General features: G+C 42.3%; 46 protein-coding genes and 1 pseudogene (1 of these 47 running past the window's edge). 11 read left to right on the forward strand and 36 right to left on the reverse strand.

All coding sequences use genetic code 11. The features are described 5' to 3' along the window. Positions 1–258 precede the first annotated feature (258 nt). The 3 genes and pseudogenes from A3I5_RS12390 to A3I5_RS0108670 all read right to left on the reverse strand — a co-directional run. Positions 259–483, reverse strand: a pseudogene (locus tag A3I5_RS12390) (ATP-dependent zinc metalloprotease FtsH); the annotation flags it as partial. 26 nt (positions 484–509) lie between these two features. Next, positions 510–2,924 (reverse strand): flavocytochrome c, encoded by a 2,415-nt coding sequence (locus A3I5_RS0108665; RefSeq protein ID WP_018374205.1) that lies wholly within the window; start codon positions 2,922–2,924, stop codon positions 510–512. A gap of 424 nt (positions 2,925–3,348) precedes the next feature. Beyond that, a complete protein-coding gene (locus tag A3I5_RS0108670; RefSeq protein WP_018374206.1) occupies positions 3,349–3,960 on the reverse strand; it encodes an NADPH-dependent FMN reductase in 612 nt (203 codons plus the stop codon). 271 nt (positions 3,961–4,231) lie between these two features. Here A3I5_RS0108670 and A3I5_RS0108675 point away from each other — a divergent pair, with 271 nt between their 5' ends. Then, positions 4,232–5,455 (forward strand): L-lactate MFS transporter, encoded by a 1,224-nt coding sequence (locus A3I5_RS0108675; RefSeq protein WP_026217006.1) that lies wholly within the window; start codon positions 4,232–4,234, stop codon positions 5,453–5,455. A gap of 116 nt (positions 5,456–5,571) precedes the next feature. On the opposite strand, the gene A3I5_RS0108680 is transcribed toward A3I5_RS0108675, so the two are convergent. The 3 genes from A3I5_RS0108680 to A3I5_RS0108690 are packed head-to-tail and all read right to left on the reverse strand — an operon-like array spanning position 5,572 to position 7,967. Further along, positions 5,572–6,309 (reverse strand): ABC transporter permease, encoded by a 738-nt coding sequence (locus A3I5_RS0108680; RefSeq protein ID WP_026217007.1) that lies wholly within the window; start codon positions 6,307–6,309, stop codon positions 5,572–5,574. A gap of 1 nt (position 6,310) precedes the next feature. Then, positions 6,311–7,063, reverse strand: a complete 753-nt coding sequence (locus A3I5_RS0108685; RefSeq protein ID WP_018374209.1) for an ABC transporter permease — start codon at positions 7,061–7,063, stop codon at positions 6,311–6,313. A gap of 10 nt (positions 7,064–7,073) precedes the next feature. After that, a complete protein-coding gene (locus tag A3I5_RS0108690) occupies positions 7,074–7,967 on the reverse strand; it encodes an ABC transporter ATP-binding protein (RefSeq protein WP_018374210.1) in 894 nt (297 codons plus the stop codon). 143 nt (positions 7,968–8,110) lie between these two features. Here A3I5_RS0108690 and A3I5_RS0108695 point away from each other — a divergent pair, with 143 nt between their 5' ends. After that, positions 8,111–8,800, forward strand: coding sequence for a response regulator transcription factor (locus tag A3I5_RS0108695; protein ID WP_018374211.1), 690 nt, complete (start codon positions 8,111–8,113; stop codon positions 8,798–8,800). Continuing rightward, the gene (locus A3I5_RS0108700; protein ID WP_018374212.1) at positions 8,801–10,114 is read left to right on the forward strand and encodes a sensor histidine kinase; all 1,314 of its coding nucleotides are present in this window, start codon (positions 8,801–8,803) and stop codon (positions 10,112–10,114) included. 152 nt (positions 10,115–10,266) lie between these two features. Here the strand turns inward: A3I5_RS0108700 and A3I5_RS12400 are convergent, their stop codons facing one another. The 4 genes from A3I5_RS12400 to A3I5_RS0108720 all read right to left on the reverse strand — a co-directional run bounded on the left by A3I5_RS12400 (position 10,267) and on the right by A3I5_RS0108720 (position 16,249). Next, the gene (locus A3I5_RS12400; protein ID WP_018374213.1) at positions 10,267–10,416 is read right to left on the reverse strand and encodes a FeoB-associated Cys-rich membrane protein; all 150 of its coding nucleotides are present in this window, start codon (positions 10,414–10,416) and stop codon (positions 10,267–10,269) included. 9 nt (positions 10,417–10,425) lie between these two features. Continuing rightward, on the reverse strand, positions 10,426–12,564 hold the full coding sequence (gene feoB / locus A3I5_RS0108710) for a ferrous iron transport protein B (RefSeq protein ID WP_018374214.1): 2,139 nt from the start codon (positions 12,562–12,564) through the stop codon (positions 10,426–10,428). 85 nt (positions 12,565–12,649) lie between these two features. Then, positions 12,650–13,126 carry a ferrous iron transport protein A gene (locus tag A3I5_RS0108715; RefSeq protein ID WP_018374215.1) on the reverse strand — a complete coding sequence of 159 codons (477 nt, stop codon included), beginning with the start codon at positions 13,124–13,126 and terminating at the stop codon, positions 12,650–12,652. A gap of 837 nt (positions 13,127–13,963) precedes the next feature. Next, positions 13,964–16,249 (reverse strand): family 78 glycoside hydrolase catalytic domain, encoded by a 2,286-nt coding sequence (locus A3I5_RS0108720; protein ID WP_018374216.1) that lies wholly within the window; start codon positions 16,247–16,249, stop codon positions 13,964–13,966. A 122-nt stretch (positions 16,250–16,371) separates the two neighbouring features. Between A3I5_RS0108720 and A3I5_RS0108725 the strand changes: the two genes are divergently transcribed. After that, positions 16,372–17,328 carry a helix-turn-helix transcriptional regulator gene (locus tag A3I5_RS0108725; protein ID WP_018374217.1) on the forward strand — a complete coding sequence of 319 codons (957 nt, stop codon included), beginning with the start codon at positions 16,372–16,374 and terminating at the stop codon, positions 17,326–17,328. 211 nt (positions 17,329–17,539) lie between these two features. On the opposite strand, the gene mnmM is transcribed toward A3I5_RS0108725, so the two are convergent. The 6 genes from mnmM to lplA form a co-directional block, all read right to left on the reverse strand. Further along, a complete protein-coding gene (gene mnmM / locus A3I5_RS0108730) occupies positions 17,540–18,088 on the reverse strand; it encodes a tRNA 5-(aminomethyl)-2-thiouridylate-methyltransferase MnmM (RefSeq protein ID WP_018374218.1) in 549 nt (182 codons plus the stop codon). Position 18,089: 1 nt separating this feature from the next. Continuing rightward, positions 18,090–18,539 (reverse strand): deoxycytidylate deaminase, encoded by a 450-nt coding sequence (locus A3I5_RS0108735; protein WP_018374219.1) that lies wholly within the window; start codon positions 18,537–18,539, stop codon positions 18,090–18,092. 134 nt (positions 18,540–18,673) lie between these two features. Continuing rightward, positions 18,674–19,108, reverse strand: a complete 435-nt coding sequence (locus tag A3I5_RS0108740) for a GNAT family N-acetyltransferase (RefSeq protein ID WP_018374220.1) — start codon at positions 19,106–19,108, stop codon at positions 18,674–18,676. Positions 19,109–19,118: 10 nt separating this feature from the next. Further along, entirely contained in the window at positions 19,119–19,778 is a 660-nt protein-coding gene (locus A3I5_RS0108745; protein ID WP_018374221.1) for a phosphatase PAP2 family protein, read from the reverse strand. After that, positions 19,768–20,331: an ECF transporter S component gene (locus A3I5_RS0108750; protein ID WP_018374222.1), complete on the reverse strand. Its 564-nt coding sequence runs from the start codon at positions 20,329–20,331 to the stop codon at positions 19,768–19,770. Before A3I5_RS0108750 ends, A3I5_RS0108745 begins: the two co-directional genes overlap by 11 nt. A 512-nt stretch (positions 20,332–20,843) precedes the next feature. Next, positions 20,844–21,833, reverse strand: coding sequence for a lipoate--protein ligase (gene lplA, locus A3I5_RS0108755; RefSeq protein WP_018374223.1), 990 nt, complete (start codon positions 21,831–21,833; stop codon positions 20,844–20,846). A 230-nt stretch (positions 21,834–22,063) separates the two neighbouring features. Between lplA and A3I5_RS11885 the strand changes: the two genes are divergently transcribed. After that, positions 22,064–24,730, forward strand: a complete 2,667-nt coding sequence (locus tag A3I5_RS11885) for a polysaccharide lyase 8 family protein (RefSeq protein WP_018374224.1) — start codon at positions 22,064–22,066, stop codon at positions 24,728–24,730. Between the two features lie 55 nt (positions 24,731–24,785). Here A3I5_RS11885 and lpdA read toward each other — a convergent pair whose 3' ends face one another. The 4 genes from lpdA to A3I5_RS0108780 form a co-directional block, all read right to left on the reverse strand. Continuing rightward, entirely contained in the window at positions 24,786–26,570 is a 1,785-nt protein-coding gene (gene lpdA / locus A3I5_RS0108765) for a dihydrolipoyl dehydrogenase (protein WP_018374225.1), read from the reverse strand. Between the two features lie 128 nt (positions 26,571–26,698). Next, positions 26,699–28,099: a dihydrolipoamide acetyltransferase gene (locus tag A3I5_RS0108770; protein ID WP_018374226.1), complete on the reverse strand. Its 1,401-nt coding sequence runs from the start codon at positions 28,097–28,099 to the stop codon at positions 26,699–26,701. A 580-nt stretch (positions 28,100–28,679) separates the two neighbouring features. Further along, positions 28,680–29,675 carry an alpha-ketoacid dehydrogenase subunit beta gene (locus tag A3I5_RS0108775; protein WP_018374227.1) on the reverse strand — a complete coding sequence of 332 codons (996 nt, stop codon included), beginning with the start codon at positions 29,673–29,675 and terminating at the stop codon, positions 28,680–28,682. Positions 29,676–30,075: 400 nt separating this feature from the next. Beyond that, complete coding sequence (locus tag A3I5_RS0108780; protein ID WP_018374228.1) at positions 30,076–31,044, reverse strand: thiamine pyrophosphate-dependent dehydrogenase E1 component subunit alpha; 969 nt, start codon at positions 31,042–31,044, stop codon at positions 30,076–30,078. A gap of 391 nt (positions 31,045–31,435) precedes the next feature. On the opposite strand from A3I5_RS0108780, the gene A3I5_RS0108785 reads away from it, so the two are divergent. Continuing rightward, positions 31,436–32,092, forward strand: a complete 657-nt coding sequence (locus A3I5_RS0108785) for a trimeric intracellular cation channel family protein (RefSeq protein WP_018374229.1) — start codon at positions 31,436–31,438, stop codon at positions 32,090–32,092. A gap of 187 nt (positions 32,093–32,279) precedes the next feature. Here the strand turns inward: A3I5_RS0108785 and A3I5_RS0108790 are convergent, their stop codons facing one another. The 4 genes from A3I5_RS0108790 to A3I5_RS0108805 form a co-directional block, all read right to left on the reverse strand. Then, on the reverse strand, positions 32,280–32,972 hold the full coding sequence (locus A3I5_RS0108790) for a methionine ABC transporter permease (RefSeq protein WP_018374230.1): 693 nt from the start codon (positions 32,970–32,972) through the stop codon (positions 32,280–32,282). Beyond that, positions 32,969–34,036, reverse strand: coding sequence for a methionine ABC transporter ATP-binding protein (locus A3I5_RS0108795; RefSeq protein ID WP_018374231.1), 1,068 nt, complete (start codon positions 34,034–34,036; stop codon positions 32,969–32,971). Before A3I5_RS0108795 ends, A3I5_RS0108790 begins: the two co-directional genes overlap by 4 nt. Continuing rightward, positions 34,029–35,399, reverse strand: coding sequence for a M20/M25/M40 family metallo-hydrolase (locus A3I5_RS0108800; RefSeq protein WP_018374232.1), 1,371 nt, complete (start codon positions 35,397–35,399; stop codon positions 34,029–34,031). The genes A3I5_RS0108795 and A3I5_RS0108800 overlap by 8 nt, the downstream gene beginning before the upstream one ends. Positions 35,400–35,513: 114 nt before the next feature. Beyond that, positions 35,514–36,395: a MetQ/NlpA family ABC transporter substrate-binding protein gene (locus A3I5_RS0108805; protein ID WP_018374233.1), complete on the reverse strand. Its 882-nt coding sequence runs from the start codon at positions 36,393–36,395 to the stop codon at positions 35,514–35,516. 308 nt (positions 36,396–36,703) lie between these two features. Here A3I5_RS0108805 and A3I5_RS0108810 point away from each other — a divergent pair, with 308 nt between their 5' ends. Continuing rightward, positions 36,704–36,931, forward strand: a complete 228-nt coding sequence (locus A3I5_RS0108810; protein ID WP_018374234.1) for a hypothetical protein — start codon at positions 36,704–36,706, stop codon at positions 36,929–36,931. Positions 36,932–37,018: 87 nt separating this feature from the next. Here the strand turns inward: A3I5_RS0108810 and A3I5_RS0108815 are convergent, their stop codons facing one another. From A3I5_RS0108815 to A3I5_RS0108825, 3 genes are all read right to left on the reverse strand, one after another. Continuing rightward, positions 37,019–37,867: an amino acid ABC transporter substrate-binding protein gene (locus A3I5_RS0108815; RefSeq protein ID WP_018374235.1), complete on the reverse strand. Its 849-nt coding sequence runs from the start codon at positions 37,865–37,867 to the stop codon at positions 37,019–37,021. 396 nt (positions 37,868–38,263) lie between these two features. Next, positions 38,264–39,778 carry a 4-alpha-glucanotransferase gene (gene malQ, locus A3I5_RS0108820; RefSeq protein ID WP_026217009.1) on the reverse strand — a complete coding sequence of 505 codons (1,515 nt, stop codon included), beginning with the start codon at positions 39,776–39,778 and terminating at the stop codon, positions 38,264–38,266. 423 nt (positions 39,779–40,201) lie between these two features. Further along, positions 40,202–41,215 carry a LacI family DNA-binding transcriptional regulator gene (locus A3I5_RS0108825; RefSeq protein WP_018374237.1) on the reverse strand — a complete coding sequence of 338 codons (1,014 nt, stop codon included), beginning with the start codon at positions 41,213–41,215 and terminating at the stop codon, positions 40,202–40,204. 439 nt (positions 41,216–41,654) lie between these two features. Here A3I5_RS0108825 and A3I5_RS0108830 point away from each other — a divergent pair, with 439 nt between their 5' ends. The 3 genes from A3I5_RS0108830 to A3I5_RS0108845 all read left to right on the forward strand — a co-directional run bounded on the left by A3I5_RS0108830 (position 41,655) and on the right by A3I5_RS0108845 (position 45,490). Beyond that, complete coding sequence (locus A3I5_RS0108830; RefSeq protein WP_018374238.1) at positions 41,655–42,908, forward strand: extracellular solute-binding protein; 1,254 nt, start codon at positions 41,655–41,657, stop codon at positions 42,906–42,908. 381 nt (positions 42,909–43,289) lie between these two features. Then, positions 43,290–44,654 (forward strand): carbohydrate ABC transporter permease, encoded by a 1,365-nt coding sequence (locus A3I5_RS0108840; RefSeq protein ID WP_018374240.1) that lies wholly within the window; start codon positions 43,290–43,292, stop codon positions 44,652–44,654. Then, complete coding sequence (locus tag A3I5_RS0108845; protein WP_018374241.1) at positions 44,654–45,490, forward strand: sugar ABC transporter permease; 837 nt, start codon at positions 44,654–44,656, stop codon at positions 45,488–45,490. The genes A3I5_RS0108840 and A3I5_RS0108845 overlap by 1 nt, the downstream gene beginning before the upstream one ends. 462 nt (positions 45,491–45,952) lie before the next feature. Here the strand turns inward: A3I5_RS0108845 and A3I5_RS0108850 are convergent, their stop codons facing one another. From A3I5_RS0108850 to A3I5_RS0108885, 8 genes are all read right to left on the reverse strand, one after another. After that, complete coding sequence (locus tag A3I5_RS0108850) at positions 45,953–46,669, reverse strand: YebC/PmpR family DNA-binding transcriptional regulator (protein WP_018374242.1); 717 nt, start codon at positions 46,667–46,669, stop codon at positions 45,953–45,955. Positions 46,670–46,953: 284 nt separating this feature from the next. Continuing rightward, positions 46,954–47,496 (reverse strand): hypothetical protein, encoded by a 543-nt coding sequence (locus A3I5_RS0108855; protein ID WP_018374243.1) that lies wholly within the window; start codon positions 47,494–47,496, stop codon positions 46,954–46,956. A gap of 256 nt (positions 47,497–47,752) precedes the next feature. Next, positions 47,753–49,858, reverse strand: a complete 2,106-nt coding sequence (locus tag A3I5_RS0108860; protein ID WP_018374244.1) for an ATP-dependent Clp protease ATP-binding subunit — start codon at positions 49,856–49,858, stop codon at positions 47,753–47,755. A gap of 689 nt (positions 49,859–50,547) precedes the next feature. Continuing rightward, positions 50,548–51,264, reverse strand: a complete 717-nt coding sequence (locus A3I5_RS0108865) for a MerR family transcriptional regulator (protein ID WP_018374245.1) — start codon at positions 51,262–51,264, stop codon at positions 50,548–50,550. 176 nt (positions 51,265–51,440) lie between these two features. Continuing rightward, positions 51,441–52,541, reverse strand: a complete 1,101-nt coding sequence (locus A3I5_RS0108870) for a nucleotidyltransferase (RefSeq protein WP_018374246.1) — start codon at positions 52,539–52,541, stop codon at positions 51,441–51,443. After that, entirely contained in the window at positions 52,538–53,509 is a 972-nt protein-coding gene (locus A3I5_RS0108875; RefSeq protein WP_018374247.1) for a Fic family protein, read from the reverse strand. Before A3I5_RS0108875 ends, A3I5_RS0108870 begins: the two co-directional genes overlap by 4 nt. A gap of 17 nt (positions 53,510–53,526) precedes the next feature. Beyond that, positions 53,527–55,830 (reverse strand): DEAD/DEAH box helicase, encoded by a 2,304-nt coding sequence (locus A3I5_RS0108880; RefSeq protein ID WP_018374248.1) that lies wholly within the window; start codon positions 55,828–55,830, stop codon positions 53,527–53,529. A 21-nt stretch (positions 55,831–55,851) separates the two neighbouring features. Then, complete coding sequence (locus tag A3I5_RS0108885; RefSeq protein ID WP_018374249.1) at positions 55,852–56,595, reverse strand: hypothetical protein; 744 nt, start codon at positions 56,593–56,595, stop codon at positions 55,852–55,854. A 239-nt stretch (positions 56,596–56,834) separates the two neighbouring features. On the opposite strand from A3I5_RS0108885, the gene A3I5_RS12405 reads away from it, so the two are divergent. Beyond that, positions 56,835–56,993: a putative holin-like toxin gene (locus tag A3I5_RS12405; RefSeq protein ID WP_083903325.1), complete on the forward strand. Its 159-nt coding sequence runs from the start codon at positions 56,835–56,837 to the stop codon at positions 56,991–56,993. 135 nt (positions 56,994–57,128) lie between these two features. Here the strand turns inward: A3I5_RS12405 and A3I5_RS0108895 are convergent, their stop codons facing one another. Beyond that, on the reverse strand, positions 57,129–57,671 hold the 3' portion of the coding sequence (locus A3I5_RS0108895) for a class I SAM-dependent DNA methyltransferase (protein ID WP_018374251.1). The gene runs 192 nt beyond the window's last position; 543 of the gene's 735 nt are visible here — the last part of the coding sequence; its start codon lies beyond the right edge, outside the window; the stop codon is at positions 57,129–57,131.

The raw sequence follows: 57,671 nt of genomic DNA on the forward strand, positions 1-57,671 counted from the left end.
GTTTGGTTCGTCTTATTTAGTTCTCAATGGTCTTATGCGTCCCGCTCTCGAGACAACTATCTTAGTATATCACCTACTTTTTTTCTTGTCAACACTTTTTGCTTATCTTTTTTTATTTTTTTTTACTTTGTTACTTCTCCTGTTTTCTTCCGCCTTACTTAGACCTGTTTCATGCCCTATTATCCCCTCCTCTTTCTTGGTCGTTCTTTGAGCTTGTTAAAGGACAGACCGCTTTCCGTTCTGTCCTTATTACTATCTCTATTGGGATGGGGGTTCTTTTTCCAATTTATGCTTTACTTCTTCATAAGAAAGGGCTTTGACTTCTTCCTCATCAATCTGTTCAGGCATTTTCCCAGTTTCATAAATGGATTTGATTTGATTACTATCAAGTGTCTCATATTTTAAGAGCGCTTCTGCTATCAATTTATGAGTGGCGCGGTGACCCTGAATTATTTCTGCCGCTTTATTACGGGCTTCATTTACACGACCAAAGGGGCAGAAGTTATTTTCTAGTCCATGTAGGTTGCAATCGCGGTATCTGCTGCGATACGACCAAAGGTGAAGATATCTGTCAGTGAATTGCCACCCAGACGGTTCCCTGCATGAAGACCGCCAGCAACCTCACCAGCCGCAAAGAGACCTGAAATGACTTGACCGTCTTCATTGAGAACCTGTGCTTTGCTATCAATTTTCAAGCCACCCATGGTGTGATGAACTGCAGGTTTACGAGGAGTTGCGTAAAACGGCGCCACTTCAACCTTGAGGTCAAAAGCTCCCTTGTGGAATTCAGGATCATAGCCTTCGTCCACATAGCGGTTGTAGTTAGCGATGGTTTCAACCAAAACAGCTGGTTCAATGCCAATTTGTGTCGCTAAATCTTCCAAGCTATCTGCTCTAAAAAGCGTTCCTGCTGCTACTTGAGCGTCAATTTTTTCTTGACTGGTGTTGTAAGCTGTTTCCTTAATCTTATCATCGGCAATCAAGTAGAAGAGACCACCATTATCAATCGCTGCCTGAGCTAATTTGTCACGACTTCCATACTCATCAACAAAACGTTTCCCCTCTGTATTGACCATGATGAAGTTAGCAGGAGGGACTTGTAAGCCAGAGAAGAGCGCTCCTGTATTTGGATCAGACACGGGCATCATTTGGGAGAATCCCATACCGACCAGCTCCGCGCCAACAGACTGACCAAGAAGAATCCCATCCCCTGTTAAGGCTGGAGAGTTTGAGGTCTTAATATCATCATCAATCTTGCTCCAGTAGGTGTTGTACTGCTGAAGCATTTTGGTATTTGCCCCAAAACCTCCTGAAGCCAGCACAACCGCTGCTGCTTCTACACGAATGGTTTGTCCATTGCGGCCTGTACCAACCACGCCACGAACGCGACCATTTTCAACAATCAACTCTTTGACTGGAGTGTCCGTCAAGATGATGCCACCATTTTTGCGGACAAAGTCTTCTAAGACTGAGATAAAGGCGTAGCCCATCGGCACAACAGGCTTGTGCCCACGACGCCAGAGAGCACCGACTGGCATCGTTACCTCATCACGGACAAATTCTACACCAAGGTCTTCCAACCAGCGAACAGATTCAAGAGAGCGCTCCGTCAATTCTTTCACCAAGGCATAGTCCCCGTGAATTTCCTGACCGTTTTGGTCGTAACGTTTACCACCCAAGTAGGTTTGAATGCGGTAAAGCAGAGTCGAGTCAAAAAGGTAGGACGGATCTTGCAAGTAGTTGTCTAATTGTTTCTTAAGGCTACGGAAATCTTCTAAATACTCTGGATCAATTATGGATTCGTCTGTATCGCGCAGTTCTTGCAAGTTTTGAGCCTCACCACCATTCGCTGCAAAGGTATTTTGCCAAGCTGGGTCTGGCGCATTCATAGGGCCGCCTGCACGCACGGTATTGCCACCAAGAGCTGGGAATTTTTCCACCAAGACCACACGTTTGCCTTCTTGAAGAGCACGGACTGCTGCTGCAAGTCCTGCACCGCCTCCACCGACTACAACGAGGTCTGTTTCATAGGTTTTATCTTCGCCATCAAGAGCGCTTGGCGCTTTTGGACGTTTACGAAGGACATCTGGATTACCGCCTGCTTGTTTGATCGCACGCGCTACCCCGTCAAGGACGCCATTAGAAGTCACCGATGCCCCTGAAATGGCATCCACATTAAGCGTTTGTCCCTCGATAATCTCAGCTGGTACTCGGGTAAAGACAATATCTGCAATCCCAGAAGACTCACCCTCGGTATCAATATCAATTTTTTCGATGCGATCTTGCGACAGAGTGACTGACATCGGTAACTTGCCATTGTGACCAACTGCTGAGACTTCATAAGTTCCAGGTTCAAGAACCAACTCTTCAGGTTCATTAAGTTGATTGGCGATCTTGGTAAATCGGACAAAGCGGTAAAAGCAAGAATCCAAGAAATCAACCGTGCTCTCACTGATTAGATTACCATTTTCATCAAAAGCTTGATGGGCCTTGCCAAGCAAGAACTCGCTACCTGGCATGACAATCGCATTAACACCTGGGGCATCTAAAATTTGACGTAGGTGAAGCTGCGCTCGTGAAGATCCTTGCACATCATAGGAAGCTCCCACAATCATGACAGGTTTGCCATCAAGAGGATGGATATTAAAGGATAACCATTCAATCAAGCTGTTTAAAGCAGATGGAACGGAATGATTGTGTTCAGGTGTCGCAATAATAACTCCATCAGCTGCTGAAATCTTTTCATTAAAGATTTGGATAGCAGGTGTATGGGTTTGGTCATTTGTCTCATTAAACATCGGAACATTGTCAATTTCAAGAACCTCAATTTCTGCCTTATTGGCAAAATGTCCAGCCATGAATTGCAAAAGAAGACGGTTATACGACTTTTTAGCATTTGTTCCAACAATTCCAATAAAGTTCATGTAAATTTCTCCTCGTAAATAAGATACAAAGCCCGTTAAGAAAAGCGTTGAAAAATGGCGGTAAGTCAGTCATCTTCGATGATGTTGACGCACCCCGACCAAGACGACTAGGGTTTTCACAGATGAAATCGAAGAAAACCCAGACGGCTACGGTCTTAGTCATACCAAAATCAATCTAGCTTTTAGGCCGAATTCAGTTGTAAGATACAAAGGGCGTTCAAAAATGCGTTGGAAAATAAGGGAGTGATCGATGAGTCCGAAGACTCAAGGGAACTCACGAATTTTACCGAGCATTTTAGCCCGTGTTCAATTCGTTAAGATATGAAGCCGTGTAAAAATCCATTGAAAAATGAGAAAACAAACGACAAGTCACAAGACTTGAGGAAGTTTTCGAATTTTATCGAGGATTTTAGCCCGAATTCAGTTACTCAGCAGCTGTTTCCCAGCTAAATTGACGTTTTTGTTCTGTGTTTAGCTGATGCTCAGCGACCAATTGATTGGTCATTTTGACAAAGGTCAAAAATTCTGTAAAGTCTTCGTCTAATTCTGCAACCTTATCCTCATAGACGAGCTGTCCTGATGCATCAAAGGCTTGCTCAGAGTGACCTAGCAAAAATTCATTCCCCGGCATGACGCGTGCTTTTAACTCTGGCGCGTCTAATATCTGGCGCAGATGAGCTTGCGCGCGAGATGAGCCAAGTGTTCCCAGAGAGGCTCCCACTACCATCGTTGGCTTATTGATTAGGGCACGGCTTGTATAAGAAATCCACTCCAGAATACTTTTAAGCGGTGCTGGAATCGAGTGATTATACTCAGGGGTAGCAATGATAACACCATCTGCCGCTACAAGTTTCTCTGAAAATGTCACCATTTCAGCAGGGGCTTTCCTATCCTCGGGCTCATTAAAAGCTGGAATATCTTTAATTTCAAGCACTTCGATATCTGCCTGATCTTTAAAATGTTTGGCCATAAACTGCAAGAGTTTACGGTTGGTAGAGCGGTCTGAATTAGTACCGACGATTGCCACTAACTTCATAAGGATCTCCTTTTTGTTTGTTAATCTTTACACAAAATATATAAGTTTTAACATTAAAAGTCAAGTAAAAAATAGAAAAAGTTCCGTTTTCACAATAAAGCTCCTTGAATAAAAGCTTTAATCAATGCATTATATCCCTAAAATTTTTTATTCACAATATAAACAAACCTACTATTCTAAATTTATTTTTGTCATTATTGACAAATTGTTCCGGAAATGGTATCTTTTTCTTGTGATTTATTTTACAAATAAACATAGAAAGGTTTTTCTTATGCAAACTTCTCTCAATCGCTGGCGTGTTCTCGCTGCGTCTACTGCTATATTGCTCTGTACCGGTGCTGTTTATGCCTTCAGTGTCTTTGCAGGGCCGCTTTCAGCTCAAACTGGTTGGAGTATGGGTGAAATCATGACAGCCTTTGCCATCAACTCTGCTATCGGGCCTATTCCTATGATCTTTGGTGGCTACCTTGTTGACAAAGGCTACGTCAAATGGACAATCGCACTTGGCGCTATTCTCTTTGCCATCGGTTTTTACTTGACAGGCTATGTGACTTCTCCAGGGATGCTCTATGTGACTTACGGTCTCATGGCTGGGCTTGGTCAGGGTTTCGCCTACTCTGGCGCACTGTCAAATACCATCCGACTTTTTCCTGATAAACGGGGGTTAGCATCCGGCATTTTGACTGGTGGTATGGGCTTTGCCGCGGTGATTGCCTCTCCAATTGCTAGCAACTTAATTCAATCTAATGCCGGCGATGCCAAATTGGCTTTTCGTACGCTTGGTCTTGCCTATATCATCATCGTGCTCATTGCTAGTCTGTTTATCCAACCTGCTCCAGCTGGTTATCAACCAACTGGTTGGACTCCCCCGAAAGATGGCCGAGGTAATCTTGTTAGCAAAACTTGGAAGGATATGCTCAAAACACCTCTCTTCTACATTATTATTTCGATGTTCTTTGTAGGTGCTTTCTCAGGTCTCATGATTGCTTCTCAGGCTTCCCCTATCGGCACCACCATGTTTGGTCTCTCTGCTTCAACAGCTGCGCTTTATGTCAGCCTGTACTCCATCGCCAACTCCAGCGGTCGCCTGATCTGGGGATCTGTTTCCGATAAAATTGGTCGCAGCAACACCTTGACCATCATTTATGGTGTTGTAGCAGCTTCACTTCTAGCTCTGACCATCATTCCTGGTCAACTCGGATTTACCATTGGCATCATCGGTCTCGGTATTTGCTTCGGTGGGGTTATGGGTGTCTTTCCCTCTATTGTTATGGAAAATTATGGCCCTGCTAACCAAGGAGTCAACTACGGCATTGTCTTTACTGGCTATTCGCTGGCTGCCTTTTTCGCACCGCGTGTCGCTGTTCAAATGGCCACTGCCAACAACGGCGACTATTCCAATGCCTTTTACGTAGCTATTGTGCTTGCCCTGCTAGGCCTAATCCTAAACTTTGTTTATCAAGCCTTTCGTAAGAAAGCAAAGCAAACAGACTGAATTCAAGAGTGTTGGACAAACCACCATGATGGCTCCACCCTCACTCCCAAAGCGTGTAACTGTTGAAGATTACGTATAAGAAATCCCCTGATTATCAAAAGTCAGGGGATGCTTTTTTACTTCAACAAATTCCGCAAATGTTTCTTTTGTAAATAACTAAAGAGAACAACTAAAAGGGCTGAATATCCAATGAGGCGGAGCCAGATAGCAAGAGGAATGTCCAAATGGACAGACGTTGCTTGGTTGATATAACTTGCTAATTTTGAACTAGCAACCAGATAATTCAACTCTGGAATCACATTTTGAACACTGAGCAGGAAGGTAACCACTCCGAAGAACATGGACAATGCCACTGGTGGTGCAAACGTTCGAATTCTCAAAGAGAAGTAAGTTTGAATCAACACAAGAGGCAAGGCAAACAGACTAGTGACAAAGGCCCAAACGAGTAATTCAACTGGAAAGGCCATCTGAAAGTGAAAAAACAGACCGCTCGCACCATACAAACCTAAAAAGTAAACTTGCGAAAGAATGATTAATCCAAAGGTTACAATAACCTTGGCCCAAATGATTTGCCGAAATGAGTAAGCAGATGTCAGTAGCAAACGTAGACTATTGTGCTTATGCTCCCCATGCCAAATATAGGCGCAAACGACTCCAATTAAACTTGGGAAGAAAAAGAGACCATAAAATAGGTAGACTTGTGTCCAAAGACTCAACCACTCCCTTTGCAAAACAGACTGATTGCCAGCATAGTTCACACTGCCGTAAATAACAGAAATCAAAGGTAAAACCAAGAGGGGAATCCATAGTCTAGAGCCTTTTAGTTTCATCAGTTCAATTTTTATCAATGTCATCTTAATCACCAACTTTCATCCGTTTTCCAATTTGATAGAGGAGAATACCTAAAATAAAAGAAGCAACGAGAGGATAGGGATCGAATGCGCGTAATTGTTTGGTAAACTCTTCCCCAACCTTCACATATTCCACCCTCATTAAGAAAGCATACCAGCTATAAGGAAGAACTTTCATCACGATTTGTGAAATTAAAACAATAATAATCCCCATCAAAGAGCCGAGCATGGCCACCGATAAACTGACCAATTGATTGCTCCATCTGAGAGATAGGAGATAATGCCCCAGTAGAATAAAGCCTGAAATCAGCAAGGTCGTTACTCCGTATAAAAGAAGCTCATGTAATGGAACAAAACCTGTAAAGCCACGTTGCCTGAGAACGAGTACAAGCACCGCCCATTCTACCAATTGTGCCAAGACATAGCACATATAAATATAGAGCAATTTCACACGATAAATGCTTGCATAGCTCACACCACTACTTTTTAAGACATTCCACATCTTATGGCGATTTTCTAGTTGCACAGCCATACTGGCCAAACTAGCTAAAACAACAGGCAATATAATCACCTTCATAAAGGCCATACTACCCATGATAGAATGAATGGTGATGGGATCTGCCAACTCCTCTGGACTTTTAATTTTAAAAACCGTCACCATCGTTACCAAAATCGTTGCAAGGATGCCACCACTCAACAAACGAAAAACAGGCAACCCACGGTATTTTTTGGCTTCAATTCGTAATGTTTTCCACATATTCCACCTCCTACAACTGGTCGCTCGCTGTAAACTCAATAAAGAGTTCTTCCAAGGACTTCGTCACTTCATAAATCCGGTAAATTCCAATCCCTGCTGCCACGAGACCTTCCACCATTCGTCCTAGTTGTTCATCTGAAACCATCGGTAGCAACAAGGTATCTTCTACCAATTCTATTTTCAAGAGAGAAGCTGCTAAGGCATCGTCTGACGTCCGCAGACACAAGTTGCCACTGTGCTGACTCTTGAAATGCTCAATGGTCCCCTGATACAAGAGCTTTCCACTACCGATAATCCCAATTTGAGTCACCATTTTCTCAATCTCATCCAGTGCATGAGACGAAATCATCACTGTTGTCTGGAATTTCTCTGGCAAACTACGAATCAGACGACGGATTTCCTCACGCGCTTGTGGATCCAAACCATTAGTCGGCTCATCTAAAACAATCAATTTTGGTCGTCCCATAATCGCCATCGCAATCCCAAGCCGCTGCTTCATTCCTAGCGAATAATGCTTCACGCGCTTATTCTTATGGTCTGTCAAACGGACAATTGCCAAAGCCTCTGTCACATCTTCTTCTGTCAGCTGCTTCAACTCTTTTAAAATTTGCAGATTTTCATAACCTGTCAGATTATCGTAATAAGACGGCTCTTCAATCAAGGAACCAATTTGTCTGAGAATCCCGATGCGGTTGCTCTCTTTCATTTCCACACCAGCTACCGAAACATGACCCGCATTTGCCTCCAAGAGACCACAAATCATTTTCATAATCGTAGACTTCCCAGCGCCATTTGGCCCAATCAAGCCATAAATCTCTCCCTGCTCAATCGTTAGCTGGTCAATCGCCACAGCTGTTTGCTTTCCAAAGACCTTTTTTACACCTTTTAATTCAATCATGTTCATTCTTCTGTCCTCCTTTTTCTGACACTCTTAGTGTACACCTCCCACCTTACCTCTCCTTAGCGCCTTCCTTAATTCTTCCTTAATTTTTGGAAAATGGCAGAGCTGAATCCGCAGAGTGTGCTATACTATTTTAGAGGTATATTATGAAACTGACAGATCGAAAACTACTTATTTTAGATGACAACCCTGATATTTTACAATTGGTCAAAGAGAGTTTAACCATCGCCGGCTTTACCCATTTGACAACTGCACATACTAAAAAAGAGGCTCTTGACCTCCTCCGTACAGACCAGTTCGACTTGGCTATCTTGGACATTATGCTGCCAGACGGTTCTGGCTTTGAAGTTCTGCGCCACATTCGGCAACACTCGATGATGCCTGCCCTCTTTTTATCAGCTGTTTCTGACATTGAAAAACAGTACCAAGGGTTTGAGTTGGGAGCCGATGATTATATTGTCAAGCCTTTTCGCCCCAAGGAATTAGAACTGCGCATCTTGTCCATTCTCAAGCGCAGCTATCCCCCGCAAGAGGAACTAGTGCAACTAGAAGGCTGTCAAATCGACTTTGAACGCGCAGTTGTTTTAAAAGAGGAAGAAGAAATCTCTCTCACCGCTAAAGAATTTAGTCTCCTGCGCGTACTCTATAACCACAAGAATAAGATTGTCACCTTTGATACCTTGCTAACAAAGGTCTGGGGCGAGCAGTACGAAGGATATGAAAATACCCTGATGGCACATATTCGCAAAATACGTCAAAAGATCGAGATCAATCCCTCAAAACCAACGCATCTTCTCACCGTCAAGGGATTGGGCTATCAGTTACGGGTGGACTAGATGAACACACTGAAGTATTTTTCCAAAACCCTACTGGCTTATTTTACAACGGTTCTTCTCTTGGGGCTCACTGGAATTGTCATTTTCCTAATCGGTACCTATCAAATTCTAACCAAGGAAGTTCGAAACCAGCAAGACCCGACCTCTCTAGTGCAGCAACTCATCAAGGATGATCAGCTGAATCTCTCTTCCCAAAATAAACACTTATTAGAAGAGCGAAATATCTGGCTGATGGTCCTATCTGAAAAGGGTGAAATTGAAGAATCCTTTCAACTTCCTAAACAGTTGGATCATCCTTATAAGCTGACAGACATCGTTCGCTTCAACCGTTGGTATCTGGAAGACTATCCCGTATTCACCTTTGTCATGGGAGAAAATATCCTCGTCCTAGGCTATCCAAAAGGGACCTATGATAAATTCCCTGCCAATTACTACAATGTCAACTTATTCATCGGTACCTTCAAATGGATCTTAGCCGTTTTTGTAGGGCTTATCATTGCCTTTTTCTTCGTCTACTTCTGGACACAAATGAAATTGCGCAAAGAATTCAACCCTATCACACAGGCCTTAGTGGACTTATCTGAAAACAAGCCAATCTTACTAGATGAAAAAGGAAATCTAACAGAGATAACCTCTGACCTCAACCAAACTTCCCAGCTCCTTCTTAAAACCAAGGAAATGCGGAACCATTGGATTCGCGGTATCAGTCATGATCTCCGCAATCCATTGACCCTGATTTTAGGGAATACCACCCAACTTGAAGCCCTTTACGGTTCTTCAAAACAAATCCAGCAAATTCAGACCAACGTTCATCAGATGGAACATATTATTTCCAATCTCAATATGAGCTACCTACTAGACAACCCAGCCCTCCTGCAAGAAATGGACCGTCTGGACCTCAACAAACTCCTCCGTCAAATCATTACGGATTTTTATAACAATTACGAAGAGCTCCACTTAGACTTTCAGCTACCAGAGCAACCTAGCTTCATTTTAGGAAATAGTAGTTTGCTGACACGCGCGATTACCAACCTCCTCCTCAACAGTCTAACCCACAATGAAAAGCCTCATCAGCAACTCATGCTCGTGAAAGAGGGAGACAACGTTTTACTCACTATCTCAGATAATGGAAGCATTCGCCCTGAAAAAGTCCTTGAATTGAATCAAAAAACACGGCATTACGATACCCACGGAATGGGAACCATCATCACCAAGCAGATTATCGCCTTACATCAAGGAACTATTCAATTCACACATCTCAATCCCGGACTTCAGGTAACAATTGCCTTACCTGTTTCTTCTGACAACGTTTAAAGTAGATTCGTGCAAGGTAATATACTATTTTAGCTCAATTGACGCGTACCCGCATAGCGGGTGGTTTATTGGTCTCGCACCTTACGGAGTGAGACATTAAAACGAGAGTGGGACAGACCACCGTGATGGCTGTCTGTCCCACTCTCATTTTTCTATTTTACTTTACTAGCCTTGCGCATTTCTTCTTTGATCGGGCAGGTACAGTCACAGTCCCCGCAACTCCCTTTTCCTTTGACAAAGCTACGCAAGCCCAGTACAACAACAATCGCAATCAGTATTCCTAATACAATGGTGGTGAACATCTTTTCCTCCTACTGACTGACCCTTGCTAAGTGATGCAAATGGATAATGTCGTCCTGAAGCTGACGTGGTTTTCTAACGATCAGATAGACCATTATCAAAAGCAAGCCAAGTGCAACGCCTGCCCATATGGTCACAGCTTTTCCCTCCAGAAGGACCAAACCCAGCTGATACAGCACTAGACTAACGACATAGGCCAAGCCTGTCTGAAAACCAATCGCCGCAATTGTCCACTTGGCTTCGCCCATTTCTCGCTTAATCGCTCCCATGGCTGCAAAGCATGGCGCACACAGCAAGTTAAAGGTCAAGAAAGAATAGGCTGCCAAAGCCGAATAATCTGCCTGCAGGCTTTCTGTTAGTCCTACTTCTCCAGTACTCTGATAGAGAATCCCAAAGGTTGCCACAACCGTTTCCTTGGCCGCTAAGCCCGTCATCGCAGCCACTGTCGCCCGCCAATTTCCAAAACCAAGCGGCTCAAACACCCAGGCAAAGAGACGCCCAAAACTCGCTAACATGCTCTGCTCAGTCTCCACAGCCTGCAAGGCAAAATTATATGATGACAAAACCCAAATCAAGACTGTGAGACTAAAAATAATCGTCCCCGCACGTTTGACAAAACTCATGGCCTTGCCAAAAGCGTACCGCAATACAGACACGGCTTTGGGCAAATGATAGGCAGGCAGTTCCATGATAAAGGGACTAGTGTAGCCTCCCAGAAAGACTGTCTTTTTCAAGGCAATACCTGAAAGAACAATGGTTGCAATTCCTACAAAATAGGTGGACGGTGCCATGAAAGGATTATCTGGGAAAAAGGCTCCTGCAATCAAGGCAATAATTTCCAACTTAGCCGAACAAGGCATAAAGGTCGCTGTCATAATCGTAATTTTTCGATCACGCTCATTTTCAATCGTTCGACTCGCCATAATTGCTGGTACCCCACACCCAGTCGCAATCAACATCGGAATAAAGGATTTCCCCGACAGACCAAATCGTCTAAAAATCCGATCCATGACAAAGGCAATCCGACTCATGTAACCAATATCTTCTAATATTCCCAGACAGACAAAAAGAACAAAAATCTGAGGAAGAAATCCAAGAACTGTCCCTACACCTGCTACAATCCCATCCAGAATCAAAGACTGCATCCAATCTGCCACCTGCAGATAATCCAAGCCACGCTGTACCCAATTCGGCACGATTTCTCCAAAAAGAACATCGTTGACCCAACCTGTCCACATAGACCCAACAGTCTGAATGGACAAATAATAGACCAAGAACATCACCAAGGCAAAAATAGGCAAGGCCAGTATCCGATTGGTCACCACTTTGTCAATCTTATCGGATAAATTCAGCTTAAAATCACTCTCTTGACTCTGGGCCATCTTAGCAACTCGCTCAATAAAAGCATAGCGCTGGTTGATGACAATGGTCTCCGAGTCTTCTGTAAAAACCTCCTCAGTAATCTGGATAATTTCTGCAATATCTGCCTTTTGAAAAGAGGAGAGATTTAGCTCAGATTCTACCAGATTATCTCGCTCAAATAACTTAATGGCGTAAAATCGAGCCGCAGACTTGGGTACGGTTGCTCCTAGTACTTCGATAATCTGGGCAATGGCCGCTTCAAATCGATTATCGTACATCGGAAATTGGATACCATCCACTACTTCTCTGGTTGTCTGAGCCGCTTTCTGAATCACCTGAGCGATTCCCAGATTCTTTACCGCACTTGTCGCCACTACAGGGATGCCCAATTGATACGATAATTTATCGACATTGATAACTTTTCCCTGCGCCCGTAAAACATCGCTCATATTTAAAGCCATGGTCACAGGAATCCCTGTCTCAATCAGCTGAGTCGTTAGGTAAAGATTACGCTCTAAGTTTGTGGCATCCACGACATTTAAGATACTATCTGCCTCATAGCTCAACAAGTAATCACGCGCTATTTTTTCCTCTGGACTATAGGGAGACATGGAGTAAATTCCTGGTAGATCTTGCACTTCTATTTCCGGCTGTTTTTTGACAGAGCCACTCTTTCGCTCCACTGTCACTCCCGGCCAATTTCCCACATGCTGATTGGTACCCGTTGCAGCATTAAACAGACTAGTCTTTCCACTATTCGGATTTCCAATTAAGGCAATTGTTGTCATATTCTCAAAACCTCACACGTTCCATCATACTTTCTCTCACACAAAAAAGCATTCCTGCTTCTCTCTTATCTGCTGAAAATAATAGCTATCTTTGTTCTTTATCTCTTGCCCGTATAACACTAATCATCTGCGCTTCTGATTTCCGCAAGGTCAATTCATAGCCGCGCAAGCTAATCTCAATCGGATCTCCCAATGGTGCGACCTTTCGGAGATAAATCTTGGTGTGACGTGTCAATCCCATATCCATCAACCGCCGCTTGCTTTCGTTCACTGCAAAAATACCGTCTACGTACGCAAATTCACCCACCTTTAATTCCGACAGCGGAAGCTTTTCGACAGACTCTTCACATTTGGCCACGTCGATATGCCGCAAAATGGATTGATCAAAAGCTAAACGACTGGATGACAGCATCACAATCCCACTCGTAGCCGTCTTTGAAATCAATTGAACAGTTGTGCCAACCTTCAACCCAAAATTAGCTAAATGCTGCTGACTCTCCTCAGGCAAATCAATACTTCTAATGTGATAGGCCACATTGACCTCACCGTCTAGTAAAATCAAATTTCTTGACCCTCCAAACTTTTTGATGTAAAATAAAATTTTTTGACAATTTTAGTATATCATAAAAATATTGACTGAAAAGAAAAAATTAAAATATTCTCACATTTCTTGGAAGTGTAAAAGAACACGATCAATCAAAAAGAGCGGCTTTTCCCACCACCGTACAACTACGCTGGCAACACTGGTTCAAGCCAAAAAGAATTTCCGTCTTACCTTTCTAACATTTAAAATCTAATCGTAGTAGCTGATCGGCTTCTCATTCACCTCCTTCGTAGGTTTTGACAAGTCTAATCAGCCTTTCAGGGATAAGACTAAGTTGGCGGGTCAACAGGTCTTGCTCCCAACCACTGCGCTGTGATGTTGACGCAAACTATGAGAGGTGAGGTTGGACTTTTTATACGTAATCTTCAAAGATTACACGCTTTGAGGGTGAGGGCAAAGCCATCATGGTGGTCTTGCCAACCTCATACCTTGCTTTTAAACAAGAAAACTGCATGAAAGCTTCGTGAACCTTGCTTTCATGCAGTTTTGCTGTTTTTAGAGCTTTTGTGTCGTTCCGATTTTTACTGCGAATCGTTTTCTTGAGTATTTCAATCTTTTAGAGCCTATGTTGATGTGCAGTTCGTCTGGATTAGGTGACTATGCTTGACCAAATCAAGAGGAAAGCACCTTCGTTTCAAGTTTCAAAAAGGCATGCTAAACACTCTTTTGTTCTATTAGAAAGCGTCCTAATCTGTAGTTCATTCTAGTATAATACTACGGCTTTGCTGCGCATGCGAGATTTTACACAGTATCCTACGATAGGGAGCTATCGTGACTACTGCTCTGCTTTTTTCCTTATGCTAATCGCCCTGAAACAGCCGTTAAATCAATGGTAACAGGAATATTTTTTGGAGTATCAATCAGCCAGATCCGTCCATCTTTCTTAATAGTAATCATCCCAACTGGAGAGTGATACGTCATGTCAAAGCGATCAACGATCTCTAGACTTGGAGCAATAGCAATAGCCTGATAACCTGGCGCAGCTGCCTTCAATCCAACTGTCTCGCGAATGATCCAGTCCAAGACACAACCGAAAGCATAATGGTTAAACGAGAACGTCCCAACATTGCCATCTGGTTGAATTCCCGCCCATGATTCCCAAATCGTCGTCGCCCCACGATTGATCTCATAGAACCACGATGGACAAGCGTCTTGAAAAAAGACCGTCCTAGCCAAGTCTACATGCCCATTCTCGCAGAGTACGTCAAGCAAATAAGGCACCGAGAGAAAGCCTGTATCCAGGCGATTTCCATTCTCATGAATCATGCTGACTAAACGGTCAACCAGGCCTTGACGGTGATCATCAGAAACCATGTCAAAAGCTAAAGCCAGAACATAACACCCTTGAAAATCACTGGTCAAATGCCCTGCTTCCGTTAGGAAATATTTGGAAAAGGCAACGCGTACCTTTCGGGCATAATCTGCAAAAGCAGAACCATCTTTACCCAAAATTTCTGAGATGTGAGCCAATAAATCCGCCGAATGAGCTAAGAAAGCTGTCGCTACGAGATCTTTGGTCACCGCTGAAGTTTTCATAGGATTTGGCTCTGACATCATAAAACTAGGAAACATCCAGTCCCCATAATGAAACTTAGTATCCCAGATATAGCGGTCCTCCCCAGACTTGTCTCCTGCTGCGCTGTCTTTTGAAAAAGCAAACCAATTTAGCATGGCCTGGTAATTTTCCTCTAGCACTTCTCTATCACCGTAACGTTGATAAAGTGTCCACGGCACCATGATGATGGCATCTCCCCAACCAGCTGATGAGTAAGAACCCGTAAAAGCCACGCTACTAGCTGCATCTTTTGGAGCAGGAGAATAATCTACAATCTCTCCATTCTCTTTTTGGTTGATACGCACACTTTTTAGCCAGCGTTTGATAAAGGCTTTTGTCTCTAAAAAGAAGGTTGATGACGGTGCGAATACCTGCATATCACCAGTCCAGCCAACACGCTCACGCTGCGGACAGTCAGTCGGAATAGATAGCATATTTCCCTTTTGACTCCAGAGAATATTTGACAACAGTTGGTTAACCTTGAAATCACTTGTAACCAATGTCCCCGTCTGCGCCATTTCAGAATAAATAGCGATGGCTTCAATTTGCCTCTCATCTAAGGACTCAAGCCCCACGATTTTAACATAGCGAAAACCATGGAAGGTAAAATCTGGTTCCAAAATTTCCTTTTGTCCTCTACCAATGAAAACATCTCTAGCATCCTTATTTCTTCCTACGATATTCCTGAAGAAATGGCCATTTTCATCCAAGGTTTCTGCATGGTCAACCACAATTTCCTGACCATCTGCTAGACCAGCCTTGAGACGAATACGTCCTGCAATAACCTGTCCAAAATCAACAATCAAGCCATCCTTTTCTGACCAAATTTTCTGAGCAGGCAAGATTTCTTGACGATAGACCATCGGCCCCTCCTGAGGTGCCAATCGTTCATAATCTGCGTCAATTTCAAAGGTTAGCTCAGGCAGAGGTAAAAATGAGGTCTTCCAATCACTATCCAATCGTAAATCCTGTTTTTCTCCAATTTGAATATCAGCATAGCGATGCTTACCAGAACCAGCCGTAAAGGAAGTATCTGTTCCAACTATTTCTGTACAACCATCAGAATAAGTGATTTCTAAATCCACCAAAAGTGCCAATTGGTCACCAAACTGGGCACTACCCCCTTGAACACTGATACGACCAGCATACCAACCATCTGCCACCTCAACTGCCAAAACATTTTTACCAATAGCTAAAAACTTCGTGACCTCATAGGTCTGATACATCAGAAAGTCATTGTAATCCGTATAATCAGGTGTGAAAATCGCTCCGGTCACTCGCTGGCCATTGATATAAGCCTGATAAATCCCCTGACTGGTGATGGTCAATTCAGCCTTAGTGACTTCTTTAGATAAAGTCAACTCCTTTTTAAAATAAACACCTGGATGAAGACGCTCTTCCACAGGAGCTTGCGGACGGCTTTTGCCAGAAAACATTTCCTCTAAAGTAAATTCAGGTTCCTCTGAAACCGTCGCATGAGCAGCTGAAATCCAACGTCCCGTCCAAGATAATTTTGTATTTTTCACAGCAAACTCCTTTATGAACCAATGATAATGTGATTATAGCTTATTTCAAGAGATTTTCAATGCTTGCTTATGACCCAAAACTGTGATAATATGACTTTAAATTCTAAAAAAGGAGCCTTTAAATGCCAGAACTTCACTGGAAATTGCCTCAGTTTGATGTCAATATACAAGAATTAGTAGTAGAGAACTTCATATCTCTCGAGGAACATTTTTCACCTTTTGAAGTCCCTTATAAAGAAGCCAAGCATTATGAGTTTAAGGAAATTATAAAGGCACTTAACCTCTCACCTGATACCGAATTCGCTCTCACCTCTCATCGTCTAGATTACCCCTCACAGTTGCACGACCATGATTATTTTGAGGTCGTTTATCTAACAAAAGGCCGCATGCTTCATATTGCAAACCGTACCACACATGTCATGCCTGAAGGCACTTTAGCGCTCATTCCACCTCATATCTCTCATCTCATAGCTCCCATTGATAGCTGTGACCCTACTGTTATCAATATTCTTATCTCACCTTGCCTTATGAAAAAAATAGCAGAGCTTCTCAACAAACCAACTGTAGATTGGGACAAAAGCCCTATAATCATGGAAAAACACTGGGATTCTTCTAATCTAAAATTGACGGTTATTAAACTGCTGGAAAGCTATTTTAAGGCTCAGTATCAGGTCAATTTGACTTCTTTGGGCTATCTTTTAGCCCTGCTGGATAACTTTTCTGAAAACACTTCTCTCATTCATCAAACCGATAAGCTAACCCAAGATTGTCTACAGATCATTCAAAAGTCTTGTACCACCATCACCCAAGCCCAACTGGCCAAGCAACTCAACTACAGTCCTGGCTATCTTTCTCGGCACATCAAAACCCAAACAGGTCAGACTATTTCGCAGCACATTGCCCAAGCAAAGCTAGGGCTAGCTCAGCAGTTACTATTAGAAACAGACCTATCCATCAGGGACATTGCTGAAAAAGCTGGCTATCAGAGTGAAAGTCACTTTCATCGTGTTTTTAAAGAAAAAACTGCCATCACACCACGGCAGTTTAGATTATTGACGAAGTCTAAAAAACGAGAGTGAGGCAAAAATCGGTAAGTCATCGTGAAAAGTTGACTTCTTTTGTTGTCCCACCCTCCGCACGTTTACGATGGCAACACTGGTTCAAGCCAAAAAGAATCTCCGTCTTGCCTTTCTAACATTTAAAATCTAATCGCAGTAGCCGCGTCTTATCTTAGCGGTAAATCTAAAAATACAGGAGGTTGGATTACTTTTGTTCCAATCTCCTGTATTTTTAAGTCTCTCTTAATTTCTCCACCATGATTAAAAACGGTGGATTGTTCATCTGGTTGATAGTTTGGTAGATGGCTACGGTAAATTTTGTCTGAGGTAGGGTTTTGACAAAATCAAGCACAGCATCTCGCTCGACATCACCACCTGCGTGTCCATAGTAAACCATGATAGCCAGACGGCCACCAACTTCAAGGAGCTGACAGATTTGCTCAATAGCTGATAAGGTTGTCTCTGGCTGGGTAATGACAGACTTGTCAGCTGAGGGCAGATAGCCCAGATTAAAGATAGCAACCTTGGCTGAACTGACATGCTGGCTAACTGTCTCATGACCTGCCAAAATCAATTCTACATTCTCAAAACCTGCCTCAAGCAAACGTCTCTGGGTGGTATCAAGCGCCGCCTGCTGAATATCAAAAGCTAACACTCTGCCTGCCCGTTGGGCTAAAAAGAGGGTATCATGACCATTTCCCATCGTGGCGTCAATAGCCACAGCATCGGGCATCAGAATTTCCTCCAAAAAAGCGTGAGCCATGTGTAGGGGGCGCAACATTCTAATCATCTCCTAACTGAATTTTTGGCACATCGTGTTGAACCAGCTCCACACCCTTAGCTGCGATGAGCTCTAAAGCGAAGGGATGTTTTCGATAGGCTTCCTTATAGGTAATTTTAGTAATCCCAGCTTGAAGAAGGGCTTTTGTACAATTGATACAGGGAAAGTGCGTAACATAAATCTCAGTGCCATTAGTTGAAATCCCTTCCTTAGCACACTGAATAAGGGCATTCATCTCTGCATGGACGGTGCGAATACAATGACCATCCTCCATCTGATGACCAGTCTCATGACAGTTATCCGTCTGAGAGACCCCACCATTATAGCCTGTCGCGATAATCCTCTTATCTTTGACCAAGACCGCCCCCACAAAGGCGCGATCGCAGGTTGACCGTTTGGAAATCAGGTCAGCATTTGCCATAAAATAATCCTGCCAAGTGAGTCTATCCATCCTCATCTCCTTCAGCTGTTTTTTCTTTTTATGATACCACAAAACCCTGCTAAATTCTAGCAGGGTCAAGCTTTTCACCTGAAACATAAAAAGGAGAATGAGAAAGAACTCCCATAAATTTGTCATGAAACGTCTTATGAAGGAGCAATGAGCATATCCAGATGAGGAATACCGTCTTCTAGGTAAACCTCAGAAACTGGCTGAAACCCAAAGCTAGCATAGAAATTTTCGAGATAGGCTTGGGCTTGCGCATGAATAACCATTTCAGGAAAACGTTCTCTAGCTACTTGCAAGGCATAACTGACCAGCTCTCGTCCAAGGCCTGTTCGTCTAAAGTTAGGTGCGACAATGACCCGTCCCAAATGAACACCGTCCTCGGCCTCAATCAGGCGAAAATAGCCCACAAGAGCACTCCTCTCCCATTTCATACCGTGCAGACAGGTAAGGTCAGCATCGTCAACTTCAGGGTAGGCACAGGATTGTTCTACCACAAAAACACCCACGCGCAGCTTGTAGATGACATGCAATTCACGAGTTGTCAGATCATCAAAGGTCTTTATGATCCACATATCTATCTCCTCACTTTTGCTTGCTCTGGAAGCGCCATTCAAAACGCTTCTGGTCATAAAATGGATAAACGATAGAAACAATCGCCACCGCTAATAGCCAACCTGCGATGACATCCGACGGGTAATGAACACCAAGGTAAAGACGAGAGATACCGACAACCGCAGCCAAAACAATCAGAAGCAATTGCATGAGCCGTTTAACAAACTGATTCGAGCGAATCCGTTGTTCAACCACCACACAAAGGCTCAACGCAACAACCATAGTCGAAGCCGCATGCCAGCTCGGAAAGGAAGCACCAATCGGATCCGCAATCAGATACTCCAAGCTCGGCCTTTCACGGTTATAGACCAGCTTCAAAAGCGTTGAGGCAACGCCCATAACGAGGAGATTCCCCAAAAGCATAATCCCTTCAGCCCGCCACTTACGAATGTAGTAAAAAGTCGCCGCAATCAAAGCTGTGTAGGACATGATTATCGGTGTATTGCCAAGTACAGTCACGGTTCGATAAAAATCATTGAGCCTATCGGGCAAGTCCCCGCGCAACCAAGCCTGAAAATCCACATCAAGCTGCGACAGGTCATTAGGATAAAACTTGATCACATAACCAAGTATGACAAAGAATAAAAGGGCAAAAGAGCCCTGTGTCAAATATTTTTGTTTATTTTTCATAGGTTTTCAAAATTGGTCTCATCACAGTGTAAAGCCCGTAAAAGGCTAGCGACAAACTCACGCCTTGCAAGAAATTGAAAGGCAAGACCATGGCAAATAAGTAATTTCCCAAGCCTAAAATGGCCTTAATATCAAAGTTAGCATAGGCAGCATAAAGCGGAACCGCATAAAGATAGTTAGCAACCAGCATACCGAAAGACGACATGAGCGTCGCCACGCCAGCTGCTAGCGCGAACTGTTTTGGTGTTTTTCTTTTTTTCCAAATCATAGCAAAGCTAAGAATGAAAATCCCCATCGCCAAGATGTTCATCGGCAGACCAATATAGGTCGCAACACCGTTACTGTTCAGCAAAAGCTTTAGCAAAGAGCGAAGCAGCAGGATAGTCAAGCTCGATTTAGCATCCAGAATAGCCAGTCCAATCAAGACAGGCAAAATGGAAAAATCCATCTGCAGAAAGTCCGCACCTGGTATGAGGGGCAGTTGAAAAAGCATGAGCAAAAAAGAAACTGCCGAGAGAATGGCTATCAAAGCCATTTTACGTGTGTTTGTCATTCAAGTTTCCTCCAATTTCTAACAAATCGAAAGAAGCCTCGAAAACAGGACAACCTTATCTTATCAAAATTTCCCTAAAGAGATTAACTCTTTGTAAAGCAGTTAAGATCTCACCAAAGGGATTCGTTAAAAGGCAACCTGCCTCCGTCTTCTCCCATCCAGACTATACTGTCGGTTGTGGAATCACACCACATCAGCTTACGCTCGCGGACTTCTCTTAGCTGAGGTATTTTCGCTTAATCAAATCACCAAAATCATAGCTTACACTCACAGTACAGCAAAACTAAGCAACAAGAAAAAGGAAAATAACTCACGATTCCTCAAAGAAAATCAGAAATAAACGAGAAAACGAAGTCGCTGATAGAACTGACGTTCATCAAGACAAAGTATCTTTTTGATTTTCAAAGAGTAAAAGAGTCACCGCCGGTCGGGAATCACACCCTGCCCTGAAGACCTTTTCATCATACCAAAAAAAGCCCCGACTTGCAAGGAATCAGTCGGGGCGGCATAAGCTAAGCTACAATAGCCCTAGCCACATCCTCCGTTGTCATGCGAGAGAAATAATGGGTCGTGTCAATCGTTTGAAGTTTTGCAAGAACATCTTTGTATTCGTAACGTGTTCCAACTAAAAGCTGCTCAATGTCTGCAACATCTCCGATCCCAAAGAAGTCTCCGTAGATCTTGATAGACTCAATAACAGATTTTTCGACCTTGGCAAAGGTTGTAATTTTACCAGCATCGTAGCGCACATTGCGCTCAATCGTATATTCAGGTGTTTCACCAAAGTTCCATTCCCAAGTCCCAAATTGGGTATCACGAATTTCTTGGATACGCTTGAATTCTTCGTCTGAAAGAACATATTCGGTCATATCAGGGTATTCTTTTTTCATTTGGGCTAAAATAGCGTCACTAAACTCTTGAACGGTGATTTTTTCAGGCAATTCATTGTTAATGTTGGTGACACGAGCACGAACAGACTTAACCCCTTTAGACTCGATTTTATCTTTGGAAACCTTGAGAGCATCTCCAAGGACAGTCATATCTACATCAAAGAGCAGACAACCGTGATGCATCATGCGTCCCTTGTAGTAGGCTTGAGCATTACCACAGATCTTCTTACCATCAATTTCCAAATCATTTCGCCCTGTAAAATTAGCCTCGACACCAAGCCCAGCCAAGGTGTCAATCACCGGCTTGGAGAATGTTTTAAAATCAAAAGCTCCCTCATCAGCCTTATTGGAAATAATGGTGTAGTTAAGATTGTTAAGGTCATGGTAAACCGCACCACCACCAGACAAACGACGGATCACATGGATATCGTGAGCATCTGTGTACTCTTTATTGATTTCTGCCAGAGCATTCTGGTGCTTGCCTATGATAATAGCAGGCTCATTAATCCAGAGGATAAAAATCTCATCTTCACCTGTCAATTCACGGAAAGCGTAAGATTCAAGAGCAATGTTGTATGCCGGGTCATTCGAGTTGTTAACAATGTATTTCATGAAAAGCTCCTTGTAAGATAACTATAGTTTGATTATATCAAATTCATGATATTGTCGCGAAAAATTGAACTGATTTATAGTAAAGTCTTTACTGAAAATATTACAATTTCGTAACAAAGCATTTATTTATGATGTAAGGGTTTACAAACACCTTATCTGGTGGTATAGTGTTTTTTGTAAATCGGTTTACCAATTTCTGGCTTTATTTTAATTTACTAAGGAGGTTTTTTGTGAAAAAGAACACTACATTTCTTTCCAAGAGAACTTTTCTCTTCTCATCTCTCATTCTTGGTCTGGCAATTTTATCATCCAGCCATCCCACTTTTGCAGCAGAAACAACGACCATTGACCCTACAACCACTATCAGTTCTCAATCAACACTTGCTCCAACGACAACAGAAAACCCTACAACCACAAGCCATACGACGGAAGTTCCGAAATCAATCCAACCTGAAGAACCTGTATCCATCACCAAAGATAACTATACCGCTATGTTGGACACATGGAATGATATCAACGCGGGAAATCGTTTCTATGATCCAAATAATCCAGCAATGGTGGAATTTAATAAAAAATTGGAAGCTGCAGTGGACGCAGACATTGCAATCTATAATAGTAATCCCGACCGTACTTTCCTTTGGGAGGATAAGGGTGACTACAGCAAATCTGCTAATATCACAGCAACTTACCGCAAACTCGAAGCCATTGCTAAGCAAATTACAAATCCGGCTTCTAAGCACTATCAAAGTGAAAAGGCAATTGCCTTGGTTAAGGATGGTATGGCTTTTCTCTACGAAAAAGTCTATAACGAAAATACAGAATATCGCCAGATAAAAGGTGATCGTAGTATCAACTGGTGGGATTACGAAATCGGTACTCCTCGTGCCATCAACAACACGCTTTCCCTCCTGTACGAATATTTTACCCAAGAAGATATTCTCAAATACACCCAACCAATTGAAAAATTTGTGCCCGTTCCAACTCATTTCCGCTATACTAGCACCAATCCAGATTTCCCTAAATTCGAGGCTGCCAGCGGAAATATGACCGACATGGGGCGGGTAAAAATCATTGCTGGTATTTTGCGCAAAGATAGAGAAGAAATTGCAGCAACTATCAGAGCTATCGAAAAAGTCTTTGTATTTGTTGAAGATGGCAATGGTTTCTATGAAGATGGTAGCCACCTCGACCATGCCAATAATATTAGAAAGGGAACTGCCTATAATGGAGCTTATGGAAATGTCCTTATTGATGGGCTCTCACAGCTGATTCCTGTTATTCAAAAGACAGAAACTCCACTCTCCCCTGAAAAGATGGACATCATTTATCATTGGATTGACAACGCATTCCTCCCACTCATGTTACATGGTGAAATGGCAGATATGGTACGTGGTCGCGCTATCAGCCGCCCTAATGCAGAAGCTCATGTGGCAGCCGTTGAAACCTTACGCGGGATTCTTCGTATCGCAAACAGTTCAGACGACGCCCGTAGTTTGGCAGTCAAGGCGCGAATCAAAAACATTGTCCTTGAAGGAAATCCCTTCTATAGTGTTTATGGAAACTTGACGACGTATAAAGACATCAAAAACATGCAGGATTTATTAAATGATCCTACTATCCCAGCCAACAAGCCAGATAGCTATATCAAAACCTACAACAATATGGATAAACTGGTTGTCTATAATGCCAAACGTGACTTTGGTTTTGCTCTTTCCATGTTCTCCGAACGTACTCTCAATTTTGAAGCTATGAACGATGAAAATCTTCGCGGTTGGTATACAGGTGACGGTATGTTCTACCTTTACAACAATGACCTCGGTCATTATAGTGGCAACTATTGGCCAACGGTTGATGCTTACAAGATGCCGGGAACAACTGAGACAGATGCCAAACGCATTGACGGTACTGCCAAGAACATTAGCGAGCAAGCTGACCAAGTTGGCATGTATTCTCTACCTGCAGGCTCTTTCGTTCAAAGTAAAAAGCTAGATGATGCGCATGCGATGGCTGCTATGACCTTTACCAACTGGAACAAGACCTTGACTCTCAATAAAGGCTGGTTTGTCCTGGACGATAAAATTGTCTTTGTTGGAAGCAATATCCAAAACACATCTAATGACAAGGTAAGCACAACTATTGACCAACGTAAAGTTGACCCTGCTCACTCCTATAAGGTGTATGTAAATGGTACAGAGAAACCTGCCCAAGAAAACTTCCAATCCGGAGGTGATAAAACCTTCGCTGAAACGAAATCTATCTTTCTTGAAAGCGATGAAAACGGTAGAAATATCGGCTATATTTTCTTCAAACCAAGCGATATAACAATCAGCCAACAAATACAGACTGGTCACTGGAACAAGATAAAAGGCTATGGTAAGCCAGATTCACGGGCTGATGCTGAACATAGCAATGAGTATATTACTATCTCCCAAGCCCACACAGGCAAAGGAGATAGCTATGGTTATATCCTCTTGCCAAATGTTAGTCGCCAAGAATTTGAAGCAGTGGTAAACAATCTCAACCTTGAATTACTCGAAAACAATGATAAAATGACTGTAGTCAACGACCTTACTAACAAACGTCGTTTGGTCATTAAGTACAACAACCAAGAAAGCAAAGTGGATGACCAAGTGCTCAATCAAGCTGGATTTTATGAATTTGCAAATCCAGAAGATAAGCCTGCTCCACAGACAACAACAGCTGCTACCACCACTACCAATATGACTACCATCCTACGTGAAACAGCTACAACCTCTGCTCACACAACAAAAAAAAAGACTAAAAATGCTTTACCACAAACTGGTACTCGAACAAATCTGTACGGCTTAGTCGGACTAGGACTGCTAACTATCGCGGGAATGATGCACCAATTTCTAAGAAAGAAGGCAGATCAATAAAAAATGAAGAACCTGAGACATAATTCCGCCTCAGGCTCTTTTACTTTTTTGATTGTTATTTACGTTTTGGTGGGTTGTGGATAGCTACACCGAGCACATCAAGGAAGGCTTCGTACAACACTTCTGAGAAGGTTGGGTGTCCATGGATGGATGCTGCCACATCATCAACAGTCAATTCAGCTTCCATGATTGTCGCAGCTTCATTGATCATTTCAGCGGCAACAGGACCGATGATGTGAACACCAAGGATTTCATGGTATTTCGCGTCAGCGATAACTTTAACAAACCCGTGAGCTTCGTTAGAAGCAATAGCACGGCCGTTACCAGTAAAGCTGTTGCGACCAATAAGAATGCCATCTTTACCGTATTTTTCGATAGCTTGCTCTTCTGTCAAGCCAACCATAGCGATTTCAGGGTGTGTGTAAACAGCAGCTGGTGTATTGTCAAGCTTAGCCTTATGGTGGTTACCATTCATCGCATTTTCTGCTGCGACTTCACCCATACGATAGGCAGCGTGTGCCAGCATCTTCGTGCCATTCACATCACCTGGGGCATAAATACCTGGGATAGATGTTTCTTGGTAGGCATTGACTTTAATACGTCCACGATCCATTTCAAGGTTCAGATTTTCAAGACCGTTCAATTGTGGAACACGACCGATTGAAAGAAGGGCCTTTTCAGAAACAACTTCAGAACCATCGTTCAATTTGATCGTTAATTGGTTGTTGGCTTCGATAATTTCAGACACACCGACAGAGGTCAAGAACTTCATACCTTTCTTCGAAAGCACTTTTTGAAGCTCGATAGAAACTTCGCGATCCATACCTGGAATGATGCGGTCTGCCATCTCAACAACAGTCACTTCTGTACCGTACGAAGCATAAACAAGCCCTAGTTCCACACCGACAACACCACCACCCATAACAGTGAGGGATTTCGGAATTTCACGAAGATCAAGGATATCATCTGACGTCAAGACCAACTTAGAGTCGATACCTGGAATATTGATGCGTGAAACTTTTGAACCTGTCGCAAGGATAATGCTACGTCCTTTAATGGTTTCAGAGCCAATCGTAACCGTTTTATCAGGGTTTACTTGACCGAGACCGTTAAAGATGGTCACTTTGTTGGCTTTCAAGAGACCTTGAACACCACCTGTCAAGGTTTTGACAACGGAGTTCTTGAAATCAACGGTCTTATCCATATCAATCGTGTAGTTTGTTGAAGCAAGGTTGATTCCACGACCAGCCGCAATCTTCAAACCGTCAAGGATTTCTGCATTTTTCAAGTAAGTCTTAGTTGGGATACAGCCTTTGTTTAAGCAGGTACCACCAAATTCAGACTTCTCAACGATAGCGATTTTACCACCGAGTTGAGCACCGCGGATCGCCGCATAGTAACCAGCAGGGCCGCCACCGACAACAACGATATCGTACTCGTTATCAGCAAGCGCTGCGCGAGGAACAACTGTTGCAGCTGGTGCAGTAGGAACTTCAAGCCCTGCAGCCTTCAAGTCTGCCGTTACCTGTTCTTCTGTTGTAGTGACAGGAGCATCTCCCACAGCTGGTGATGGTGTCGCCACTAAGTCCTCAACGCTTTCCCCTTCTGCGCCAATGTAGGCGATAACTTCTGTGACAGGAACCGTTTCCCCATCACCACGAACGATTTTCAAGAGGACACCTGAATCTTCTGCTTCAAGTTCCATATTCGTCTTATCAGACATGATTTCTAAAAGGATGTCACCTTCGTTTACCACGTCACCCACTTGTTTTTTCCACTCGATGATTTCACCTTCTTGCATATCAACACCGAGTTTTGGCATAATAACTTCAAAAGCCATGTTTTACTTCCTTTCACTTTTTAAAAACTGAAATGTCTCTTTTCTCTAATACTTTTGTAACTGACGAGCATCCAGCCCTTCTATATATCAGTTCAGTCACCTTGCGACTGTCTTAAGTTTTAACAGTTCTAAATCAGCAATTCCAATGGATTTTCCAAGAGATTCTTGAGGTCAACCATGAATTTGGCACCGTTCATACCGTCTACAAGACGATGGTCGATCGTCAAGCACATGGCCATAATTGGACGAATCTTGATTTCACCATCAATAACGACTGGTGTTTGTACCGTTGCTGCCACACCTAAAATCGCTGAGTTAGGCTGGTTGATGATTGGGTTGAAAGTCTTTGTGCCAAACATTCCAAGATTGGTGATTGAGAAGGTTGAGCCAGACATTTCAGCTGCTTTGAGCTTACCAGACTGCGCTTTCTTAATCACATCTTTAGAAGCAACCACAAACTCTGACAGACTCATCTTATCAGCACCGTGAACAACTGGAACCACAAGGCCATCGTCAAGACCTACGGCAATACCGAGGTTGACAAACTTATGAAGTTCGATGTCGTTAGCATCGTTGATAAGCGAAGCGTTCATGTAACGGTGCTCTTCTTTCATCAGAACACGCGTTACAGCAAGACCAATCAAGTCTGTAAAGGTCACCTTAAGACCTGTCTTGTTCATGATTGGCTCAAGGACTTGCTTACGAAGCGCCATGAGATTGGTCATATCAATGTCGTAATTAAGCGTAAAGGTTGGAGCTGTCAAGTAGGAATGCGTCATGCCTTTTGAGATCGCCTTACGCATTGCACTCATCTTGATGATTTCAACACCCTCTGGCAATTCCTTGGCTAGTTTTTCAGCAGATTTCGCTTCAATAGCTGGCGTAGCTGCTTCAGCAGGCTTGATTACTGCCAAGACATCTTCTTTCACAATCTTACCAGCAACACCTGTACCAGTGATTGTCGTTAAATCAAGACCATTGTCCTCAGCGATACGACGTGCTAGCGGTGTCACTCTAGGCTGTGCTCCCTTGAAGTTTTCAACATCATCTTTATGGACACGGCCGTTCGCACCAGTACCGGGAACCAATCCGAGATCAATACCAGTTTCACGCGCTGCTTTACGAGCAGCTGGTGTCGCACGAACTTTGCCACCACCTTGCGGTTTAGCAGCTGGTGTAGTTGGCGCAACAGCTACCGCAGCTGGCGCTACTTCCTCTGTCGTTGTGACAGGCGCTTCGCTAATTGATGACGAACCAGCTGCAACAACTGCTTCAACATCTACTGTTTCACCTTCGGCACCGAGGTAACCAATAACTTCTGTGACAGGAACCGTTTCTCCGTCACCTTTTACGATTTTAATAAGGACACCTGAATCTTCTGCTTCAAGTTCCATATTTGTCTTATCAGACATGATTTCAAGAAGAACATCGCCTTCGTTGACCATATCGCCTTCTTGTTTTTTCCACTCGATGATTTCGCCTTCTTGCATATCAACACCGAGTTTAGGCATGATAATTTCAATAGCCATTTTGCTTTTCCTTCCTATGTCTTGGTTTGCAAATCTCAAACGCCCTCTCGAATTAGATAAGTATATTATAAATTTGAGAGAAGTTACTCTCAAAGAAAATCAAAAGTAGACAAGGCCACTCCTCAGTCAAATCTACTCTCGTTAGATTTGACACGCTAGCATCAATGAAGCTAGCTAGAGGACTGACTCAAGGCTGGGTAAAAAGTCCAATCTCACCTCTCATCGTTTGCGTAAACACCTTATCGCAGTGGTTGGGAGTAAGACTTGTTTAGTCTTACCCCTGCACAAGTCATTAGGCGCTTTAGCACCAATGAGCCACTGCTGATTAGAGTTTACTGTTGGAAAGGGCACGACGAAGGTTCGTTTCGGTTTGAACCAGTGTTGTCACCGTAACTGTGCGGAGGTGGGAAAACGAACTCTTTTTGATTGTTCAAGATCTTGCCCACTCCCATCAAAACCGTCGCAGATAGAACTGAAATCCAGCAAGACGAATTGACAATGTATCCTTTTGATTTTCAATGAGTATGAACAAAGCGCTACTGGCCACGTGCTAGACCTGACCAGTAGAACCGTTTAGCTGTTAACCCTTGTTAACTGTCTTTTTAACTGCTGCCTTGATTTTTTCAACATTAGGCAAGATTGCATTTTCAAGAATAGCTGCATAAGGTACTGGCACATCTTCACTGGCTACACGAACGATAGGAGCATCAAGATAGTCAAAAGCTTCACTCTCTGCAATCATAGCTGCGATTTCACCGATGTAGCCTCCAGTCTTGTAGGCATCATTAACAAGCACTAAACGGCCAGTTTTCTTAACAGAACTGATGATCATTTCTTTGTCTAAAGGTACAAGCGTGCGTGGGTCAACTACTTCTACGCTGATTCCTTCTTCTGCAAGCTCATCAGCTGCTTGGATGGTACGCTCAAGCATGCGGCCGTAAGAAACGATTGTCACATCTGTACCTTCGCGTTTGATGTCACCTTTCCCAAGTGGGATATAGAAGTCTGGATCAAGGGTGACTTCTTCTTTTTTACCGTATTGCGCTTTTGGCTCGATGAAAAGAACAATGTTGTTGTCTTGGATAGATGACTTCAAAAGCCCTTTGGCTTCGTTGGCATTACCTGGTGCGACAACCTTAATACCAGGAATATGTGTCAACCAAGCTTCAAGCGCTTGTGAGTGTTGAGCAGCAGAGCCGATACCAGAACCAGAAGCCACACGGAAGGTCACAGGTGTCTTGATGCCGCCACCAAACATATAGTTATTTTTCGCACCGTTATTGACAATAGCATCCATAGCGATCGTGATGAAGTCCATGAAGGTCAAGTCAACAATTGGACGAAGACCTGTAATGGCTGCACCGACAGCCGCACCAGCAATCGCCGCTTCAGAAATCGGTGTGTCTTTAACGCGTTTTTCGCCAAATTCAGCAAGCATCCCTACAGAAGTCCCGAAGTCACCTCCGTAAATCCCTACGTCTTCACCCATCAAGAAGATTTTGTCATCTTTACGCATCTCTTCTGACATGGCCAAATTAATCGCTTCACGTAAGGCCATTACTTTTGTTTCAGTCATTTATCTATTTTCTCCTCAAAGATTTTAAAGTGTATTATTAGTCCTAACAAGATGTTAGGTAGAATTTTATTTTTGATGTTTTCTAAGATAGTGCGGACACAGCAAGCTTTAATGGAATTCGAACTAAAATCCTGTGATGTTTTAAGGCCGTAGGCATCTGAACTTTCTACGGCTTCACCTATGAAAGTTCTAGTTGCTCTGACCGGGGTGTATCAACGAAATCAGAGATTTCTAACTTACCGCCATTTTTCTTCGCTTTTCTTAACGGGCTTTGTATCCTTTAGTTGAACACGAGATTAATTTCTTAGGAAAAATGGTAAACCTCCTTGTGGCTATGGCCACTGTGTCAGTTTTCAATTTTTCTACAGAAATTTCGGCAAGCCGACCATCTCTTTGTATCCTAGTCTACCCAAACGTCTTCAAAGGCTACAGATAAGTCTGGATCTGGGCTGCTTTGTGCAAATTCTACAGCATCTTGAACTTCTTGTTTCACTTGAGCTACGATGGCATCTAGCTCTTCGTCAGTTGCGATTTTATTTTCTGTCAAATAAGTACGATACTTCTTGATTGGGTCTTTTTTCTTCCACTCGTCAACTTCTTCCTTAGTACGGTAAACTCCCGCATCAGCCGTTGAGTGTCCGAACCAACGATAAGATTGTACTTCAATGATAGCTGGCCCATTTCCTCCACGAACATACTCAATGATTTCTTGCATTTTTTCATAAACAGCAAGAACATCGTTGCCATCTTCAACATAGTGGCCTGGGATGCCATAGGCTTCCGCACGTGTGTAGAGGTGAGGAGTATTTGTCGCTTTGGCAATGTCCATTGAAATTCCGTAACGGTTATTGGTGATGAAGAAAATGACTGGTAATTTCCAAGTCGCAGCCATGTTCACCGACTCATGGAAAGAGCCTTCGTTGGTCGCACCGTCTCCTGAGAAAGCAATAACAACATTATCAGTTCCTGTATACTGTTGTGTAAGGGCAGCACCTGTGGCAAGGGCAAATCCTCCCCCAACGATACCATTAGTGCCATAGTTCCCTTTTTCAATGTCAGCCAAGTGCATTGAACCACCACGACCTTTAGAAACACCTGTTGCCTTACCAGCAAGCTCAGCCATCATCTTGTTAAGATCCATGTCTTTGGCAATACAGTGACCATGACCTCGGTGTGTTGAAAAGATAATGTCATCATATGTGAGACCTGCCATAGCACCAACAGCAGCAGCCTCCTCACCTACTGAGAAGTGTGTCATCCCTTGCACAAAATTACGACGCACCAATTTGTTGAGGGTCATGTCAACATCGCGAATGCGTTGCATTTTCAGAAACATGTCCAAGTGTTTTTCTTTAGAAATAGTTGTCATTTTTTCCTCCAAGGATATTTCTTATACACTTTCATTCTATTGCATTTTTTCACAAACTTCAAGTATTTGAACCGTTTTCCCAAAATCCTCCCATCAATCACCAAAATACTCTATTTACAAGGAGTTTCATAGCTTCTATTTGTGATTTTTATCACTTTTATTTTGTTCTTTTATTGTTTTTTGAATACTTTTTTCACAAAGTTTTAGCTGCCGTTTTTAAATGATTATTTCCTATTTTTTGATATAATAAACCTATCTTAATCCAAAAGAGTGTTTTATAAATTTCAGCGGAAAAGCTGGCGGAGATAATGGTCAATCACATCTCCATTTTTTACTCAATTTCTCTAGCACACTCTTATTCTCTAATACTCCATATCAGTGAGGTTTTCCTGTGAATTTTGAACTTTTCTTAACCCTTTGTAATTATCTGGGTACCATCGCTTTTGCTGTCTCTGGTACAGCCAAGGGTTTCAAACACAAGCTGGATCTCTTTGGCTTTACCTTGCTAGCCATGATTACAGCTTGTGGGGGCGGTATGATTCGAGATATGATGTTATCCGAAATACCTGCTGCTCTTGTTGATCCAACACCGATCTATCTCTCTATCCTTGTTTCTTTGCTCATGTACGCCTTTGTCATTCGTCAAAAGATTGATCAACCTCGTACACAAAAACTCTATCGTTTGTTGACTGTGACGAATTTGACCTTCGATGCGATTGGACTGGTCATTTTTGCTCTCATTGGCGCTAGTAAAGGTGTTGAGCTGGCAATGAATCCTATGGCTTCTGGGCTGTTAGCTACGCTGACTGGTGTTGGGGGCGGTATTATCCGTGATCTGCTCGTCAACGAAGTCCCAATTGTCCTCAAGGCAGATGTCTATGCTGTTTTAGCTTTTGGGGCTGGCCTTTGCTACCATCTGCTAGTTGTTAATTTGAATTTGCCTGCGATTCCAGTTTATCTGGTACTCTTCATCTTTTGCCTGGTTATCCGCCTTCTTATCATTCGCTATAAGATTAATCTTCCTAGCTTTAATCCTAAACCTCACTAAAAAACTATATTCACAGCTCAATACTTTCATTCAAGGTTATTTTGTTCATTACTCATCGCTTGTTTTTTTCAAACCACTTTGATGATCGAAAAACGCTCTCCTGAATTAAACGTTTTACTTGTAAACACAGCTACTCTTGACTACAAAACAAATCCCCTGAGATTGACTTCTCAAGGGATTTTTGGTATTAACGATGACTGATTTTTCGTGTCAAGTGATCTCCAACGAGCTGTACACTGAAAATAAGGATTAGAATCAGGATTGTCGCGACAATGGTCACATCCTGTCGACCGAGGTTATAGCCATAGGACACGGCAACTGTTCCTAGGCCACCAGCCCCGATGGCTCCGGCCATGGCTGTTTCTCCGACTAATGAAATCAAGGTCACTGTTGACACACGGATCAGATCTGGTAGACCTTCACGGAGATAGACCAGAATAATGTCCCAAAGATTGGCACCACTGGCCTGAGCAGCCTCAATCACACCACCGTCCAACTCAGCAAGCACCACTTGCACCTGTCTAGCATAGAAAGGGAAGACAGCCAAAGACAGCGGAACAATCGCCGCTGTAGCCCCCAGACGAGTTCCTACGATAACCCGCGTTACAGGAGAAATCAAAGCCAAGAGGATAATAAAAGGAATAGCCCGAAAGACAGAGACAACTTTATCCAAGATTTGATAGGCTAAGTTATTTGAAATCACACCACGAGGCCCCGTGAGGACAAGGAAGAGACCTCCTAGCAGCCCCATAAAACCACCGATGATAAAAGAATAGAAGGTCATATACAGGGTCGCATAAATAGCCGTTCCCCAGCCTGCTTGGCCTTCCCAGCCCATCTTGACAACATTGGGCAGATTTACTTGTAACCATTCCATCATAGGCTATCACCTTCTTTCAATACATCTACGCTGACACCAGCTACTTGCAATGCCTGTGTCGCCTGATGAACACCTTCATCTGTTCCTGATAGAATCACAATCATCTCACCGACAGGCGTGTCGTCCAAAATCTCAATATTGGCAAAAAGAATATTAGCCTTGACATTAAAACGTTCATGAATAGCATTGAGCATTGGTTCATCCGTGACTGTTCCAGCATATTTGAGCAAAACAAGTCGGCTACCTTGTGGCAAGTATTCCACCACATCTTGCTTGACCATCTTGCCCAGAGCTTCTTCAATCCCTGTCGCTGTTTTGATAAAGTCTTGGGTCAAGGTTTCCTTAGGATGGGAAAAAATATCCAGAACTGAGCCTTCCTCAATCAGGCGACCATTTTGCATAACGGCGACACGATTGGCAATGTCTTTAACAATCTGCATCTCATGAGTAATCAGTACGATGGTCAACCCCAGCTTTTCGTTCAATTCTTTGAGCAAGGCCAAAATTTGCTTGGTTGTCTTAGGATCAAGTGCTGAAGTTGACTCGTCCGAGATTAGGATTTTAGGGTCATTGGCCAGCGCACGCGCAATGGCCACCCGCTGCTTTTGCCCACCTGACAACTGAGCAGGGTAATTTTCTGCGCGATCGGACAAGCCAACCAAGTCAAGCAAATTAGCCACTTTGGCTGCTTTTTCTTCCTTAGAAAGTCCAGAATGCTTGAGGGCAAAGGCCACATTCTGAGCAACGGTTGACTGAGCCATGAGATTGAAATGCTGAAAAATCATCCCAATCTCACGACGCTTAGCTCTCAAGTCTTTGCTGGATAAAACCTCTTTCTGATCGTAGATCACATCACCATCAATCGTAATTTTCCCTGCTGAAGGCACTTGCAGGAGATTGATGACACGCACCAAAGTTGATTTTCCGGCTCCTGAATAGCCGACAATTCCATAAATATCTCCTTGATTAATGTGAATGGTTACATCTTGAACTGCCTGAACCTGATGCTTTTTTTGCTCAAAGGTCACATCAATCTGGTCTAATTGAATAATCGTTTTACTCATAACTCTTAATGAAACTTTCTACTAATTCGATATGGCTGTAATAGTCTACGAGACGAATGTTTTCATCGCCACCATGATCCCGACTTTTTTCATGTCCCAAACCAAAACCAGCAATCGGCACACCGAGACTGTGAAATACTGTATGCATAGGCCCTGTACCCGGTGACGTTGGCAAGACTGCCACTTCTCGACCTTCATAACTTTCTGCAACAGCAATCAGATTCAAAATAGCTGGTGATGACATATCGCTACGATAACTCATCTCCCCCAGGGTCTTGGTAATAATGGCTTTTTCAAATCCCTGCTCAATCAAATGCCGTCTGATGGCATCTAAAACACCATCTGGCGTCAATCCCGGCACCAAACGAACCTCCATCTTAGCTGACGCCTTAGATGGCAAAATTGTCTTAACACCTTGATCTTGATAACCAGACTGAATCCCCTCAATATTGATTGACGGCTCAAAGAAAAGATTTCTTAAAAAGCTGGCTCGGTCCGCTTTCAAAAGAGGCAAACTTAGATCATAAGCTGCTTGGACACCCTCTGGGCTACGCTGGGCAAATGTTTCTACCAAATCAAGTTCACGCTGGCTAGGCTGGATGACCTGCTCTGCTATTCCCTTGACCAAAATCTGGCCATCACGGCCACGGAGACTGCTCAAGGCCTGAAGCAAGTACCAAGGGGCCGAATCAATCACCCCGCCAAAGGAAGAATGACTATCAACCTCAGCCGAGTCCACCGTCACATCAAAAGTAACAATGCCCTTATTTCCACCAGAAATCTCCAGCTGGCCTTGGCTATTACGAATACCTTGTTCCCAGATAAGCAAATCTGCTCCAGCAAGCTCCTTTTGGTATTTTTGCAAATACTTATCCAAATCAACTGAAGCCGATTCCTCAGCACCTTCCATGATAAAGATGATGTTAACAGGGAGCTGTTCATGTCGCTTCAAATAGCGAACCACAGCTGACAGTCGCGCTGTGATATGCCCCTTATCATCATCGACACCACGACCGTAAGCATAGCCATCTCGAACGGTAAGCGTAAAAGGATCATCCGTCCATGGCTGATCGCTATCTGCTGGCACAGTGTCGTAGTGATTGTAGAAAATCAGGGTTTTAGCATTAGGGATAGGAGAAGTAAATTTGGCCATGACAAAGGGAGCTGCATAGCTGTCATCTAAGGTGACTGTAGCCCCTGCTTCTTCAAACAGTCTCTTAAGGTCACTCGCTACCTCCAAAAGCCCAATCTGTTGAACAAAAATGGATTTCTTAGCGACTAAGGCTTTCAACTGATCAAAATAATGCTGAACGATCTGATCAGCCTCAAAGGCTGCTAACAATTCTTGGTCATGTCCTGTCATTTCTTTCTCCCTTCAAGTAAAGTTTGGATTTCTCAAAATAAAACACGGAGAGAGTGAACTCCAACAGTCCAGCGGGCTGTTGGAACCCACTCTCTTTTCCGTTTCCCTAAGAAATTACCAAACTGGTAAGTCAAGGCCATCTGATTCTTTTTCGATAGAAGTCTTCACAGAGTCTGTATAATAAGCATCCAAAATCGCTTGAATGGCAGCAGCCTTGTCAGAATTTTTCCAGTCCTTTGGTGCTGCAATAACATTGACCCATTGCTGCGAGTTTTCATCTTTTTTCTCTACGAAGAGGGCATTTTTGTAATCAAGCTTAGCTGGTACAGCGTATGAGTTATTGACAATAGCGGCATCCACATCAATTAACGAGTTAGCTGTTTGGCTTGCATCCAATTCCGTAATGGTCAAGTTCTTTGGATTTGATTTAATATCAGCTACTGTGGCAAAGGTATCACCAGATACGCTAAGTTCTAGCAAACCAGCCGACTGCAACACATAGAGGGCGCGACTACCGTTTGTTGGATCGTTTGGAATGGCAATCGTTCCGTTTTCTGGAATATCATTCACAGAAGTGTACTTGTTCTTACCGTTTTCGGTACCAGAATAAAGACGAATTGGGCTCAAGTAAGTGTCCAAAATGGCTACCAAATTGCCATTGTTCTCACTGTTCCAGTTGTTAAGAAAGCTGTGGTGTTGAAAAGCGTTGATGTCCACTTCCCCTTCAGCTACTGCTAGATTAGGCTGAGAATAATCTGTAAACTGTGTGTACTCGATATCGATTTTATGACCAGCTTTTTCCAGTTCATCTTCAATTTTATCCCAACGATCTTCATCAGCCTCTGTCATAGTCATGACACCGACCTTGATAAGCGTTTCAGCATCATCGCCAGAAGCTGCTGAACGGTTGGCATCAGATGATGGGGCGCATGCCACCAAAGTTACTGCTGAAGCAAGGGCTACACCTGCTAATGTCACTAATTTTTTCAAAGTCATCGTAATATCTCCTATTTATCTAATGATGATGTTCAGTATTTTGACCAATCAAAATACTACTCCACTAGTTTGCCATACTTTCATCGCTTTGACAAATACTTATTAAATAATATCAGCTATAGTTTTAGACTATATCAAAAAAGAGGTGCTATCGTTTCTGAAGACCTCTCCCCTGCTAGTAATTTTAATAATGGCTTTTCTTTTAATCCGTAGCATACGCCTCTCACTTTTGTATTAGTGGTAGCGTTTTCTACATTTTTATTATATAATATTATAGAAGAATAGTCAACTATTATCGGAGGTGTTTTATGGATAAAAAATACATTGTCTACTGGACTAAGTTGCTTGTTGGGCTTGCTTTTTTAATCATTAGTGTGCTCCTCTTTCTGCATGTGCCTGAAATTGTTGCTACAGGAGCAAGCAACTATATGCAATTAGTCTTTTTTACCTTGCTAACCAATCCATACCCAACCTTTTTCTTGGTGATTAGTGTCTACTTGCTCGCTAGTAGTTATCTAGATTTGAAAAAGTTTTAGTCCTAGTGTTATGTATTTAGAAACTGTAAAAACTCCCTAGCCACACGGCTAAGGAGTTTGATTTTTTCAACAGAATGAGTATGAAATTTAATTCGGCACTACCAACTCATCTGCTGATGGGACATAATTTCCACCGAGGTATTTCTCAGAGAGTTTTGCCAAAGTTCCATCTGCTTCAAGCTCTTTCAAGCGCGCATTCACTTGGTCACGCAATTCTTCTTGACCATCCGCAAAGATGATATAGATAAGCGGACGTTTGTCAGCCGGCAAGTCAATGACTTTCAAGTTATCAAGCCCTTGGTCATCGGCGATCGTTTGCGCAACGATACCTTCAAAGAGTTTATAATCGTGTTGCCCGTCGTTGAGACGGTTTAAAATCGCTTGGATAGAGTCTTTCGTGAAGTTGATCGTCGTTGGCTTATCTGGGTTTTCTTCGTTGTATTTTTCCAACTGAGTTGCCGTTGTGGTTCCTTGAACAACCTCTGTCGATTTTCCAGCAATGTCATCTAAACCTTTAATGTCACTATCTTTTGGAACGATCATCGACAAAGGGTTAGCTGCCGTTGGGAACGAGTAGAGATACTTCTCTGCACGCTCATCTGTATAAGAGATATTGTTGACCGCCAATTGGTAACGGTCTGAATCAAGACCTGCAAAGACAGAAGACCACTCTGTCACTTCGTATTCCAACTCGTACTGGTCAAGCCCTTCAAACACAGCCTTAACCACTTCAAACTCATAACCTGTCAACTGACCATCTTCATCTTCGTAGTTGAATGGTTTTGGTGACGCATTTGTTCCCAAGTAAATCTTTGTCTTTTTAGTAGAAGTTGCAGAGCTGTCAGCTGTTGAGCTCTTTGATGAGCCGCAGGCCACCAAGAAAGCTGTCGCTGCTAAGGTTACGCCTGTGAGGCCCAAGATTTTCTTTAGTTTCATTGCTACAATTCTCCTTTACATTGCTGGGATTTGATTGCCCAGACCTTTAAACACTATCTATCTTATCACAAGTCAATCCCTTTATGTTTTTTAGGAGATTATATAAATTTTATCACTGCGATAGGTTTTCTCTATATCGTCCTAAAAGGACTAAAACGCGAAAAACGAGCGACAAACTCCTTTGAATGTTAGAGTTGTCACTCGCTTTTTGATTTCGAAATGGTGTGTTAGTCACAAGTGAGTTTTTTTGATTCAAAGGGTCATTTTTCGAGCATCACGATATACGTCGTTTGAAAAACGAATAATGAGTTGTGAAAAAGCAATTTTGAGTAAAAGTGTCGAATTGTAAATACTTGTTTTTGAAAGTTTAAGACAATTGGACCTTTATACTGGCAGTCATTTTTCTGTCTGGCATTTTTGATTTGTTCGGCGATACAGCTGGGTCAAGTCACTTAGCCAATAGCACACCTCTGGCGTGATGGCATCTGGACGCATGCGCCATTGCCAATTGCCACCCAAGGTTCCTGGGGAATTGGTTCGAGCCTCTCCACCAAGTTCCAGCAGATCCTGCATGGGCGTCATAGCAAGGGAAGACGGTGCTGACCAAGCCTGACGAATCATAGCCTGACTAACGGTCTCATCCGCTCTGCGATTGCTATACTGATTAAAGAAAGCTCTAGTAGCCTCATCCACTTCATCATGATACCAGCCTTTGATGGTATTGTGGTCATGAGTGCCCGTATAGACAACGGAATGCTCCTGACAGTGATGAGGTAAGTAATCGCTATCGCCGTTCGGATTATAGGCGAATTGCAAAATTTTCATGCCTGGAAAGCCCGTCAATGATAGTAAAGCCTTGACCTCCTCAGTAATCAACCCCAAATCCTCTGCAATGATAGGCAGACGGCGGAAATGCTCTTTAAGGCTTTCAAAAAGATCATAGCCCGGCCCCTTGACCCAGCGACCGTTACGAGCTGTTTCATCTCCTGCTGGAATTTCCCAAAACGCATTGAAACCCAAGAAGTGATCAATTCTGACCAAGTCATAGAGCTCAAAAAGCATGCCCATTCGATTCTTCCACCAGTCATAATCATCAGCAGCCATAGTCTCCCAATCGTAGATTGGGTTTCCCCAAAGCTGACCCGTATCAGAAAAAGCATCTGGTGGATACCCCGCTACAACAGAGGGACGACCGAGAGAGTCTGTTTTAAAATATTGGGGTGAGCACCACATATCACTACTATCAGAAGAGACATAAATAGGCATATCACCGATAATCTGAATCCCATGCACATTGGCATAAGACTTTAAAGCCTGCCATTGTTTAAAAAAGAAATACTGGGTGACCTGATGGTAGGTCAACTCCTGAGCAAGACTTTGGCGATAATAGCTGATTGCTACACTGCTGCGCTGACGAATGGTCTCATCTGGCCAATCCAGCCAAGAAAGGCCATTAAAATGCCCCTTAATAGCCATATAGTCCGCAAAATCCAAAAGCCAGCCTTTGTGCTTCAAAACAAAAGCATCATAATCATCACTAAATCCCTTGGCTTCAAAAGCCTGAACAGCCTTTCGCAGAAGAACATCATGGCTAGCATAAACCTTGCTATAATCAACTACCTCCTGATCGTCTCCAAAATCCAAGCCCTCAAAATCAGACCACTCTAACAACCCTTCCTCGACCAGATAATCTAAAGAAATAAAGTACGGATTCCCTGCAAAGGCAGAATAGGATTGGTAGGGAGATTCTCCGAAACTAAGAGTACCAAGCGGCAAAATCTGCCAATAAGTCTGGCCTGATGCCACCAAAAAATCAACAAATTCATAGGCAGCACTGCCAAAATCACCGATACCATAAGAGCTCGGTAAGGAAAAAATGGGCATCAAAATGCCACTAGAGCGCTTCATAATATGCTCCTTTCTCAAAAACAATACTCATTCAATACGCAACCGTTTGCGTTTCTGCTTACATTATAAAACAACCGATAACAGATAGCAAGAAAAAATTTAAAAAACTGACAGTAAAGCAAAAAAGCAGCTTGTGATAACTAACTATACAAGGCCATCTCGCCATGCTGTATTGGTAACACTCGTAGAGATTTGATCGCCGTCAATAAGATACTCAACGATAGACTTTTGAAAACTTTTGTAGAATCTAGCACAACATCCTTTTTTAAAATGTGAATACTATGTCAAAAAAAGTAAGAGGCTGAAAAAAGTCCAACCTCACTATTTTTAAACCACATCACAGCGGTTTGAAACAAGACACTTTAGTCAAGAAAAGCTATTCCCACTCTCTTAGTGAAGCCATTCCTTTCAAAAACGGAACCACTTCTATAAGCGATTCCGCACACTTTCTCTCTCTTTTAACGTAAACGGTACAGTCACCTTGGCATTTTCATCGACCTTCGTTTGAACTTTTTCAAAAATCCGTGTAAAGGCTGTTCGACCAAGAGCTGCGATATTAACATCAAATGTCGTCAGATAAGGATGGATAATCTTAGCATAGGCTGAGTTATTAAAGGAGATGATAGAAATATCATCTGGCACCTTCAGTTGATAGAAAGATAATAACTGGCTGACCCGAAGCGACAGCATATCATCGATCACCACAAAGGCTGTGGCCTGTTTTTCCTCAACTGTCTGGACTAGCTGAGCCACCGTTTCTGCTCGGCTCCGATCGAAAATCAGCGCCTGATGAGAAGGGAGATTTAACATTTCTAAGCCCGATAGATAGCCTGCATAGCGAGCTTTTTGAACTTCGCCATCTAAATTATCTGTCACAAAAAGAATCTGCTCATGCCCTTTTTCCTGCAAATATTGCACAGCTGTTTTGGCCATCAACTGGTTATCATTGTCGATATAAGTCGTTTCATTTTCATCTTGAACAGGTGTTCCGACCATGACAAAGGGAATTTTATTTGCCAAAAGATGAGCTTGCACAGGGTCATTTTTAAACGAATAAAGGAGGATAAACCCGTCCACCCGTCTTTCTAGATACATGTGATGAATCTGGTTTTTCAGATCCTCGGTACTTTCACCCGTCGCGATGGAAATCGTATAACCATGCACTTTAGCAGTGTGATTAATCTCAGTCAAAATCTCCATATGAAAAGGCTGGCTCTTGGTATCTCGTGTTGTCATCGGCGGGAAGACCACACCAATTGAGTGCGTTAGCCCGCTAGCCAGCATCTTGGCTGCTAGATTCGGCACGTAACCCAGCTCTGCCATGGCCTTTTTTACCTTTTCCTTGGTTTTTTTGGAAATAGCAGAGCTATCCTTGAGAGCTCGACTGACCGTTGAAGCATTGACCCCTGCCCGTTCTGCGACATCGCGAATCGTTACCATGAAAATCCCCCTTCTTTGATACAAGAACCTGTATTCACAGCAAAAGCCAAGATCTTAAATACTACGTTTTCCGCTACCTAACGCTGACTTTGGATACCATTCGCCAGTATACTCTCAAGAAAATGCCTTAATATCTAAAAATAGTCACCTAATTCCAACATTTTGCTGTAAAGACAGATTATCACTCTTTACTACTGTTGATTTTACACCATCTCAATAGGCATTGCAAGCATTTAATGCAACAGATTGCACCATTTTATTTCAAAACGTTATATAACTCGTTACAATAATCCTTTGATAATTCAAACAATAATCACATCCTTTCTACTTAGTCTCCAAAAAATTTTAAATTTTTACCACAAAACACTTGACATTTATGGAAAACGGTTGCATAATAGACTTATAAAATAAAACTTGAATTTCTAGGAGGAAATCAAAAATGACAAAATGGTCTAAATTGGCGATGAGCGGTCTTGCTCTTGTCTCAGCAGCAACTCTTGCTGCCTGTGGCTCTGGCAAGTCTTCTGAGTCAGGTTCATCTAATGCAGCATCAGGTGAGGTAAAGTTGAAACTTTGGGTTCCGACAGATGCTAAAGAATCTTACACAGAAACCGTGAAATCTTTTGAAGCTGCCAACAAAGGAGTTTCTGTCGAAGTCATCGAGTCAAACGACTCCAAAGCTCAAGAGAACGTGAAGAAAGACCCTGAAAGCGCAGCAGATGTCTTCTCTCTCCCTCATGACCAACTCGGTCAATTGATCGAATCTGGTGTTATTCAAGAAATTCCTGAAGATTATGCCAAAAAAGTTGCAGCAGACAACGTTGAAAACGCAGTTGCTGGTGCTCAATATAAAGGCAAAACATACGCTTTCCCATTCGGTGTAGAATCTCAAGTCTTGATGTATAACAAAGACCTCCTCTCTGAAGAAGATGTCAAGTCCTACGAAACCATCACAACCAAAGCAACATTCGGGGCAACGTTCAAGGAAATGAACGCTTATGCGACTGGCCCAATGATGCTCTCAGTAGGCAACACACTTTTTGGTGAAGATGGTGAAGATCCTAAAGGCACTAACTGGGCAAATGAAGCTGGTGTCTCTGTTCTCCAATGGATTGCTGACCAAAACAATAACAAAGGTTTTGTTAACCTTGACCCAAGTAACGTTATTTCTGAGTTTGGTGCAGGTAAGGTAGCTGCCTTTGAATCTGGTCCTTGGGATTACCCAGCTGCTGTTGATGCACTTGGTAAAGACAAGGTCGGTGTTGCTGCCTACCCTACTGTTAAGATCGGTGATAAAGAAGTCCAACAAAAAGCCTTCATGGGTGTTAAGCTTTATGCTGTAAACCAAGCACCTGCTGGAGATAATGTTGACCGTATCGCTGCTGCTTATGCCCTTGCTGCTCACTTGACAAATGCTGAAAGCCAAGCCAACCAATTTGAAAAGCGCAGCATCGTTCCTTCAAACAAAGAAGCACAGGCATCTGACGCTGTGACTTCTGACCAATTGGCACAAGCAGTCACTAAAATGACATCCTCTAGAGACTACACTGTTGTTATGCCAAAACTTAGCGAAATGAGCTTCTTCTGGACTGAAGCACAAGCTCTCCTCGCTGATGTTTACAATGGTAAAATCTCACCTTCAGACTACATGGCTCGTCTCCAACAATTTGACCAAGACGTTGCTGGTAAATAAGAAATATCTATGACCAATTGGGAGTGGACAGGCTAGGCACACTCTGCCTGCTCACCCGCTCCCTCTTTTTTTAGAATCGATATTCACAAGTAAAGCGCTTCAATTACTAATTTTTTCAATAATCAGGGTAGCCTGTCTTGAATGCTAGTTCTAAAAACTCGTATTCACAAGTAAGATGCTTTGTTTCAGAAGAGCTATTTTTGAAGGATGTTGACCTCATTTTGAAAAAATGAACACTGAGCAACGAAAAAAGCATCCTTGACTAAAGGTATTGAGCTATGAATACCGGTTTTAAGAGTTTAATTCGTAAAATCAAGCATAAAGTCACCACCTTTGATGTCTTTATGCTTGATTCTTACACATGTTTTATGGAGGTTATTTATGGATAACAACACCGTTTACTTTGAACAAGTGAGCGTGCCAGAATCCTTTCAAAAAGGAAGTTGGGACATCAAATTATCCTGGCTCATTATGGGAGCTGCCAATCTACTCAATAAGCAGTTTATCAAAGGGTTGCTCTTCCTATTCGCACAAATTCTCTTTGTCATTGCCTTTGTAACTCAAATAATCCCTGCTTTGGGCGGTTTGATTACTCTAGGTACTGAAACTCAAGGGATGACTGAAAAAGTTGTTAACGGTATTAAAATTTCAGTTGCTACACAGGGTGACAACTCCATGCTGATGCTCATTTTTGGCTTGGCTGCGATTATCTTCTGCTCTGTATTTGCCTATATTTACTGGTGTAATCTTAAGAGTGCCCGAAATATGTATGTTCTTAAGGAAAACGGCATGAAAATTCCAAGTTTTATGGATGATTTTCGAAGTTTAACAGATGGCCGTTTTCATATGACACTGATGGCTATTCCTATGATCGGGGTACTCCTTTTTACCATTTTGCCTTTGATTTACATGATCAGTCTAGCCTTTACCAACTATGATCACAACCATCTACCACCGAAACACCTCTTTGACTGGGTCGGTTTGACAAACTTTGGCAATGTCTTTACTGGTCGCATGGCAGGAACTTTCTTCCCTGTTCTTTCTTGGACTTTGATTTGGGCGGTAGCTGCAACTGCGACTAACTTCTTCTTTGGCATTCTCTTGGCTTTATTAATCAACACTAAGGGCTTGAAATTCAAGAAAATGTGGCGGACTATCTTCGTCATTACCATTGCAGTACCACAGTTCATTTCTCTTTTGATTATGCGTAACCTCCTCAATGATGCAGGTCCGCTCAACTCGCTTTTGATGAACATTGGCTTGATCAACAACCCTCTACCATTTTTGTCTGACCCTGTCTGGGCTAAGTTCTCCATCATCTTTGTCAACATGTGGGTAGGGATTCCTTTCACGATGCTCGTAGCAACGTCCATCATTATGAACTTGCCAAAAGAACAACTTGAAGCGGCTGAAATTGATGGAGCCAACAAGTTCCAAATTTTCAAATCTATCACTTTCCCACAAATCTTGCTCATCATGACACCCAACTTGATCCAGCAATTCATCGGAAACATCAACAACTTCAACGTGATTTACCTCTTGACAGGTGGTGGACCAACCAATTCCAATTTCTACCAGGCTGGCTCTACCGATCTCTTGGTTACCTGGCTTTACAAGCTAACGGTTTCTGCAGCCGACTACAACTTGGCCTCTGTCATCGGTATCTTGATCTTTACGATCTCAGCAATCTTTAGTCTGCTAGCTTACACACGGACAGATTCTTACAAACAAGGAGCGGCGAAATAATGAAAAATAAAAAACGTTTAACACTCGCTATTGTTTATGCGATTCTGATTGCCTTATCAATCATTTGGCTCTTCCCCATTGCTTGGGTGGTCTTGACCTCTTTTCGAGGAGAAGGGACAGCCTATGTCAATTACTTCATGCCAAAGACCTTTACCTTGGCAAATTATGCAAAACTCTTCTCTAACACGTCCTTTCCTTTCGCTCAATGGTTTATGAATACAGCGATTGTAGCGGTGGCAACCACCATCGTCTCAACCTTTATCACGGTTGCGGTAGCCTACGTGCTCAGTCGCCTCAAATTCAAATTCCGCAATGGCTACCTCAAGCTGGCCTTGGTCCTTAACATGTTCCCGGGTTTTATGTCCATGATTGCCATCTACTTTATCCTCAAGGCTCTCAACCTGACACAAACCCTCTTTGCCCTTGTTTTGGTCTACTCAGCAGGTGCAGCTCTCGGCTTTTACATCGTCAAAGGCTTCTTTGATACCATTCCTTACTCCCTTGACGAATCAGCCATGATTGACGGGGCAACACGCAAAGATGTGTTCTTCAAGATTACTCTCCCCTTGTCCAAGCCAATCATCGTCTACACTGCTCTGACCGCCTTTATCGGACCATGGATTGACTTTATCTTTGCACGGGTTATCTTGGGTGATGCGACTAGCAAATATACGGTTGCGATCGGACTCTTCAACATGATCGAGCGAGATACCATCAACGAATGGTTCAAATCTTTCGCCGCAGGATCCGTCCTTATCGCTATCCCAATCACTCTCCTCTTTATGTACATGCAAAAATACTATGTGGAAGGCATTACTGGTGGATCTGTCAAATAAGCTCAGCATCTTTTGTCTTCATGTAGAAAAACCAATAGGTTGGGAAGCCTCTTATCTAAAAATTCATTACAATTTCTTATGAATAACAATAGTACTCTATAAAATTAAAATCTCACGTGGCAACAAAACCACAGCCAGTTGATGACTATTTCAAATGATGGATAAAAATTTCAACAATTCAGTAAGGCGAGCTAACAACGTTAGAATTTGATTTTTGGAGAATATGAAAAGCGAACAAAGTTAGATTTCAGTTTGACCGAAATACTAGCTTTATTCGCTTTTTAGTTTAAGGCAAAATTTTTCTCTCAATTTCACTCTGTTTCATCTATTAGAATCTGCATTCTCAAGTAAGATGCTTGGTTCAAAAAAGTGTTTTCCGATTTTCAAGGCAGCTAAAGGAGCTACCGATGAGGCATGAAAAACAGACTTTAAAGCAACTGCTTTTACTGTGCATACATGTTCTTAGAAACCATCTACATTGGTGTAGATTTTCTGGACGTCTTCGTCATCGTCAAGGGCGTCGTAGAGTTTTTCAAATGTTGCTAGGTCATCGCCGGTCAACTCCACATCAGACTGAGAAATCATTTCAAGCTCAGTGACTTGGAATTCTGCAATACCGTTTTCACGCAGAGCTTCAACAGCTTTGTGAAGATCAGTTGGTGCTGTGTAGACATGGATATTCCCATCTTCGGCTTCCACATCATCTACCTCAACGTCAGCATCCAAAAGAAGCTCAAAAATGCTATCTGCATCGTCACCCGCAAAGACAATGACACCCTTATTATCAAAGAGATAGGACACAGAGCCTGAAGTACCCATATTCCCACCATTTTTTCCAAAAGCTGCACGAACGTTAGCCGCTGTACGGTTGACATTATTAGTCAAGGTATCTACGATAATCATCGAACCGCTAGGTCCAAAACCTTCGTAACGGCCTTCTGTAAAGGTCTCATCAGTGTTGCCCTTTGCCTTGTCAATAGCCTTATCGATAACGTGCTTAGGCACTTGTGCCTGCTTGGCCCGATCGATAACAAAGCGTAAAGCACCGTTTGTTTCTGGATCTGGGTCGCCTTTTTTAGCAGCTACGTAGATTTCAACGCCAAATTTGGCATACACTTTCGAATTGGCACCGTCTTTAGCGGTCTTTTTGGCAACAATGTTAGCCCATTTACGTCCCATGAGGATCTCCTTATGATATTGATTTTGGAAAGACTTTCAACTCTCTTCCCATCTTAGCCCTACTATTATACCATTTTGGACGTTTTTCGTAAATCAGGAATCACAGTTTTTTGCCCAAGTGTAACTGCCCAAAGTAAGCTCCGTTTGTGTGTTGAACGCGGAAATTCATCCGAAACGCTTCTCCGGCGTTCGTTATCATTTTCCCTTAGCAAAAGGTCTTTTGATTACCCAGTGAAACTAATGCTAAAAAACTCCCTTAGGCTAGTTATTAATTTGATGCTAAATTACCCCATGCCTTTGACAACGACATGAGGAGCCATTTTCTTGATGTCTGCAACAATATCGTCAATGGTTCCATCTATATTGGCAATATCTATCTCAATGGCCCGTCCTTCTTTTGGCTTCACAATCAACCAGTGACTTTGTCGAAAATGATTACTACTGTGATTGTACCTAACATGAGAAGTGCGGTATTCATGTCGCACATAGTCGATGTCTCCCCATAACAGATGATAAGATTTTAACCATCTTCCAAGGAGTTTTAGACCTTGAGCATCTCCAGCTACAACAGGTTTGCGATAAAAAATTTTCAAAAGAGCTTGTCCAAATGTCGACAAACCGATGATAGTCATCAATATCGGAACAATGAAAAAGATAGCTTGAATAAAAAAGAATGGGTTAGCACCAGACGGACGGGGAAACCTGCTCATGCCCTGAATAATAGTAAAAGCACCAAAGGACCAGGAAGCGATAAACCCCAGAAGGAATAAGCCTATTAGAGCTTGAAAGATAAACTGCCCCTTGCGGTAATAGTATTCAAATGACATCCTTGTCTCCTTGATAAGCTGGGTTAATTGAACTTATAAAATCCTTCACCCTATTTTTGAATTTTCTATATCTCGACTTTACAAATTAAATTATAGCACTTTTAACACCCTCTGACAAGGTGTGGAGCGTCTTGCACTTGAACCGCCCTACTCATAACGTCTTTTTAGAAATCACACCATCCATTTAGCCGTTGGTTTGCACAGGGGTTATCAGTCTAAACCCAAAATCCCGCCACTTGGCGGGATTTTGGGCTCATTATTGTTTGCTGATAACCAACTCACCTTCAACCATATCGGCTTGGAGGTGCTTGGCATCGATATGATCCAAGTAATAATCTGTGACCTTATCACGGATTTCGCCCTCGACGACGCGTCGGAGCGGGCGCACCCCCATGACTTCATCGTAGCCTTCTTCGACTAAGTAGTCCTTAGCCTCAGGCGTCAAGACCAGATCAATATTCTTTTTGGCAAGGGTCTGGTTAACCCCGGCGATCATCAGATCAACGATAGCACCCAAATCTTCCTTAGCCAAAGGTTTAAACTCAATCACTCCATTGAAACGATTGAGGAATTCTGGTCGGAAGTAAGGTGCGATGCGGTCCATGATAGGCATTTCTTGACTATCGTCAGACTGTTTGTCATAGCCAAAACCTGCATTGGACGTTGCAATAATCACTGTATTTTTGAAATCAACCGTATTGCCCTGACCATCCGTTAGACGGCCATCATCCAACACTTGAAGGAGTAAAGTAATGACTTGCGGATCGGCCTTTTCAATCTCGTCCAGAAGGACAATAGCATAAGGATTGCGGCGCACGCGCTCAGTCAGAGTATTAGAGTTGTCATCGTAGCCGACATAGCCTGCGGTTGTCCCGATGAGCTTAGACACAGCTGTACGGTCGCTATACTCAGACATATCCAAACGGATAATGCTATCTTTTGAGCCGAACATATCAAGTGCCAACTGCTTGGCCAATTCGGTCTTGCCGACACCTGTTGGGCCAACAAAGAGGAAGGAGCCAATTGGGCGACGACCATCATCAAAACCTGCACGGTTGCGACGAATAGCCTTAGAAACGGCTTCTACAGCCTTGTCTTGCCCGATGACTTTAGCCTCCAAGCGACTAGCCATACCTTTAAGACGCTCGATATCAGAAGAGCCCATCTGAGACACTGGAATACCAGTCAAACGCTCCACGGATTCAGCGATGTCGTTGATGGTTGCGACTACTTTTTGACTCTCGGTATGATTGTCAATCTTAGCCTGCAAGTCATCAATAATCATCTTTTCTTTGAGTGCCGTTTCAAAGTCTTCCTTGTCCACAGCAGCCTGCTGGCGATTGCGAGCAATTTCAATCTCAGCTTCCAAGGCCTTGACGTCTGTTACTGGGTGCTGGGCTGCCAAGTGAGCCGCTGTCACATCAATCAAGTCAATAGCCTTGTCAGGCAACGAACGCTGTGGGATATACTGAACAGAGTAATCTACCGCGGCCTTAAGAACCTCATCAGGCAGTTCCACATTGTGGTGAGCTTCATAGAGGGGCTTAATGCCTTTGAGGATTTCAAAAGTATCTTCGGCGGACGGTGCATTGACCTTAACTTCATTGAAACGACGAGCTAGGGCTGCATTCTTAAGAATGGTATTGCGATACTCATCCTGAGTAGTCGCACCAACCACTGTCAATTCCCCACGAGAAAGAGCTGGTTTTAAAATATCCGCCAAACCCTTAGATCCACTGTCGCCACCTGTGCTACCAGCGCCCAGAATTTGGTGAATCTCATCAAAGAAGAGAATGATATTGCCAGCGTCCTTAACTTCCTGCACTAGATTTTGAATATTTTCCTCAAAAGCCCCACGGTACTGGGTACCAGCTTCAAGGTTTGAAATGTCAATGGAGATCAATTCCTTGTTTTTGATAGCGGCTGGAACATCGCCATGGACAATAGCCTGTGCTAAGCCTTCAACGACTGCCGTCTTTCCGACACCCGCATCCCCGACTAAAACAGGATTGTTCTTGGTTCGACGCGCCAGAATTTCAGCGGTGTCTTGGATTTCCTTGTTACGACCAATAACTGGATCAAGCTTGCCTTGACGAGCTTCCTCGGTCAAGTTGCGACCAAGTTTACCTAAGATACCATCTGCTTTGAGCTGACCCTGTTGTGATTGGTCTGGCACCGCTTGACCTTCAACCGCCACTCCATCTGGCAACTGACCTGTCTGACGGAAATAAGCAAATTCCTCAGGTGTTACTTCACGACCATTGATACGATAGCGACGCGTTTCAGAGTTAAAACCGCCCATATTTCCCATCAATTGGTTGAACAAATCGTCCATGCTGTTGTTATAAAAATTGTTGTTCATATAGTTACCTCTCTTTGTTTGAAATTGTTTTGTATCACTGACCAAAACTGACCTTTGTTTTAAAAATAAAAACCAGTTATATGATTTAGTGCTAATATGTCGCTTTTTGACCAATTTTGACCTTTCTTCGAAAAATAAAAATGGTTTCGCTATAGGTGTCTATACATTTCCTTAACCTCCTTGGTAAAGAAAGCAGGCAAAGTCTCAGCTTTGCGGACAATCGAAGCTGACTAGAAAGATTCTATTTCAACTTCATGACTTTATTATACACCATTGGTCAGTAAAGGTCAATAGTTTGTTTGACTTTTTTTGACCTTTTTCAAAAAAATAGAGCGTGAGACAGACTACTGTAATGGATCTCTGTGTCCACCTACAAAAAGAGGCTGGCAAAAAAGCCAACCTCACCTCTCATCGTTTGCATAAACATCTCATCGCAGTGGTTGGGAGTAAGACTTGTTGGCTATGCCAACTTAGTCTCACCACTGCAAAGATCATTAGGTGCTTTAGCGCCAATGAACCACTGCTGATTGGCAGTTTTGTTCGTGTTTTACACTCCAAATCCAGCCTAATCAACTGTGCAGGGGTGGGAAAACGAACTCTTTTTTAATTGCTCGAGTTCTTTCCCACTCCCTTTTCTTTTGTGGGCGAGGCTGAAGCCATCATGGCAGTCTGTCTCACTCCCTAGATGACTACTGACAATAGGTTTCGATGGCGCAACTGACAAATGCTGCGGTTCCTTCACCACCTGCTTGATCAATGAAGCGAGTAAAACGATTATCGCTCACATACATTTGACCCAGACCTGCTAAAATCTCTGGCGTGCAAGGGTAGAAATGATCGCTGATATAGTCTTGTAAGACCTTGACCTGCGCTTGTGCTACTGGGTCAGATGCGGATTTGTTTCTCAGCTTTCCAAAGTCGGCCATGATGTCTCCCATTTGACTTTGCATATTGACAAACTGATCGTCAGAGATTTTTTCTTCAAAGGCCTGATAAGCTGCAGTCTTACCCCAGCGCTCCTTGGCTTCTGCTTGAAAAGATTCCAACTCTGACTTGTCATAGGCTATAAATGTCATAAAAGCTCCTCCTTTTCCCTGCAAGGACTTGGCATGACGAATGATGGCTTCCAAGCGGTCTTTCTTGATTTCCAACCAGCGAATCTGGTCAGACAGCGCTTGGTCACGGTCATAGGACTGGTCCTTGAGGATTTCTTTGATTGTTTTGAGCGGGAAGTCCAACTCACGAAAGAGCAAAATTTCTTGTAAGCTGACCAGAGCCTCGTCATTATAATAGCGGTAGCCATTTTCCGCCACCCGTGACGGCTTGAGTAAATCAATCTGATCGTAATAATGCAGCGTGCGCACGCTAACTCCTGTCAGCTGGCTGATTTCCTTGACCGTTCGCATATGAACCCCCTTCTCATGATATACTCTATCAAAATCAAAAGCTAACTAGGCAACGAAAGTGAAGATAGAACTCAAGTTCATCAAACTGAGGTAACGACGTTAGATTTTGATTTTTGACGAGTATTAGTATAGCCTATGACGTAGCGTGAGAGTCAAGGAAAAAATGGTATTTTTGACTATTTTTTATAGAGTTCCCTCACCGGCACGCGCCCCCAGTTCTGCTCCCTGAGATCTGGATGGCCGAGTTGATAAATCTGATCCGCCTGCTGGGTCATGGCGTCCCAAGGCTCTTTGCCAATCTTGGTGATGAGCGAAGCTCGATGCTTGACCTTGGCCAGATGCTCCTGCCCCTTCTGGCTAAAGCCCAGAACATGGATGCCCTCAGGGAGAAGCGTCTCCCTCGCATTGACCAAGATGTAGGTCAGTATACGGCGCACCCGCGCCTTGGTGTAGCGCTTGGTTGTGATTTGGGCGACCAGCTCGTCAAAGGTCGCGCTGGTCTTAATGGCTGCGCGGATCCGTTGAGCCAGCTCCTCATTGACCTGATAGATGGCAGTCAGGTCTGTGTGGCTGAGTATCTGGTAGCGGAGCAGGGGAAAATACGTCTCCCAATAGACATGGGGCGACTGCAAGAGCAGGTCTGGCGAGGCCGCAAAGGCTTGGACAAAGGTCTTATCCGTGATGTGCTGGCGAATGGCTGTGGCCGAGGCGTAGCTGGTTTCTTTAACCGTATCATGAAACCCAGCCCCCTGCCGCTGGATGGGAGCCAACTTGATATCCGTTCCTGCACAGGCCTTAGCATAGGCCAAGGCTAGGATATGGTTGGGTGTGCCACCAGAGAAAGCAATCCCACAGAACTTCTCCCACATAGCTTGGGTCTTCTGCGGATAGGAAAGCGTGTCAGGAAGTCTGGCGACGTAGTCTTCCATGGCTTCACGGTGCTCCGCATAGGTGTCCGATATAGTCTGATAGTCAATCACTTCCTCCGTCCCAAAGGACAGCTGGTCAATGCCTAGTTGCTTGAGGATGGCAATAGCCCCTTGGGCAAAATAATCGGCAGACTGAACCGCCACCAGAAAAGGCAACTCGACCACCAAGTCCGCCCCATTCTCCAAAGCCATCTGTGCTCTGGTCCACTTATCAACAATAGCAGGCTCGCCCCGCTGCATGAAATTGCCGGACATGGCAACGATTTTCAAGCCCTCATCCTGCTCCAGCAGATAAGCATGCCCCTTGTGAAACGGGTTAAACTCCGCAATGATTCCTGTTGCTGTCATGAGAGGTCCTGCCTTAATTGATATTGTCTATTGCGATTTTGTCCTTTCTTGACAAGCAAACCCAAGTCTGTAAATCTCGTCAGATAGCGTCTTGCAGCAGAAGGACTGAGGTTTGATAAGTTTTGAAAATCACGACTAGCTATCACACCATGCTTTTTCAAATACTTTTCTAGTAATTTAAAATAAAGCAACTCTTTATCGCTCATTTTATCGCTCTTTTCTTTGAGCGAATACTCTTGCAAGGTCTCTAAAATAGCATCTAGCATGAACTCGATAAAGATAGTCGCATCATTTTGATGATTGCTAAGTGATAAGCTATCATAGTAGGTTTGCTGATGCTCATAGATGACCGTCTCAACAGGAATCCATTCAAAAATATCCTGCCACTGATAAAGAATCAAACTTTGCCATAAGCGTCCCATGCGGCCGTTCCCATCTTCAAAAGGATGAATAATCTCTAACTCAAAATGAACAATACAAGATTTAATCAAGTCTGGTAGTGTACTCTTTTCAGCCCACTCAAATAAGTCTTGAACTAGCTTAGGAACAAACTGTGGCCTAGCTCCGACATGAACAACTGTTCCTTGGCTATCATAAACACCGACATCCCCAGCCCTGAATTGACCTGAACGCTTCACCAAGTCCTTTGTCAACAGTCGATGAGCCCGCAAAAAATCATCCACTCGATAAGGATTCAACTGAAAAACACGCTCATAGGCTTCATAGGCATTTTGTACCTCATGAATCTCCTTAGGAGCACCTAAAACGCGCTTCCCATCAATGATGTCCGTCACCTGCTCTAGTGTCAGACTGTTATTTTCAATCGCCAAAGAAGACTGAATCGAACGAATGCGATTTTCCTTACGCAGGTGAAGAGCACGTTTTTCCAGTACCAAAAGCGCTGTCAGTTCCGAAATCCCCACCACACGATTAAGCATCTTATCTGTTAAAATGTATTGCGGTTGCATGGAAGTCCTTTCTAAGATTAAGAAGTATGATAAAACCTATCAATTAATTTTATTCGTTCATCTGATTCTTCAAAAATTGATTGGTCAAATATCACCTCATTCTCATCTATTTTATTCACATAAGGAGATAGCCATTCAATATCATCGAAATCGAAACCATATCTCAACAACCATATTTCCTTTGGTTCATCTGTTCCATACTTGATATAATTTATCATTTTATCTGCTCTTACATCAGAATCAGTTTGTCTATAGTGTTCAAATGCAGCTAAAAAAATATCAACTAATCTAAAGCTAATTATCTTGTCAAGATAATCATAAGTATCAAATACTATTCTATCATAGTCAATATCTATTGCCCTTGTATTTTTATCAAATAAGGGGAAAGCTTTTAATGATTTATTGGGAATTTCAGCATAAGGCATTGTAAATTGTGCAGCTAACCTTCTTTGAGAAACATTTTCGTTTATTTTTTTTAGCTCGTCTCTCTTTTGTTTTTGACTAATATAAGAAAATCTATAAAAACATATATCTTTAAAAGATTTCCCATAAATTTTCCATATCATAATCTGTACTGCCGAATTGATTATAGCTTCTTCTCCCTGAGAAAGTTCCCTTTTTAAATTGAATGCATATAACACTCTAAATAATTTTGTAATTTCTTGGTTATCTATATCAGATAATAATTTCAATTCATCATTAATAAACAATAAATCAAGAATTTGAGAAACTACATCTTGACTATCTATACTTCTTAATATTTCTAATTGAGATGGGGTAAGATTAAACTCATCAGAAAATGTACCATCTAAAATGGAATCCTTAAACTCTTGTAAATCTTGTAAATTTTCAGGTAAGTCTTTTTCTAATAGGGAAACATTCCCAAGTTTCACATCTTCAGTCACTATTTTTCTAAAAGAGGTCATATTATTCTGTCTAATAACAACTTCCCCGAAGTCAAAATTAGGTTTTTGGGTGCTCCTACCTGCCCTACCAATCAAATTCTTAATGGATAAAGGTTTCGATTCAACAAATCTATTGAGATAAACCAAGTCAAATGGCATATTAATCCCTTGCTCAAGAGTAGATGTTGCAAAACAAATCTTACAAAATCCTTTATTAGTAAACTCCTCTATTAAAACTCTAATATTTAAAGGCAATGAACCATGATGTGTTACTATTCCTAATTTTAAAAGGTGAATCATTTCTGAATATCTATCATCTGCAGAGTTATCACTTCCTCCTATTAACTGAGATATCTTCTCAATTATTTCCAATGCCTCAGAATCAGTAATTATTTCACATAAATCAATATACTTTGAGAACTGCTGGAACGCCTCTTGTCGTAGGATACTTGTTTTTGAAGTATAGATCAAAATACTACCATTTTTCCTTAACACTCGTTCAACAGGGTCATAGTCACTGCCAATCTTCTTTTTACCCATGATAGATTTATCTATTCCAAAATGATAGTATTTACCGTTTTTATCAATTGTGTAAAATACTTGTCCTACATTTTTTATTTTAAAACTATCAAAATCTGAATCTATTTCCTTAAAATGATTTCTCTCAATTTGAGATTCAGGATTACTTACAAAAGGATGAGCAAATATAAATTTTACATCTGGAAAAGCTCTTTGACTTCTCCTAACTATACTATCGAAATACAAGCCACGTGAATTTTGTTCATCACTTAATTGCGCTTCATCAAATAAAATATACTCAATCTTAAATTCATCTTTAAATTTATATAAATCTTTACATCTTTCAGGTGTTAAAATAAAGATATTTCTTTTAGCATACCGTAGATTAATCTTATCAACAAAAGTTAAAATGTTAATCGATTTATCTATTATAGCTGACGTCAGCGAGAGATAATATTCGTTTATTAATGCTCTCGAGGGAACTACGATAACAATATCTTTTTCCGATTCCTCAATTATTCTCCGAAAAACAAAAGATTTACCTGTACTTGTTGGTGCCGAAAAACTATAACATTGATTTTTATCAATTCCTTCAACAATTTTTGCTTGAACTGGGGTATAAGAGATATTATATTTTTCCCTAATGTACTTTTGATACATACCAAAAATCACTTCAGACAAAGTCTCAGTCTCTAAATTTTTGTAGTGTAATCCCATGTATTTCAATACCCTATGCTCAATAGTATAAAATAATTCCGGTTGATAAATTTTTAGATAACATAATATTTCAAGATCAGATGTAATGACTGGACCGTTCTCATATAATGAAAGTAGGACGTTGTCAATAATAATCCTTAAATCTTCACCGTTTTTTATATTTTTGATTATATTAGCCATTCCTAGTTCCTCATAAATATTTTAAATTAAAATATTTACTGCAATATAAATAACTTCGTTATGCTTAGCTAGTGTACTAAAATACCTATTTTTAATTATATGATTAATTAAGTTTTTAGTATCAATTTGAGTGCTAGAAAATCCGCAAGCGTATGCTTTTACTCCATCCGATGCATTTCTTAATCCTGAAAGCGAAACAAAGTCTTCTATGTCTCTTAAATCACTTATATCTCTAGATTCTACAACAAATCTTTCCACTTGTTCCATTGCATTACCGTATGCATTTTTCTTAGACAGATACTTAGCTTCACCAAACACAATTACACTATTTTTAGTCTCCGAGAAAAAATCAAATCCTGAATTCCCTGAAATCTGTTGTTTTATTAACTCACCTAGTGGAACATCTAAATAGTCAAGTTGATTAATAAGTGAAGATCGCGATAATTCAGATACTACCGTTTCCCCTATATCTGTTGTTATTCGATCACTTGCATGATTTTCAAGTTTTTCTTTTAAGAACTTCACTGTTGGCAAACTTCTTGATTGAAAACTACGTTTTTTATAATTTTCATCAAATTTATCTATCCATGACATATTCTGAAAGTGATTTATAATCTCACTTATAGTAGTCTCTAAGTCACTAGGTTCTACTCTGATAAAAATTACATTAGAAAAACCTTCTTTTGTTAATCTTCTGTTCTCTAAAAGCTTCACTATTTTTCCTCGTTCATTCTCTAATATTGAAATACCATCATTTTTTCTCATTACAACTTTTCCATTTCATTATACCACAAAAAGCCCTTGGTTTAGGGGTTTTCGGTTGTTTTAGAAGACATCGCTATTTTACTTTTGTATAAAGTAGTATCGCCAAATAAGCAATCAATTTCTCACTCAATAGCAATTCTCTAATATCCCTTCTGTTTTTCCTCAAATTTCCGACAAATTAAATATAGGAAAGTTCCAAAAGGAGCGGCACGGAAATCCAATTAAAAAGAGGAGTGCCTATGACTAAACCGACTAAATCAAGGAGAACCGTCATGACTGTTGCAGAGGCTTTACAGCTGATGTTAGAGTTTTGTCTACTTATTATAGCCATTCTGACTTTTATCAATAGAAAAAGTAAAAACAGCAAAACCGCTACCTCTCTAACTTTGCATGGTTGATATAGCGGTCCCGTCTTTAAAACGCTCCGATATCAGAGTTGGAAAAGCCCCAACTCCTTTTGAAATCTCAACCTCATAACAATTTCCAAAATCAAAAAACTCAGCACTTCTCACAAGTACCGAGTTCTATCTATATTATTTTTGGCACACAAAAAACCACCGTTTACTTGTCTCAGTTGGTTCCTTGTCCTCAAAGTCTGCATAGACTTTGACATCAGTGAAACCGGCTTGTTCAAGGAGAATATCGTAGGTTAGAAGTTCGTAGGTCCGCTCTTCGTGGACTTCATCAAATCGAGTAAAGCGTCCGTCCTTGTCCTTAATGAAAAAGGTCAGCTCGTGGACAACAGAGTGAGGAGCCTCATCTTCATAAGTATCCCAAACCATGGCAAAATCTTCGGCATTTTCATGATAAGAATAGCCAGGAAAAACTTCATCAGTCTGGTAGGTTGAGTGAACATCAAAGATGAAAGTACCACCCTCATTGAGATGAGCGTAAACGCCTGCAAAAACATCGCCCACTTCAACCTCGTCCTGCATGTAGCAGATGGAATCCGAGTAGCAGGTCACCAAATCAAACTGGCCAACAGATGAGAGATCCAGCATATTACCCACCACAAATTCAATGGACTCTCCCACTGCCTTAGCGCGCTTGTCCGCAATTTTAAGCATATCTTCGCT

Source organism: Streptococcus merionis DSM 19192 (assembly GCF_000380085.1).
Taxonomy (GTDB): Bacteria; Bacillota; Bacilli; order Lactobacillales; family Streptococcaceae; genus Streptococcus; species Streptococcus merionis.

Excerpts from the sequence above, each read along its gene's own strand:
- A3I5_RS0108695 (WP_018374211.1), top strand. The coding sequence starts at position 8,111 with ATGAAACTGACAGATCGAAAACTACTTATTTTAGATGACAACCCTGAT.
- A3I5_RS12400 (WP_018374213.1), bottom strand. The coding sequence starts at position 10,416 with ATGTTCACCACCATTGTATTAGGAATACTGATTGCGATTGTTGTTGTA.
- A3I5_RS0108670 (WP_018374206.1), bottom strand. The coding sequence starts at position 3,960 with ATGAAGTTAGTGGCAATCGTCGGTACTAATTCAGACCGCTCTACCAAC.
- A3I5_RS12405 (WP_083903325.1), top strand. The coding sequence starts at position 56,835 with ATGACTAAACCGACTAAATCAAGGAGAACCGTCATGACTGTTGCAGAG.
- lpdA (WP_018374225.1), bottom strand. The coding sequence starts at position 26,570 with ATGGCTTTTGAAGTTATTATGCCAAAACTCGGTGTTGATATGCAAGAA.
- A3I5_RS0108870 (WP_018374246.1), bottom strand. The coding sequence starts at position 52,541 with ATGACAGCAACAGGAATCATTGCGGAGTTTAACCCGTTTCACAAGGGG.
- A3I5_RS0108865 (WP_018374245.1), bottom strand. The coding sequence starts at position 51,264 with ATGCGAACGGTCAAGGAAATCAGCCAGCTGACAGGAGTTAGCGTGCGC.
- A3I5_RS0108795 (WP_018374231.1), bottom strand. The coding sequence starts at position 34,036 with ATGAGTAAAACGATTATTCAATTAGACCAGATTGATGTGACCTTTGAG.
- A3I5_RS0108775 (WP_018374227.1), bottom strand. The coding sequence starts at position 29,675 with ATGACTGAAACAAAAGTAATGGCCTTACGTGAAGCGATTAATTTGGCC.
- A3I5_RS0108750 (WP_018374222.1), bottom strand. The coding sequence starts at position 20,331 with ATGACAAACACACGTAAAATGGCTTTGATAGCCATTCTCTCGGCAGTT.
- A3I5_RS0108675 (WP_026217006.1), top strand. The coding sequence starts at position 4,232 with ATGCAAACTTCTCTCAATCGCTGGCGTGTTCTCGCTGCGTCTACTGCT.
- A3I5_RS0108735 (WP_018374219.1), bottom strand. The coding sequence starts at position 18,539 with ATGGATAGACTCACTTGGCAGGATTATTTTATGGCAAATGCTGACCTG.
- feoB (WP_018374214.1), bottom strand. The coding sequence starts at position 12,564 with ATGACAACAATTGCCTTAATTGGAAATCCGAATAGTGGAAAGACTAGT.
- A3I5_RS0108725 (WP_018374217.1), top strand. The coding sequence starts at position 16,372 with ATGCCAGAACTTCACTGGAAATTGCCTCAGTTTGATGTCAATATACAA.
- A3I5_RS0108740 (WP_018374220.1), bottom strand. The coding sequence starts at position 19,108 with ATGTGGATCATAAAGACCTTTGATGATCTGACAACTCGTGAATTGCAT.
- A3I5_RS0108860 (WP_018374244.1), bottom strand. The coding sequence starts at position 49,858 with ATGAACAACAATTTTTATAACAACAGCATGGACGATTTGTTCAACCAA.
- A3I5_RS0108875 (WP_018374247.1), bottom strand. The coding sequence starts at position 53,509 with ATGCAACCGCAATACATTTTAACAGATAAGATGCTTAATCGTGTGGTG.
- A3I5_RS0108745 (WP_018374221.1), bottom strand. The coding sequence starts at position 19,778 with ATGAAAAATAAACAAAAATATTTGACACAGGGCTCTTTTGCCCTTTTA.
- A3I5_RS0108815 (WP_018374235.1), bottom strand. The coding sequence starts at position 37,867 with ATGAAACTAAAGAAAATCTTGGGCCTCACAGGCGTAACCTTAGCAGCG.
- mnmM (WP_018374218.1), bottom strand. The coding sequence starts at position 18,088 with ATGTTGCGCCCCCTACACATGGCTCACGCTTTTTTGGAGGAAATTCTG.
- A3I5_RS0108770 (WP_018374226.1), bottom strand. The coding sequence starts at position 28,099 with ATGGCTATTGAAATTATCATGCCTAAACTCGGTGTTGATATGCAAGAA.
- A3I5_RS0108790 (WP_018374230.1), bottom strand. The coding sequence starts at position 32,972 with ATGATGGAATGGTTACAAGTAAATCTGCCCAATGTTGTCAAGATGGGC.
- A3I5_RS0108850 (WP_018374242.1), bottom strand. The coding sequence starts at position 46,669 with ATGGGACGTAAATGGGCTAACATTGTTGCCAAAAAGACCGCTAAAGAC.
- A3I5_RS0108885 (WP_018374249.1), bottom strand. The coding sequence starts at position 56,595 with ATGAGAAAAAATGATGGTATTTCAATATTAGAGAATGAACGAGGAAAA.
- A3I5_RS0108880 (WP_018374248.1), bottom strand. The coding sequence starts at position 55,830 with ATGGCTAATATAATCAAAAATATAAAAAACGGTGAAGATTTAAGGATT.
- A3I5_RS0108665 (WP_018374205.1), bottom strand. The coding sequence starts at position 2,924 with ATGAACTTTATTGGAATTGTTGGAACAAATGCTAAAAAGTCGTATAAC.
- A3I5_RS0108855 (WP_018374243.1), bottom strand. The coding sequence starts at position 47,496 with ATGTCATTTGAATACTATTACCGCAAGGGGCAGTTTATCTTTCAAGCT.
- A3I5_RS0108780 (WP_018374228.1), bottom strand. The coding sequence starts at position 31,044 with ATGACAACTATTTCTAAAGAAAAACACTTGGACATGTTTCTGAAAATG.
- A3I5_RS0108840 (WP_018374240.1), top strand. The coding sequence starts at position 43,290 with ATGGATAACAACACCGTTTACTTTGAACAAGTGAGCGTGCCAGAATCC.
- A3I5_RS0108700 (WP_018374212.1), top strand. The coding sequence starts at position 8,801 with ATGAACACACTGAAGTATTTTTCCAAAACCCTACTGGCTTATTTTACA.
- A3I5_RS0108690 (WP_018374210.1), bottom strand. The coding sequence starts at position 7,967 with ATGAACATGATTGAATTAAAAGGTGTAAAAAAGGTCTTTGGAAAGCAA.
- A3I5_RS0108685 (WP_018374209.1), bottom strand. The coding sequence starts at position 7,063 with ATGTGGAAAACATTACGAATTGAAGCCAAAAAATACCGTGGGTTGCCT.
- A3I5_RS0108845 (WP_018374241.1), top strand. The coding sequence starts at position 44,654 with ATGAAAAATAAAAAACGTTTAACACTCGCTATTGTTTATGCGATTCTG.
- A3I5_RS0108830 (WP_018374238.1), top strand. The coding sequence starts at position 41,655 with ATGACAAAATGGTCTAAATTGGCGATGAGCGGTCTTGCTCTTGTCTCA.
- A3I5_RS0108800 (WP_018374232.1), bottom strand. The coding sequence starts at position 35,399 with ATGACAGGACATGACCAAGAATTGTTAGCAGCCTTTGAGGCTGATCAG.
- A3I5_RS0108680 (WP_026217007.1), bottom strand. The coding sequence starts at position 6,309 with ATGACATTGATAAAAATTGAACTGATGAAACTAAAAGGCTCTAGACTA.
- lplA (WP_018374223.1), bottom strand. The coding sequence starts at position 21,833 with ATGAAATACATTGTTAACAACTCGAATGACCCGGCATACAACATTGCT.
- A3I5_RS0108810 (WP_018374234.1), top strand. The coding sequence starts at position 36,704 with ATGGATAAAAAATACATTGTCTACTGGACTAAGTTGCTTGTTGGGCTT.
- A3I5_RS0108825 (WP_018374237.1), bottom strand. The coding sequence starts at position 41,215 with ATGGTAACGATTCGCGATGTCGCAGAACGGGCAGGGGTCAATGCTTCA.
- A3I5_RS0108805 (WP_018374233.1), bottom strand. The coding sequence starts at position 36,395 with ATGACTTTGAAAAAATTAGTGACATTAGCAGGTGTAGCCCTTGCTTCA.